The sequence below is a fragment of the Amycolatopsis sp. NPDC051371 genome (assembly GCF_040682155.1).
Classification (GTDB): domain Bacteria; phylum Actinomycetota; class Actinomycetes; order Mycobacteriales; family Pseudonocardiaceae; genus Amycolatopsis.
The window spans coordinates 1-54856 of record NZ_JBFBAG010000021.1 but is presented as its reverse complement, the minus strand read 5'-3'; the positions used below and the strand labels follow the sequence as shown (position 1 = coordinate 54856).

The window sequence follows — 54856 nt, the reverse complement described above, 5'->3', positions numbered from 1 at the left end:
GTACGCGAGCGCCAGGAAGTTCCAGATGATCAGCTGCGTGATCAGCGGGGTCCCGCGGAACAGCCAGATGTAGAGGGCCGCCGCGCCGGAAGTGAGCGGGTTGGGGGACAGCCGCATGACGGCCAACAGGATCCCGCCGACGATCCCGATCAGCATCGAGATCACCGTCAGGATCAACGTGTTCTGCAGGCCGCGCAGGATCCGGTCGTCGAAGAGGTAGTCCCCGACGACCGGCCACTGCAGCGCGTCGTTCGTGATCACGCTGCGGATCACGATGAACGCCACGAACAGGATGATCACGCCGGCCACCCAGCGCCCGTAGTGGCGCACCGGGACGGCCGTGATGGGATCGGCGTCGATCGGCGCCTCGGTGGGAGGCGCTTCGGAGGAACTCACGAACTCAGTCCTTAACTCAAGAGGCCGGGTTGATCTCCGACTTGGTGACCGCACCGGTGGCGTTCAGACCCCACTTGTCCAGGATCTTCTTGTACGCGCCGCTGTCGATCAGCTTCTGGATCGCGCCCTGGACGGCCTTGCCGTAGTCGCCGCTGTTCTTCGGCAGCACGATGCCGTACGGCGCCGTGTCGTACGGCGCACCGACCGACTCGAGCTGGCCGTTGGTCTGCTTGACCGCGTAGTCGATGACCGGGGAGTCGGCCAGCTCCCCCTGGACACGCTTGGCGGTGAGGGCGAGGTTGACGTCGGTCTGGGCCTGCAGCTGCGTGACCTCGATGGCGGGCTTGCCCGCGCCGGTGCAGGCCGCGGTCTTCTTGTCGAGGTCCTCGACCTGCGTGGTGCCCTTCTGCACGGCGATCTTCTTGCCGCAGAGGTCGTCGGCCTTCAGGCCGTCGGGGTTGCCCTTCAGCACGGCCAGCGACGTGCCCGCGCTGTAGTAGGAGATCATGTCGACCGACTGCAGCCGCTCGGCGTTGATGCTGAACGACGACATGCCCAGCTCGTACTTCTTGGCGCCGATGCCGGGGATGATGCCGTCGAACGAGGAGTTCTGGAACTCCATCTGCACGCCGAGCACCTGGCCGATCGCGGTACCGAGATCGACGTCGAAGCCGGTCGCCTTGCCGCCGTCGACGAACTCGTTCGGCGGGTAGCTCTGGTCCTGGCCGACCACGATCTTGCCGTCGGTCTTGACGTCGGCGGGCACCAGCGCGGCGAGCGCATCGTCCTTCGCGACCGTGCCCGCGTCACCCGATCCAGTACCCGCCGGGGCGGCACTGCTCGAGCCGACGTCGCCGGCACCGCTACCCCCCGCGCCACAGGCCATGGTCAGTCCGACCAGGGCGAATGCCGGCAACAGGGCGAGCGCCTTGAGTTGGGGTCCTCGGGCCACGTCGTCACTCCTCGTAGTTCTCAGTTCGTGAGAGCACGCATATTGCCACTCATCCATACCAAAGCACAGCACTGGCGAGTTACAGCGACGTTTCGCCCCGCGCCCACCAGTGCGGGAGTGTCGCGCACGAAGGGGCACGTGGGTGAGGATGTCGTTCATGAACGCGACCCCGCCCCGGCTGCCCCCGTCCGGTCGACGCGCGAGGAAGGCGACGACCCGCCGGATCACCCGGCCGGGGGCCCGGTTCGACGGGTACCTCTCGCCGGAGCGTCCGCACGCGGGCGCGTACGACGAGATGTTCGCGGCCGACGGTACGGTCCGCGCGCCGTACCGGGCGTTGTACGAGTCGATCGCCGCGCTCGACGCCCACGACCTCAACTCCCGGTCGATGGCGCTGGACCGGGCGATGGTCGACCAGGGGATCACGTTCTCGCTGTCCGGCCAGGAGCGGCCGTTCCCGCTGGACCTGGTGCCGCGGGTGATCCAGGCGGCCGAGTGGTCGAAGCTCGAGCGCGGCGTGGCCCAGCGCGTCCGGGCGCTCGAAGCGTTCCTCGCCGACATCTACGGCGACCGCCTGATCCTGCGTGAGGGCGTGCTGCCGCGGCGGCTGATCACCTCGTGCGAGCACTTCCAGCGGGAGGCGTTCGGCATCAACCCGCCGAACGGCGTGCGCATCCACGTGTCCGGAGTGGACCTGGTGCGCGACGAAGAGGGCACGTTCCGGGTGCTGGAGGACAACCTCCGCAACCCGTCCGGGGTGTCGTACGTGATGGAGAACCGGCGGACGATGGCGCGGGTCTTCCCGGACCTGTTCGCCCAGCACCGCGTCCGGCCGGTCGGGGACTACGCGTCGCACCTGCTCCGGGCGTTGCGTGCGGCGTCCGCGGCGAACGTCGCCGACCCGACGGTCGTCGTGCTCACCCCCGGCGTCCACAACTCGGCGTACTTCGAGCACTCGCTGCTGGCGCGGCTGATGGGCGTCGAACTGGTCGAAGGCCGCGACATGTTCTGCCGCGACAACGTCGTCTACCTGCGGACGACCGAGGGCGAGCGCCCGGTCGACGTCATCTACCGGCGCATCGACGACGAGTTCCTCGATCCGGTGCACTACCGGCCGGACTCGGTGCTCGGCATCGCCGGCGTCCTGAACGCGGCGCGCGCGGGCAACGTCGTCGTCGCGAACGCCGTCGGCAACGGCGTCGGCGACGACAAGCTCGTCTACACCTACGTGCCCGAGATGGTGAAGTACTACCTCAACGAGAAGCCGTTGCTGCCCAACGTGGACACGTTCCGGTGCTGGCTGCCGGACGAGTTCGACCACGTCATGGCGCACCTCGACGAGCTGGTCGTCAAGCCGGTCGAAGGCTCCGGCGGCTACGGGATCGTCTTCGGTCCCGAAGCGACCCAGGAGGAACTGGCGACGCTACGGCGGAAGGTGCGCGCGAACCGGCGCGGCTGGATCGCGCAGCCGGTCGTCCAGCTCTCGACCGTGCCGGCCAAGGTGGAGGACCGGCTGGCGCCGCGGCACGTCGACCTGCGGCCGTTCGCCGTCAACGACGGCAAGGAGATCTTCGTCCTGCCCGGCGGGTTGACGCGGGTGGCGCTGCCGGAGGGCAGCCTGGTCGTCAACTCGTCGCAGGGCGGCGGCTCGAAGGACACGTGGGTGCTGGCGTCCCGGGCGTCGACCGTCGAGCGCGAGCTCGAACAACCGGCGCTCGGCGCGATGTCCACTGTGGACGGGCTGGTCGCCGAACAGGGGCCCGAGCTGACGTCGTCCCAGCAACAGCAGCAACAACAGAGTTAGGGGGTCCGGATGCTGGCACGCAACGCGGAGTCGCTGTACTGGATCGGCCGGTACGTCGAACGCGCCGACGACACCTCCCGGATCCTCAACGTCTCGGTCCACCAGCTGCTGGAGGACGCGACGGTCGACCCCGACCACGCGAGCCGTCAGCTGCTCGCCGTCCTGGGCATCGACACGCCCGACGGGGACGCCCTCGACGTCTGGAAGCTCACCGAGCTGGTGGCGTACGCGAAGGACAACCCGGCGTCGATCGTCGGCTCGATCAACTCGGCACGAGAGAACACGCGGGGCGCCCGCGAAGTCGTCTCGACCGAGCTGTGGGAATGCCTGAACGCGACATGGAACGCCGTCCCGGATCGGCAGCGCTACGCGCGTCGAGCCGGGCCGCACGCGTTCCTGTCGTTCGTCGAGGAACGCGCGGCGATGTTCGCCGGGCTCGCCGATTCGACGATGAGCCGCGACGACGGCTGGCTCTTCATGGTCCTCGGCCGCTCGATCGAACGCGCCGACATGCTGGTCCGGCTGCTGCTGTCGCGGGTCGCGGACCGCGCGTCTTCGCCGGGGTGGATCACGGTGCTGCGTTCGGCCGGCGCGCAGGACACGTACCTGAGGACGTATCGGGGTGCGCTGGACGCCGCCCGCGTCGTGCAGTTCCTGTTGCGAGACACGCTGTTTCCGAGGTCGGTGTTCCACGCGCTGCGGCAGGCCGAGGAGTGCCTGCAGCGGCTCGACCCGGGCGGCGGCGCGCGCAACAGCGAGAAGTCCGAGGCGCTGCGCCAGCTCGGCCGGGCCCGCAGCGAGCTGGAGTTCCTCCGCCCGGCGGACCTGCTGACCGACCTGCCGCGGCGGCTCGGGGCGTTGCAGACGTCGATCAAGGAGATCGGCGAAGCGGTGTCGTTGCAGTACTTCAGCACGTCGCCGTGGGTGGCGTGGAGCGGTGCGGAGGTTTCGCTGTGACGTGGCAGCTGCGGGTGGCGCACCGGACGGGGTACCGGTATGCGACGCCGGCGACGCAGTCGTACAACGAGGCGCGGCTGACCCCGCGCTCGGACCGTCGCCAGACGACGGTGGCGACGCGCATCGAGACGACCCCGGCGACCCGCGCCTACCGGTACACGGACTACTGGGGCACGGTCGTCACGTCGTTCGACCTGCACGCGCCGCACACGGAGTTCACGGTGCTGGCGACGTCGGTGGTCGAGACGGCGGACGAAGCCGAGCCGATCCGCACGGCGTCGTGGAAGGACCTGCGGAGCGAGACGGTCGTCGACCACCGCACGGAGTACCTGACGCCGACCGACTACACCCCGCGCGACGTCGCCCTGGCGCGCGAGGCTCGCGCGCTGCGGACCGGCCTAGACCCGGCCGAGTCGGTGCTGGCGGTGTGCGAGTGGGTGAACAAGCAGCTGAAGTACCAACCGGGCACGACGGGCGTCCACTCGACGGCGACCGACGCCTGGCAGGCGCGCGAAGGCGTCTGCCAGGACTTCGCGCACGTCACGCTGGTGATGCTGCGCGCGATCGGCGTCCCGGCCCGGTACGTCTCGGGCTACCTGCACACGAAACGGGACGCGAAGCTCGGCGAGGTGGTCGAGGGCGAGTCACACGCCTGGGTCGACGTCTGGACCGGCGGGTGGTGGGCGTACGACCCGACGAACGCCATCCCGGTCGGTCCGCGGCACGTCTGGGTGGCGATGGGGCGGGACTACGCCGATGTGGCGCCGTTGAAGGGGATCTTCACGGGCGGTGGGCAGTCCACTTTGGACGTCTCGGTCCACCTGACCCGGCTGGCCTAGAGCAAGAAGGTCGCGCCCGCCGCTTCGGCGACGTCCGCGCCGAGGGCCGACGCCGGGGTGTGCGCGCCGGGTTTGCCTTCGCCGCGGGCCAGGCGGTCCGCGACCTCGGCCACGACCGCCGTCGTGAAGTCCATGCCATCGCCGGCGCGGAGCCAGCCTTCGCGCGTCGTGCCGTCGGGCCAGGTGACGACGGCGTGGCCCCACGAATGCGTACGAGGGCGCGGCGCCGCCTTCGCCTGGACCCCGGTGAGCCGCCGGACCGCGAACCGGCGCAACGCCGGGACGGCCAGCACCCGGCCGAGCAGGGGCAGCACCGCCCGGACCGCGGGTGACGCAGGCGCGAGGCCGGACGTGATGCCGACCGACGGCGCGCCGCTCGCCCGCTGAGCCGCCACGAGCTCACCCGACGGCACGCTCGCCAACTTCGCCGTCTCGCCGTCCGGGAACGTGAGCGTCTGCGCGTTCGCGCCGAGCCGCGTGGGAACCAAGCGACCGTCCCGGTACTCGCGGCCGCCGGTGGTCAGTGCGTCGACGATGCTGGCGGCCAGCGCGACTCCCAAGGCGCCCGCTTCGATGGCGACCGACGCCACCGCGTCGACGTGTACCGAACTCGGCGTCGCGCGCCCATCGCAGAGCTTCGCGACGACGGCCTCCGTGGCCAGGACACCGAACCCGGCGCCGGTCACGAAGGTGCTGCCGCCGGCCAGGGCTTCTTCGTGCAGGTCGAGCAGCCGCGGGACGGCGACCAGGTCCGCGGCCAGGTCGACGTAGTGTCCGCCGGGCAGGCACGCGCGGGCGATCGTCCCGGCCGTGGCGGCGTACTCGCCGATGGTGTTGACGACGACGGTGGGCCGCTGCCGCCGGATCTCGGCCGCGATGGCTTCGGCTCCGTCGGCGACGACGAACTTCGAGCCGCTCGCCGCCAGCCGTTCGCGGTCGCGTCCGACCAGGACGGCCGGCAGTCCACGCGCGGCCAGCTCGGCGGTGATGCCCCGGCCGGTCCGGCCCAGCGCCCCGAGTACCCAGATCTCCATGTCGTCCTCCAGTGATGTCTCAGTGTGTCATCACCGAGGCTAGCACGTGACGACACACTGAGACATCGCTTGTAGGCTGGGCTCGTGGCCAGATGGGATCCCGGAACCGCGGACCGGCTGCGGAAAGCCGCGCTGGAGCTGTACGCCGAGCACGGGTACGACGCCGTCACCGTGACGCAGATCGCCGAGCGCGCCGGGATCACCCGCCGCTCGTACTTCCGTTATTTCCCCGACAAGCGCGAAGTCCTCTTCGCCGGCGCCGAGCAGCTACCTCCCGCGGTCACCGAAGCCGTCCTCGCCGCCGAAGAGGCGGAGTCGCCGCTTCGGACGGCCCTCGGCGCGCTCGTCGAGGTCGGCACCCAGGTCACTCGGCTCGTCGACCCGTCTCCGGAACGCCGGGCGGTGATCGCTTCGAGCGCCGAGCTCCGCGAACGCGAGCGGAGCAAGGCGGCCGCGATCACCACGGCGATCCGGGACGCGCTCGAGCGGCGGGGGACACCGCCCGAGCTCGCGAAACCGGCGGCGCAGATCGCGGCGATCATCCTCGGCGACGCCTTCGACCGCTGGATCGACTCCGGCGGCGACCAGGACTTCCCGACGTGCCTGGAGACGGCCGCCGCGACCTTGCGCGAAGCCTGCCGCTAGCCGCGGGCGTGAGCGTCCAGGATGTGCGCCACGGCCTCGGTGACCTGCTGCGCGTACTCCAGGTGCAGCCACTCGTCCGGCACGTGGATGTTCGAGTCGGCCCCGCACGCGCCGGTGACCAGGAACTGCGCCTCCGGGTACTTGCGCGAGAGCAGGCCCATGAACGGGATCGAGCCGCCCATGCCGGTCGCGCGGTGCGGCCGGCCGAAGACCTCGTCGCTGACCGTGCGCAGGGCGTTCGTCAGCCACGGCGACTCGGTCGGCGCGTTCCAGCCGTCCTCCGCCTGCGGGTTGCCACCGAAGGTGACCTTCGCGCCGTACGGGACGTCCGTGGTCAGGGCCCGCTTCACGGCTTCGAGCCCCTTCTCGGCGTCGGCCGTCGGCGGGAGGCGGAAGCTCAGCGTCAACGTCGTGCTCTCGCGCAGGACGTTCCCGGCGTCGGCGGGCTTCGGGAAGCCGTCGGCGCCGATCACCGACAGCGTTGGGCGCCACGCGTTGTTGAGCATCAGCTCCAGCGCGTCTTCGGTGATCACGCGACCACCCTCGACCAGCGGGAACGCCTTCGACAGCGCCTCGGGGAAGTCCTGCGCGACGGCCTTGAGCTCGGCCAGCCGGTCCGCCGGGACGTCGACCTTGAGCTCGTCGAGCAGCAGCTCGCCGGTCTCGGTGTCCTCGAGCCGCTCGAGGAGCTTCCGCAGCACGCGGAACGAGCTGGCGACGACACCCGAAGCGATGCCCGAGTGCTGGGCCGAACCCAGCAGCTGGACGGTGACGTCGAGGTGCAGCATCCCGCGCAGGCTCGTGACCAGCCACAACCGCTCGTAGTCGCTGCCGCCGGCGTCGAGGCAGATCACCAGCGAGACCTCGCCGATGCGGTCGGCCAGGTGCTCGACGTACGCGGGCAGGTCGGGGCTGCCGGACTCTTCGCCGGTCTCCAGGAGCACCACGATGCGGGCGTGCTCGCCGCCGGCCGCGTGGACGGCTTCGATCGCCGTCGTCGCCGCGTAGCCGGAGTAGCCGTCGTCGACGGAGCCGCGGCCGTACAGCCGGCCGTCGCGGATCACCGGGGTCCACGGGTCGAGGCCCTCCGACCAGCCACCCACCGGAGGCTGCTTGTCGAGGTGGCCGTACATCAGGACAGTGCCCTGGTCCGCCGCGCCCGGGGTCGCCGGGACGTCGACGAGCAGCAGGGGAGTGCGGCCTTCGAGCTGCACGACGTCGAGGGTCGCGCCGGGCAGGTCGCGCGCGGCGATCCACTCGCGGACGTGGTCGACGGCGGCGGCCAGGTGACCGGTCGTCGCCCACTCGGCGTCGAAGGCCGGGGACAAGGCGGGGATGGCCACCAGCCCGGACAGACTCGGGATGACGTCGCCGGTCCACGACGCCACGACGGATTCACGAACGGATTTTTGCTCCACGTCGCCATCGTGCCACGCACGTCCCGGCGTGCGGCACATCACAGAGGCGTCCCCGGATCGGGTGATCACCCAGGTGCCCGAGCGCGTACCGGGACGGCCACTCCTGGTGAGCGTGGGGACCGGCTCCCTACTCTCGTAGGTCCGATGCTCGGGCTTCCTAACGTTTTCCCTGTTCAGACCCCCTTTCTCAGCAACAAATCAGCATCCGTGACTGACCAAAGCCACGACCTTCGTGCCAGGATGACGGCGAGAACCGTCAACGCCGACGGTGACCGAGCGCTTCGGACCCGATGCGCTGGTCCCCGCCGGTGCAGTCGCTGTGGTCGCCACAAGCGGCCGCCAGAGGCACCGACACCGAGGAGCAACGCCCATGCCGTCCGAACAGTGGACGCACCCGGAGCCTGGAGACGGGCCGGCCGCCGTCGCGGCCCAGCCTTCCCCCGAGCAGGTGATCGCCGGATTGCGAGCGACCAGCGAAGGTGGCGCTGAGCTGACTCAGCTGCTCACCCCCGAAGGCGAGCGGGTCCCGTCGCCCCAGTTCGACAAGTACGTCGACGACATCGACGACGAAGCCCTGCGCGGCCTGTACCGCGACATGGTGCTCGTCCGCCGCGCGGACCGCGAAGCCAACGCGATGCAGCGCCAGGGCCAGCTCGGCATCTGGGTCCCGCTGCTCGGCCAGGAGGCCGCGCAGATCGGCTCCGGCCGCGCGCTGAAGCAGAACGACATGGCCTTCCCCAGCTACCGCGAGCACGGCGTCGCCTACGCGCGCGGGGTCGACATGAAGGACCTGCTGGGCATCTTCCGCTGCACCGACCACAGTGGATGGGACTACAAAGAGCACGGCTTCCACCCGTACTGCATCGTCATCGGCAACCAGGTGCTCAACGCCGCCGGTTATGCGATGGGGCAGAAGTTCGAGGGCAAGGTCGGCGACGACGACGGCGAAGCCACAATCTGCTACTTCGGTGACGGCGCGACTTCGCAGGGCGACGTCCACGAAGGATTCGTCTGGGCCGCCGTCTACGACGCGCCGCTCGTCTTCTTCTGCCAGAACAACCAGTGGGCCATCTCCGAGCCGACCGAGCGCCAGTCGCGCCTGCCGCTCTACCAGCGCGCCCGCGGGTACGGCTTCCCCGGCATCCGCGTCGACGGCAACGACGTCCTGGCCTGCCTCGCGGTGTCCCGCTGGGCCCTCGACGAGTGCCGCCACGGCAACGGCCCGGTGCTGATCGAGGCGTTCACCTACCGGATGGACGCGCACACGACGACCGACGACCCGTCGCGCTACCGGCTCTCCGACGAGCTCGAAGAGTGGAAGCTCAAGGACCCGATCGAGCGTGTGCGGGCGTTCCTGGCCCGCAAGGGCGGCGCCGACCACGACTTCTTCGACCAGGTCCAGGCCGAGGCCGACGCCTTCGCCGCCGACCTGCGCGAGTACACGTTCAACATGCCGGAGCCGCCGCCGGAGAGGATCTTCAGCAACGTCTACGCCGAGGGCAACCCGGTGCTGGACGCGCAGCGCGAAGAGTTCCTGTCCTACCTCGACGGCTTCGTATCGGCGGGTGAGCACTGATGACCGACCTCCAGAAACTCACCATCGGCAAGGCGCTCAACCTCGGCCTTCGCCGCGCGATGGAAGAGGACCCCAAGGTCCTGATCATGGGCGAGGACGTCGGCAAGCTCGGCGGCGTCTTCCGGATCACCGACGGCCTGCAGAAGGACTTCGGCGAGCAGCGCGTGCTGGACACGCCGCTGGCGGAGTCCGGCATCATCGGCACCGCGGTCGGCCTGGCCGTGCGCGGGTTCCGGCCGGTGTGCGAGATCCAGTTCGAGGGCTTCATCTTCCCGGGGTTCGACCAGATCTCCTCGCAGCTGGCCAAGCTGCACTACCGGACGCAGGGCAAGATCAAGATGCCGGTCGTGATCCGGGTGCCGTTCGGTGGCGGGATCGGCGCGGTCGAGCACCACTCGGAGTCGCCGGAGTCGCTGTTCGCGCACATCCCGGGCCTCAAGGTCATCTCGATTTCGAACGCCGTCGACGCCTATTGGGGCATCCAGGAAGCGATCAAGTCGGACGACCCGATCCTGTTCTTCGAGCCGAAGCGGCTGTACCACTCGGGTGCGCTGCGCGCGGAGATCGACGTCGCGGGCACGCCGTCGCCGGTCTTCTCCTCGCAGGTCGTCCGCGAAGGCACGACCGCGACGGTCGTCGCGTACGGACCTTCGGTGAAGGTCGCGCTCGACGCGGCCGCCGCGGCCGAGGACGGTGGCCAGTCGCTCGAGGTCATCGACCTGCGCACGCTTTCGCCGCTGGACCTCGGCCCGGTGTTCGAGTCGGTGCGCAAGACCGGCCGGCTGATCGCACTGTCGGAGGCGCCGTCCGAGTCGTCGCTGACCTCGGAGATCGCCGCGCGCGTCCAGCAGGAGTGCTTCTACTCGCTGGAAGCGCCCGTCCTCCGGGTGACCGGGTTCGACACGCCGTACCCGCCGGCCAAGCTCGAGGAGCACTACCTCCCCGACCTCGACCGGGTGCTGCACGCCGTCGACCGCTCGCTCGCCTGGTAAGGGGGATCTCCGCGTTATGCCTACGTACAAACAGTTCCCCCTGGCCGACACGGCCGAGGGGCTGACCGAAGCCGACATTCTTTCTTGGCACGTGAAGCCGGGCGACACGGTGACGGTCAACCAGATCGTCGTCGAGATCGAGACCGCGAAGGCCGCCGTCGAGCTGCCGATCCCGTGGGCCGGGGTGGTCACGGAGCTGCACGTCGAGCCGGGGCAGACGGTGGAGGTCGGCACGCCGATCCTCACCATCGACGTCGACCCCGGCGGGGCTTCGGCTCCGGCGCCTGCTGCCGCGCCCGCCGCCGCGCCGGTCGAAGAAGAAGAGATGAAGCCGCTGGTCGGCTACGGCTCCAAGGCTGTCGTCACGCAGCGGCGAGCCCGGAAGGGCGCCGCTCCGACTCCGGCTCCTGCCGCCGCCGTGGTCGCTCCTCCCGCGCCTGCTCCGGTTGCTCCTCGCGGCGGGTACGTCCCGCTGGCGAAGCCGCCGGTGCGGAAGCTGGCGAAGGACCTCGGCGTCGACCTGCACGCGCTGACCGGCACGGCTTCGGGTGGCGTGATCACCCGCGACGACGTCGAGCGGGCGGCCAACGGCTCCGCGGCTCCGGCCGTGTCCACTGTGGACGCGGGCTACGACCCGGGCACCCGCGAACGGCGGGTGCCGATCAAGGGCGTCCGCAAGATGACCGCGGCGGCGATGGTGCAGAGCGCGTACACCGCTCCGCACGTCACGGAGTTCCTGACCATCGACGTCACGCCGATGATGGAGTTCCGCGAGAAGCTGAAGAAGTCGCGGGAGTTCGCCGGGGTCAAGGTCACGCCGCTGACGTTCGCGGCGAAGGCCGTGTGCCTGGCGGCGAAGCGCACTCCGGACATCAACGCGGTGTGGGACGAAGCCGCGCAGGAGATCGTCTTCAAGGACTACGTGCACCTCGGGATCGCGGCGGCGACGCCGCGCGGCCTGATCGTGCCCAAGGTCCGCGACGCCGACTCGATGTCGCTGAAGGAGCTGGCGCAGGCGCTGACGGCACTGACCGACGTCGCCCGCGAGGGCAAGACGTCGCCGGCGGACATGGCGAACGGCACGATCACGATCACGAACGTGGGCGTGTTCGGCGTCGACACCGGAACGCCGATCATCAACCCGGGCGAGTCCGCGATCCTGTGCCTCGGCGCGATCAAGGACCAGCCGTGGGTGGTGGACGGCGAGATCAAGGTCCGCAAGGTCCTCCAGCTGTCGCTGAGCTTCGACCACCGCGTGGTCGACGGCCAGCAGGGTTCGGAGTTCCTGGCCGACGTCGGCGCCCTGCTGGCCGACCCGGCCATGGCGATGACGTACTGACGCACTGAAGGTCCGTGAAGGCCTCCTTACCGGCTCTTATGGCCGGTAAGGAGGCCTTCACGGCTTTCGGAAGACGATCTTCCCGGCGTCGAGGTCGACGTGGGTGCGCGGGGGGGGCGCCGTCGGCTTGGTCGTCGACCAGCATCAGCTGGACCTGGCGTTGCTCGAGGTCGTGGTGCTTCGTGCCGCCGAGGATCGCTTCGACCTCTTCGGTCGCGACCGCGCTCGCCATCCGCGGGCCGTCGCCGCGGCGGTGCCAGGGCAGGAACCGGCGGCCCCAGACCTCGAGCACCGCGAGCAGGAACAGCAGCACGACCAGCATCGGGAACGCCATCGCCCAAACCACGCCCATGAGAGCCAACTTATACTCACTTGACGGAGTGAGCACTCACTCCGCACACTGGTCGCATGACACCAGCACCCGAGATCCGGCGGAGAGCGCCGGGCATGAGCGTCGAAGCCCGGCGCGCCATGATCGTGCACGCGGTGCTGCCGCTCCTGATCGAGCACGGCGCCGGCGTGACCACCAGCCAGATCGCCCGCGCCGCCGGCATCGGCGAGGGCACCATCTTCCGCGCGTTCAAGGACAAGGACGAGCTGTTCGACGCCTGCACCGCCGAGGCGCTGCGCCCCGACCACGTGCTCGACGCGATCGCCGAAATCCCCATCGAGCAGCCGCTCGAAGACCGGCTCGTCGAGGCCGCCGACGCGCTCGGCGCGCACCTCGAGCGGATGGGTGCGCTGATGGGCGCCCTGCACGCCTCCGGCCGGCACAAGCAGCGCGACCCCGAGCAGCGCCTCAAAGACCGGCGCGGCACGTGGAAGGGCGGGCGCAGCGAGTCGATGGCCGCCATGCGCGGCGCGATCACCGAGCTGTTCGAGCCGGAGAAGGACCAGCTGCGGCTCACGCCCGAGCAGCTGGCTTCACTGTTCCTGACCCTGTTGTTCGGCGGCCGGCGGATGGCACCGGTCGACAACGCCGCCACCACGCGCCAGGTGGTCGACGTCTTCCTGCACGGCGCCGTGGAGGTCAAGTGATCCCGGGCGGTGGGGGCGGCATGGAGTTCATGCTGGCTCGGCGAGGAAGACGGCGGCACGCCTCGACGGTTCCGGAGAGCGGGCTCACCGGGCCGGTCGAAATCCCCGAGCCCAAGCCGGAAGACCAGCCGAAGGACCTCCGCTCGCGGCTCAAGCGCGCGAAGACGTCCGTGGCGGGCACGGTGCGCGGCCTGCCAAAGGTCGTGAGGCTGACGTGGCAGGCCAGCCCGATCCTGACGATCCTCCTGGCGCTGATCACGCTGCTGTCGGGCCTCCTGCCGACCCTGACCGCGTACATCGCGAAGCTGCTGCTCGACTCCGTCGTCGCGGCGATCCAGCACCGCGGCACTACGGCCGACATCGTCAACGTGGCGCTGTTCCAGTTCGGCGTGCTCGCCGCGACCGCGATCAGCAGCGCGCTGACGTCGATCGCGCAGTCGCTGCTGCAGGAACGCATGACGCTGACCATCCGCCACCAGGTGATGGCGCACGCGAGCGAGCTGCACCTCGCGTACTTCGAGGGTTCGACGTCCTACGACATGCTGCGCCAGGCCGCGCAGGAAGCGCCGACGCGGCCGCTGTCGATGATGAACTCCGCGCTCGGGCTCGTCCGGACGCTCATCACGTTCGGCAGCATGGTCGCGCTGCTGGTCGCCGTCAGCCCGCTGCTGGCCCTGGTCGCGCTGCTGGCGCCGATCCCGGCGTTCATCTCGCAGTCGAAGTACGGCTCGCGCGCGTTCTGGCTGACGTTCCTGATGTCGCCGATCAAGCGGCGGATGGACTACCTGTCGTCGCTGGTCACGACGGACACGTACGCCAAGGAGACGAAGCTGTTCGGGCTCGGCCCGTACTTCGTCGACCGGTTCCGCCGGCTCGGCCTCGTGTCGTACGAGCGGCAGCGGAAGCTGACGATCAACCGCAACATCAGCTCGACGTCCTGGGGGCTGCTGAGCACGTTCGCGGGGTCGGCCATCGCGCTGTACATCGCGCTGCAGGCGGTCGGCGGACACCTCACCCTGGGTGACCTGGCGCTGTACACGGCCGCGGCGACGTCCGTGCAGGCGTCGGTGTCCGGGCTGTTCACGGCGTTCTCGGGGATGTACGAGAACAACCTGTACCTCGACACGCTGTACCGCTTCCTGGACACGAAGCCGGAGATCACGGCGCCCGCTTCGCCGCGCGCTCTTCCGTCCACAGTGGAAGGTCACATCGAGTTCGACTCGGTCACTTTCGCCTACCCGGGCGCCGACGAGCCGGCGCTCGACAACGTCAGCTTCGAGATCCGCCCGGGCGAGACGGTGGCGGTCGTCGGCCGCAACGGCGCGGGCAAGTCGACGCTGTTCAAGCTGCTCTGCCGGCTCTACGACCCGACCGCCGGCCGCATTCTGCTCGACGACGTCGACATCCGCGAATACGACCCGGTCGAGCTCCGCACCCGGATCAGCGCGATGTTCCAGGACTACGTGACGTACCAGGGAACGGCGGCGGAGAACATCGGCCTGGGTGACCTGACCCGGCTGGAGGACCGTCCGCACATCGAGAACTCGGCCCGCCGAGCGGGGGCGGACGAGCGCATCGAGCGGCTGCCCAGCGGCTACGACAGCCCACTGGGGCGTTGGTTCGACCAGGGCGTGAGCCTGTCCGGCGGCGAGTGGCAGAAGATCGCGCTGGCCAGGGCGTTCCAGCGTGAGGCACCGCTGTTGATCCTGGACGAGCCGACATCGGCACTGGACGCCCAGGCGGAGCACGATCTGTTCTCGCGGCTGCGTGAGCTGTCCGAGGGCCGGACGACGCTGTACATCTCGCACCGGTTCTCGACGGTGCGGCAGGCGGAGCGGATCCTGCTGCTGGACCACGGAAAGGTGGCGGAGTACGGGACGCACGAGGACCTGATGGCGGCGAAGGCCGGATACGCGGAGCTGTTCACCCTTCAAGCGCAGGCGTACCTGGACGAGGTGCCGAGCTAGGCGTCACGTAGTGGCCGGGCAGCGAGGTACCACCGCGCAGCTCGTTGTCCGGCCAAGGGTGTGCCTGCGGGTACTCCCCGGTGTCGCCGACGGTCACGGTGTCGAGCACGCAGCTCGCGAGCTTGACCCCTTGGCCGCCCGAGCCCAGCTCGATCCGGCACCGCTCGAATCGGCAGTTTTCGGCGAGCAGCGGCGCCAGGGAGAACGGTTGGTCGTCGCGGCCGATCGAGAGGTCGAGTTCCAGGTCCGCGAAGTCGCACCGGTCGAACACCATCCGGCCGAAGGTGAAGTCCAGCTGCGAGAAGTCCACCCGGGACGCCGCGAACCGGCAGCGGAAGAAGGCCACCGACGACGACTGCAGGTAACCATCGGCGAAGTCGACCGTCTCCCCGGCGAACTCGGCGCCGACGAACTCGGCTTTGCCGGCGGTGAGGGTCAGCCCAGCGAAGTTCGTGTCGGTGGCGGAGAACCGGGCACCGTGGAAGCTGAGCAGTTTCCCGAACTCGGCACCGGCGAACGAAGCCACCCCGCCGACGAACTCGGCGCCGTCGAACAGGACCTCGCCGCTGAACTTGCGACGGGCGAAATCGGCGTTCTCGAACGTGACACCGGTGAAGTCGAAATCGAGCGCGGACCACGACGGTTTCCCGCTCTGGCGAGTGCGGTCGCGGATCACGCGCAGGATCGCCTCCCGCACTTCGGCCTCGCCGTCAGCTTCGCGAGTGATCCGGAGGTAGCCGCACAGGACGTCGACGCAGACCTGGCGTTTGTCGGCCCAGTCATCGGCGAGCCCGGCCATGGCGTAGACGCCGGCGAGCCGAACGGCCGGGCTGTCGTTCGCAAGCTGCTCGGCGGCGCTGCCGAAGCGTTCGTTGAACTTCTGGACAACCTCGCGGTCAGCTTTTTCCACCGCGAGGGCGTGTTCCTCTTCCGTGACCCGCTGCTTCCGGTAGTTGACGGCGAGCAGCACGACCCCACCGAACCCGGCGACGACCGAGAGAGCGATCTTGAGCAGGTCGAGCACCTGGGCGACGTCGAAGACGCCGGCGGTCGGCAGCCGCGGCCAGCCGAGGAACCAGAGCAGCCCACTGCCGGTCGCCCCGGCCACGAGCAGGGCCACGACCAGCCAGCCGAGGACGGACACCGCCATCCCTCGCCGCCGGACCTCCCGCTTGCGCTGGGTCCAGGTAACCCCGGCGAACGCCGAGCCCCCGCGGCGGCCGTACCACACCACGATCAGAGCCAGGACCAGGCACAACGCGATGAGGAGCCAGCGGAGCCAGTCGGACACGATCGGTGAGACTAGCGGGTGACTCGTGGGCCGGGAGCAAAACGGACAGGTCGTTCGTTGTACGGGTATGGCTGTCGCGTTCCTGCTTTACGTCTTCGCCGAGATCGCCGCGATCTGGGCGGTGGGTTCGGCCGTCGGCGTGCTCGGCACGCTGGGCCTCCTGCTGGCCGGCGCCTTCATCGGCTCTTGGCTGGCCCGCCGCGAGGGTGCGAAGGCGATGCGGGCGTTCATGGACACGGCCCGCGCTGGGCGTCCGGCGGAGAAGGAACTCACCGACGGGATGCTGGTGGCGCTGGGTGGGGTGCTGATCCTGGTGCCGGGGTTCGTCAGTGACGTCCTCGGGCTGCTGCTGATGCTGCCGCCGTCGCGCGCGGTGGCTCGGAAGCTGTGGTTGAAGCGGATGGAGAAGCGGGCGGTCCGGTTCGCCAACCAGCGCCGGGGGCCGGTGATGGTGGTGGACAGTGAGGTGGTTCCGGAGCAGCCTCAGCCTCGCCGTGACCAGCCGACGGTGATCGAGGGTCGGATAGTGGAGAACTGATCACTCGTGGGCCTTGCGATGCAGCGCGAGGTACTTCGCGTCGATGTGGTGATCTCCCACCACTCGAAGAACCCCCGATGCCTTGCCGTTGCAGGTCACCGACAGATCGTCGCTTACCAAGATGGCGCCTAAGTCGAAGAGGGCATGGCAGTTCGGACACAAACAGAGCATGTTCTCCGGGATGTCCGGTCCCTTGTGCGCTCCGCCCACCGCTTGGATGTGCGCACCCTGCGCGTAGCCCCGTCCGGCAATAGACAGCCTTATTCCGCACATCTGGCACGTGTAGTCGTGAGCTTCTTTGACGAAACGGGCCACTTCGATCGAACGGACGATCGCCTCGCCAGATGTGGGGCGCCGAGTGGGCGTAAGGGTACCCGAGGGGGCCTTTGCGTGAGCTGGCTCAGTGGGTAGCTCAAATTCGCCACCGGGCACCATTGCGTCCACGACTCCTGCTCTCACCATCAGGAACCGGCACACCTTGTACCCGTGCGATTCCCTTTCGTACCAGGAGTCCTTGACCAAGAAGAGGCCGTCGTATCGGTAACCGCTGGCCGGTCCGTGCTCGGCTCTCTTTCCGCGGATTACCCGCACTGGCGTGCCGTTGATCTTGCTTGTCACGAGGGCCGCGTTTCCGCGGTCTTCGAAGGTCTGATTGCGGACGTGCCGGCGTCCTTCGAGACCACCGTGGCCCGTGTAATACAGGACGTCTCCCTCATCGCGATCCGCGTAGCCGCCAGATACGACGATCGATTCCGCGCCACGCTTCCGCGTGCCCGCGATGCCGGCCTGAGTCTCCCGATGTACCCCGCGGTCAAACGCCTCACGACGACTGGCGAAGCCAGTACCCACAGGAACTCCTGCGATCTCACCCCAGGGGTGATCAGGGTCGTGCGGGGTTGCAGTGATGGCGAAGCTGTCCGCTGTGCTCATGGATTCACTCTAAAGGTGGACACCGACAGTTTGGTGTCACCAACGTGCGACAGCTAGGCCCCGGATGGCTTGGGGATGTCGAAGTAGCTGGAGAACCGGACCGCTGGGGCGTACTCGCCCTTCACCTTCACCCGGCCCGTCACGAACATCGCCGCCACCGCTGCGTTGCCCGTTGCCATCCGGATGAAGTCGTCCACCGACAGCGTGATCGTGGTGTCCGGGGTGCGCGACAGGTCCGTCGAAGAAACGCACAGCCCGTCTTCGATCACCGTCTGGAAACGGTCGTACCCATCTTCACCGGAACCGTCGGAAAAGCGCCAAGAAACCACGAAGTCCACGTGACGGGCGCGGTCCGGCAAGAAATGCTCTGACATTCGACGGAATATCTCGTCCAGGAACACCGAACGCAGCTCCGGGTGGTCCGCGATGGCCTTCAGCTGATCGCGGGAGGCTCGGCGGACCACGTCCACCAGGACGTCCGTCGACAGGGAGCTCAGCTCGATGCCCGCGCCGGACTCGCCCAGCATGTGCAGCGTTTCCAAGACCTGGATGAACTGCGGGGGCGTCAGGTTGGCGAGGACCAGCTTCTCCGCGAACGCGTTCACCGCGTGGCCGCCACGAACACTGCGGGGCCGGGAAAGGCGCCACTTCGCTTTTCGGGGCACGACCACGAACTATACGGGGTGAGGGAGGTCGAAGAATCCGATCAGGCCCGCCGCGAAGGCCAGGTCGCCCTTGACCTTGATTCTTCCCGTGACGAACAACACCGCCGGCGTCGCCTGGTGGGTGATGAGCCGGAAGAAGTCGGGCGGGGCGATCGTGATCGTGACCCGAGGCGAGGAGCGCATGTCGCGGGTGACCGTGCACGAACCGTGCGAAATCAGCGTCTCGTAGCGGTCGTAGCCGCCTTCACCTACTCCACCCGACATGCGCCAGTGGACCACCGCGTGCTGGTCACGGGCCTTGTCGGACCGGATGTGCGCGCCCATGCGCGCGAAGATCTCGTCCAGTACGCGCTCGCGCAGGGGCCGCTCCGCGACGACGCTCTCGAGCTGCGCGCGGGACGCCGAGGACACCAGGGACGCGAAGCGCGCCGGCTCGACCTTGCTCAGGTCGAACGCCGGGGCGCGCTCCGCCAGCCGCAGGAGCGCGCTCAGGAGTCTTCGGAAGTCGTCCTTGCCGAGATCGCGGGGGTTGACCGCGTCGGCGAGCGCGTTGACGTCGAGGGCGTGCGCCTCCGCACTCAGCGGGTCGAGGCGCTCCAGTGCGTTCAGCAGCGCCGCCCCACGGAGCTCCGCGACCTGATCTGCGCTGGTCATCCCGGCGTTGTCGGCCATGGTCACTCCCTCTCAAGTTACTCACCCGTAGGCTACCCGCCAGTAGGTAGGCGGGCAAGCGTGCCGAAATCACCCTCCCGGGGCAGCGCCCGGTACCGTCTCCGGGCAGCAACAGGGAGGTCCAGCGTGTCAGAGGATGATCAGCGTCCGCCCGAACGGGCTCGGCGGCTGCCGCGCGCCGTGCGCGAGCGGCAGATCCTGGACGCCGCCGTCCAGGTGTTCTCGCGCCACGGCTACCACGCGGCCTCGATGGACGAGATCTCCGACGTCGCCGGCGTCTCGAAGCCGATGATCTACACCTACCTCGGGTCCAAGGAGGACCTGTTCGGTGCGTGCATCCGCCGCGAGGCGACGCGGCTGCTCGAGGCCATCCAGGCCGGCGTGCAGCCCGACCTGCCGCCGGACATGCAGCTCTGGCACGGCCTGCGGTCGTTCTACCGCTTCGTCGCGGAGTACCGCGAGTCGTGGACGGTGCTGCACCGCCAGGCGCTGACCGTCGGCGGCGCGTTCGCCGCGGAGATCACCGACATGCGGGCGCGCGCGATCCAGCTGGTCGCGGCGCTCGTCGTGTCCGCGGGCACCCGCAAGGGCGTCGGCGAGCAGGCCGAGTTCTCCGGTGAAGGTCTGTCCGCGGCACTGGTCGGAGCGGCCGAGTCGCTGGCCGACTGGGCCCTCGACCACCCCGACATCTCCGACGGCGTCCTCGCGTCGTGGCTGATGAACCTCGTCTGGCTGGGCTTCAACGACCTCATCGAGGGCGAGGTCTGGAAGCCGTCAGAGTGAGCTGATCGTCCCCTCCAGGTGCGGCTTCGACCCGCTCCACAGCTCGAAGGCCCAGCCTTCCGAAGTGGACCATGACGTGAAGCCCACCTTGGCCGGCAGCAGCACCGGCTGCTTGAACCGGACGTCCACCGTGAACGCCGACGGCAGCCGGCCTTCGAACGCCGCCAAGGCGTGAGCCTTCGTCCACATCCCGTGGGCGATCGCGCGAGGGAAGCCGAACAGGCGAGCCGTCAAGGGGTGCAGGTGGATCGGGTTGCGGTCGCCCGAGACCTCCGCGTAGCGCCGGCCGATGTCGCCCGGGACTCGCCAGATCGCGTCCGGGGTCGGCGGCGCCAGCTGCTCACGGCGACCGGAAGAACCCGAGGAAGAGCCGCGACGCAGGTACGTGCTCACGTCGATCCACACGAGATCGTCCCCGGCCCAAGCTTCGCTGACGACGTCGAACTGACGGCCCTTCTCGTGCGGGCGCAGGTTTTCCGCGCGAACGCGGATCGTCAGCGGCTCGCCCAGGCGCAGCGCGCGGTGCTGGGTGATCCGGTTCGCCACGTGCACCATGCCGAGCAGCGGGAACGGGAACCCCGGCTCGGTCATCAGCGCCATCTGCAGCGGGAACGCCAGCATGTGCGGGTACGTCGCGGGCAGCTCGTCGCTCAGCCGGAAGCCGCAGACCGTGTTGTACGCCGCCAGGTGCGCCGGGTCGACGACGACGCCCGTGCGGACCAGCTCGGTGTCCGGCAACGTCGAACCGGACGCCTTCCGGAGCACCCCGCCGAGCAGCGCCTTCGGGTACAGCGTCGCCAGGCTCGGCGTGCTGTCGAGTTCGCGGATCACCACGTCAGGCCCCCAGCAGGGCCTGGCCGCAGACGCGGACCACGTTGCCGTTCACCGCGGCCGACGCCGGGTTCGCGTACCAGGCGATCGTCTCGGCGACGTCGACCGGCAGGCCACCCTGGCCGAGACTCGACAGCCGCCGCCCGGCTTCGCGGATGAACAGCGGGACCGCCGCCGTCATCTTCGTCTCGATGAACCCGGGCGCGACGGCGTTGATCGTGCCGCCGTACGCCGCGAGCTGCGGCGCGCCGACGTTCACCATGCCGATCACGCCCGCCTTGGACGTCGCATAGTTCGCTTGGCCGACGTTGCCGGCGATGCCCGCGATCGACGAGACGCCGATGATGCGGCCGTTCTCGTTGAGGATCTTGTCGCCGAGCAGCTTGTCGTTCACCGCGAGCTGCGACGCCAGGTTCACCGCGATCACCGAGTCCCACGCGCTCTCGCTCATGTTGCCCAGCGTCTTGTCACGCGTGATGCCCGCGTTGTGCACGACGACGTCGACGCCGCCGTGACGCTGCTTGAGGTACTCCGCGAGCTTCGCGGGCGCGCTCGGCGAAGTGATGTCGAGCTGCAGGGACGACCCGCCGATCTTGTTCGCCACCTTCGACAGGTCGGCGCCCTGGGCGGGGATGTCGAGCGCGACGACGTGTGCGCCGTCGCGGGCCAGCACCTCGGCGATCGCCGCGCCGATGCCGCGGGACGCGCCGGTGACCAGGGCGACCTTGCCGTCGAGGGGCTTCTCCCAGTTCGGCGGCGCGGTCGCCGTCTTGCCTTCGGCGCCGATCCGGATGACCTGCGCGTCGACGAACGCGGACTTCGCGGAGAGCAGGAAGCGCAGCGTCGACTCCATCGCTTCTTCGGCGCCGTCGGCGACGTACACGAGCTGAGCCGTCGCGCCGCGCTTCAGCTCCTTGCCCACGGAGCGCACGAAGCCCTCGAGAGCGCGCTGAGCGATTCGCTCGCGGCCCTCGACCTGCTCTGGCGGCGTGCCCAAGATGACGACGCGGCCGGACGGCCCGACGCTGCGGATCACCGGGTGGAAGAAGTCGTAGACCTCGCGCAGGCGTGAAGGGTCCGTGACGCCGGTGGCGTCGAAGACGAGCGCCGCGTGCCGGTCGGCCGCGGACGTGACGACGTCGATGCCGGCGTCGGCCAGTTGATCCTTCAGGGTCTTCTCGAGCCGGCCGCCGGGCGCGACCCCCAGAAGTGCGGGACCCTCGAGGGCGGGTTGCCCGGGCTGGTACCGGCGCAAAGTGGCGGGGCTGGGCAGGCCGAGCTTCGGCACCACGAACTTCCCCAACGGGGTTTTCGTGAACTGCTGGTACCTGTCAGCCATCGATTGCCTCCCGTGCAGTCTGCGTCACGTCGCAGTCTAACCTACTCCCGAGTAGGTTACAGTGTGAGAGACACGACCGAGAGGTGGAGAAATGCCCCCCAGGCAGAGGCAACCGAAGCAGGCGCCCTCCGTGCGCAAGGTCGCGATCATCGGGGGCAACCGGATCCCCTTCGCGCGGTCGAACGGCCCGTACGCGAAGGCGTCGAACCAGGACATGTTCACCGCCGCGCTCGACGGTCTGGTCAGCCGCTTTTCCCTGCAGGGCGAGGTGATCGGCGAGGTCGCCGCCGGCGCCGTGCTCAAGCACTCCAAAGACTTCAACCTGGCCCGCGAGAGCGTGCTCGGCAGCAAGCTCTCGCCCGCGACGCCCGCGTCCGACGTCCAGATGGCGTGCGGCACCGGCCTGCAGGCGATCATCAACGTCGCGAACAAGATCGCGCTCGGCCAGCTCGACTCGGCCATCGCAGGCGGCGTCGACACCACGAGCGACGCGCCGCTGGCCGTCAACGAGGACCTGCGGCAGATCCTCATCCAGCTCAACTCCGCGAAGACGCTCGGCGACCGGCTGAAGCTCGTCGCGAAGATCCGCCCGGGGCACATCGTCCCGGCGATCCCGCGCAACGAGGAGCCGCGCACCGGCCTGTCGATGGGCGAACACGCGGCGCTCACCGCGAAGCTCTGGGAGATCACGCGCGAGGCGCAGGACGAGCTGGCCGCGGCCAGCCACCAGCACCTCGCCGCCGCGTACGACCGCGGGTTCTTCGACGACCTCGTGACGCCGTTCCTCAAGCTCGCGCGCGACCAGAACCTGCGCGCCGACTCGACCGCGGAGAAGCTCGCCAAGCTCAAGCCGGCCTTCGGCGGTCCGGACGGCACGATGACCGCGGGCAACTCGACGCCGCTGACCGACGGCGCGTCGACCGTCCTGCTCGCCACCGACGAGTGGGCGAAGGCGCACAAGCTGCCGGTGCTGGCGTACCTGACGTTCTCGCAGACCGCGGCCGTCGACTACGTCCACGGCGAGGAGGGCCTGCTGATGGCGCCCGCGTACGCCGTGCCGCGGATGCTCGCGCGAGCCGGGCTTTCGCTGCAGGACTTCGACTTCTACGAGATCCACGAGGCGTTCGCGTCGCAGGTGCTGGCCACGCTCAAGGCGTGGGAGGACCCGGCGTTCGCCAAGGAGAAGCTGGAACTGGACGAGCCGCTCGGCGCGATCGACCGGGCGAAGCTCAACGTCAACGGCTCGTCGCTGGCGGCCGGGCACCCGTTCGCCGCGACCGGCGGCCGGATCGTCGCGACGCTGGCGAAGCTGCTGAACGAGAAGGGGTCCGGCCGCGGCCTGATCTCGATCTGCGCGGCCGGCGGCCAGGGCGTCACCGCGATCCTGGAGAAGTAGCTCCCAAGCCGTAAGGCCACTTTCAGGAACTTCAAGTTCCTGAAAGTGGCCTTGACGGCACTTCAGGATCAGCTGGGGAGAGCCTTCTGGGCCCGCTTCGCGAGCTTGTTCGCGCGCTTCTCGGCCTTGCGGCTCAGCTTCCCGGCAGCGGCTCCGACGTCCTTCGCGGCGTGACGCGCGCGCCAGGCCGCCGACGGCTTCCCGTGCGTGTCGCTGACCGCGAGCAGCAGGCCACCGGCCATGCTCGCGTTCTTGAAGAACTGGATCTGCTGCTGCTGGCGCTCGCCCGGGTCCTTGATGGTCCAGAAGCTGTGCGTCGACAGCGTCGTCGGCACCAGGCTGCCGAGCAGGAGACCGGCCGCGAGCCGGGGCGCCTTGCCGGTGGCGAGCGCGAGGCCGGCACCGATCTTCACGACGGCGTCGATGCGGACGAGCGTCACCGGGTCGCGCGGAACCTGCTCCGGGACGACGTCGCCGACCTTGGCGAAAGCGCCGTTGATAAAGGGTTCCGCCGCCTTCGCGTGCCCCTCGGCGTGCCTCAGCGCATTGATCCCGCCGGTCACGAACATCGCTGCCAGCAGGGGACGTGCCAGTCGACGGAGTATCACGGTCATTGCCTTCCTCGTACGGGCCGCTGCCTGGTCGAACCTACTCGCTGAGTGCCCGCTCGGCCTGCCCTCGAACCCTCATCGTGGTTTCTGCGCAAATATCGCCACGGCACTAGAGAGATCTAGAAAGCCTTAGTGGTTGACCTTGACGCAGCGTCAACTTCTATCGTCGACGTCATGGAGTGGTCGATCCAGGACATCGCCCGCTCGGCCGGGACCACGAGCCGGACGCTGCGCCACTACGGCGCGGTCGGCCTGCTCGAGCCCAGCCGTCTCGGCAGCAACGGCTACCGCTACTACGACGAGCAGGCGCTCGTCCGGCTGCAGCGGATCCTGTTGCTGCGCGAACTCGGCCTCGGGCTGCCGGCCATCGCGGAGGTCCTGGACGGGCAACGCGACCGCGTCGCCGCGCTCGAGACCCACCTGGAGCTGCTCGAACAGGAGCGGCGGCGGATCGGGCGGCAGATCGACTCGGTCCGGACCACGCTGCGGAAACTGAAGGGAGGTGAACGACTGATGGCAGAAGAAGTCTTCGACGGCTTCGACCACACGAAGTACGAGAAGGAAGTGACCGAACGCTGGGGCGCCGAGGCCTACCGGCGCGGTGACCAGTGGTGGAGCTCGTTGTCCACCGAGGAGAAGAAGGCCCACCAGCAGGAGCAGCTGGACATCGGCGCGGCGTTCGGCGCGGCCCACGCGGCCGGGCTCGCGGTGGACTCCGACGACGTCCAGGCGATCGCGCGCCGGCTGCACGCGTGGCTCAGGCCGGCGGTGTCGTCGGTGTCCGCGGGCTACTTCGCGGGCCTGGGTCGGCTGTACGTCGACGACCCGCGCTACGGGTTCGAAGGCGCGGCGGCGGAATTCGTCCGCGACGCGATGAAGATCTACGCGGAACGGAACCTGAGCGACTAGCGCGACGTCGTAGTGCGCGCTGGGGGTAGAGACGAGCAGGGCTGCAGACCTGTTCGTCTCTATGTACGGCCATCCGGTCGAACCTCGGCGACACGCCTAGCCGTCTATGGCGGAATATCGGGCTCGCGCTAGATACGCCGATAACTTGGCAGAGTGGACCCCATCCGCAACCCCTTCGCACCGGGCGCCGGGCAGCGGCCGCCCGAGCTGGCCGGACGCGAGCGTGAGCTCAAGGCGTTCGAAGTGGTGCTGGAGCGGGTCTCGCGGGGGAGACCCGAACGCAGTCTCGTGCTCACCGGGCTGCGCGGGGTCGGCAAGACCGTGCTCCTCGGCGAGCTGCGCGCGATGGCCGTGCGGCACAAGTGGGGCGCCGGGAAGATCGAGGCGCGGCCGGACGCCGAGCTGCGGCGGCCGCTGTCCGCCGCGCTGCACCGGGCCATCCGGGACCTCGCCGTGCGGCACCGCGCGCCGGACCGGGTCGAAGAGGTGCTCGGCGTGCTGAAAGCGTTTGCGCTGCGGGCCAACAAAGCCGACGCGAAGCTGCGCGACCGCTGGCAGCCCGGCATCGACGTGCCCGCCGCGCAGGGCCGCGCGGACTCCGGGGACATCGAGATCGACCTCGTCGAGCTGTTCACCGACGTCGCCGAGCTGGCCGCGGACGTCGGGACCGGCGTCGCGGTGTTCATCGACGAGATCCAGGACCTCCAGCCCGACGACGTCTCCGCGCTCTGCGCCGCCTGCCACGAGCTGTCGCAGTCCGGCGCACCGCTGGTCGTCGTCGGCGCCGGGCTGCCGCACGTGCCCGCCGTGCTCTCCGCGTCCAAGTCGTACTCCGAGCGGCTCTTCCGCTACGCGCGCATCGACCGGCTCGAACGCGAGGACGCCGACTTCGCCGTGATGGCGCCGATCGAACGCGAGGACGCCGGCATCGAGCCGGAAGCGCTCGACGCGCTCTTCGACGCCTCCGGCGGCTACCCGTACTTCATCCAGGCCTACGGCAAGGCCGCCTGGGACGCGGCGCCGTCCGACCCGATCACGGTCAAGGACGTCCAGGTCGCGGCGCCCGAAGCGGAGTCGGAGCTGGCGGTCGGCTTCTTCGGTTCGCGCTACGAGCGCGCGACGCCCGCCGAACGGGAGTACCTGCAGGCGATGGCCGAGCTGACCCAGGGACGCGACGAGCCCGCGGGCACCGCCGACGTCGCCGTGTTCCTCGGACGGAAGCCCTCTTCGCTGTCGCCGGCCCGCGACAGCCTGATGAAGAAGGGCCTCGTCTACTCCGCCGAGCGGGGCCAGATCGCCTTCACCGTGCCGCACTTCGGCCACTACCTGCTCGGACGCGACTGACCTGGACTTTTCCGGCTGTCTCGTGATCTATGAGCATCACTAGATTTCTATCGCAAAATCACTATAGCTCCTTATAGAGCGGTAACGGGGTTGCTTCGTCGTGACCGCGGCCACCCTCGATCCCTCCGGTCCTTACCCAAGTTTGCCGATGATTCATCGGCGAGTGCGCCAAGTCACCGGACATTCATTGGAATCCTTGTGAAAAAAGGTGCATACTAGAAGCACAAGCCACCAAGACCCTCGAAGGGGATGCAGAAACCGATGAACAACATCGCCGCCAAGCTCCGTGCCCGTCGCGCTGAGGTTCGCACTCGCCGGGCGCTGAACCGGGCGATCGACACCGCCGCGACCGCGACGGTCCGTCAGGAACTCATCGCGATCGCGCAGGCTCGCTCGGGCTACATGCGCTGACCCAGGCCCCACCTGTGGCGGTCGCCCATTCGAGTGACCTATGCCACAAAGTGCTGAGGCTGTAACGCCACCCAAAGTGGCGTCGATACCCCCTACGACCCCGTGATGCTGGCGGACCCCCGACCTGGCAGCATCGCGGGGTTTCCCATGTCCGGGGTACGAAAATCTTCTTGCCCTCGCCGGCTTCCGCAGTATTCTTTGACTTCGTCAACGAGTTTGTTGAGGTGGTCAATGAACAACGCTCAGGTGGCCGACCGGGTGGCCGCGGTCCGCGCCTTCAACCGGCTCTACACCGGGGTCATCGGCGTGCTCGACGAAGGACCGGCGGACGCCGAGTACTCGCTACCGGAAGCCCGTGTGCTCTTCGAGCTCGCCCACCAGGACCCGCTGCCGGTGACCGACCTGCGCAAACGTCTCGACCTCGACGCCGGCTACGCCAGCAGGCTGCTCGCTCGCCTCGAGTCGCGCGGGCTGATCGAGCGCGAACGGTCCGGTGAGGACGCCCGCCGCCAGCTCGTGCGCCCGACGGTGGCCGGGCGGGACGCCTACGCCCTCCTCAACCGCCGCTCCACCGAGCAGATCAGCGGGCTGTTGCGTCGTTTCGCCGACGAAGACCAGCAGCGCCTGCTGGCCGCCATGCGCACGATCGGCGACCTCGTCGGCGAGCGCCGGCGCGACCCGGTGCTCGTGCTGCGTCCGCCACGACCGGGGGACCTCGGATGGGTGGTGGAACGGCACGGCGCGCTCTACGGCCGGGAGTACGGCTTCGACGACCGGTTCGAGGGGCTCGTCGCGCGCATCGTCGCGGACTTCGTCGCGCACCGCGACGACCCGCGGCAGGCGTTCTGGATCGCCGAGCTCGACGGCGAGCGCGTCGGCGGCATCGCGTGCACCCGCGGGCCGGACGAGGCCACGGCGAAGCTGCGGCTGCTGCTGCTCGAGCCGTCGGCCCGCGGCCACGGCGTCGGCAAGCGGCTGGTCACGGAGTGCGTCGAGTTCGCGCGGGCGCACGGCTACCGCGGGATGGAGCTGTCGACGGTTTCCATCCTCACCGCGGCGCGCTCGATCTACCGCGCGGCCGGGTTCGAGCTCGTCCGCGAAGAGGATTTCGCCGACTGGGGCCCGAAGCTGACCGACGAGACCTGGCGCCTGGAGTTCTAGCGCGGCTTTCGGCCGAGCAGGTAGAACTCGGGGTTCGGGCGCAGCGCGGTCAGGTGCGCGAGCCGGTTCGACATCGCGAACAACGCCGTGATCGCGCCGACGTCCCAGATCTCGTCGTCGGTGAGACCGGCGTTGCGCGCGGCTTCGAGGTCGCCTTCGCCGAACAACGCGGAGTCCTGGGTGAGGGCGAGCGCGAGGTCGACGATCGCGCGGCCGCGCTCGTCCAGCTCGACCTGCCACGGGTTGCTCGACACGCGATCGGCCAGCTCGGGGTCTTTGGCGCGGATGCGCAGGATTGCCCCGTGCGCGACGACGCAGTAGGTGCAGTGGTTGGCCCCGGACGTCGCGACGACGACGAGCTCGCGTTCGGCCTTGCTCAAGCCGTCGGAGCGCTCCATGAGGGCGTCGTGGTAGTCGAGGAAGGCGCGCAGCTCGGCGGGACGGTGGCCGAGGGCGCGGAAGATGTTCGGCGTGAACCCGGACTTCTCCGCGATCACGCCGACGCGCTCGCGGAGGTCGTCGGGCAGGTCTTCGAGTTCCACCACCGGGAATCGGCTCACGTCGCTCATGGGCTTCACGCTAGCCGTGTCGATTCCGTGGCGCCTCGTTCGTCTAGGGGCCATTCTCAGCGGAGACGAAGGAGCCGACATGCCGACATTCGCCGCGTTCATGGTGTTCCCGCCGGAGCCGGTCGAGCCGGACCCGGACCTGGTCGCGAGCGGGATCGACCGGTACCTGGCCTGGCAGGAGGAACTTCGGGCCGCCGGGCGGCTGGTGACCGCGGCCGGGCTGGCGCCGGACTCGAAGGTGGTGCACGCGAGCACCGTCCTGAACGGGCCGTACACGGAGTCGAGTGAGGTGATCGCCGGCTACATCGTCGTTCGAGCCGACAGCCTCGATGAAGCGGCGAAGCTGTTTCTCAAGCACCCGATCGCCGAGGACGGGATCGGCCGGTTCGTGCTGCACGAGATCGCGCTGACCGACCAGGACGCCCGCGAAGCCCACCTGCGATGACGACGGCCGGGGTGGTCGAGCGGCTGTTCCGGCACAGCACGGGACCGATCCTCGCCACCCTGACCCGGGCGCTCGGACCGGACCGGCTGGACCTGGCGGAAGACTGCCTGGCCGACGCGCTGGAACTCGCTTTGCGCAGCTGGCCGGTTTCCGGTGTACCGGCCAACCCACGCGGCTGGCTCTTCCGGGTCGCCCGCAACCGGGCACTCGACGCCGTGCGCCGCGAGAAGACGTTGCGCGCGAAGCTTCCCCTGCTGACCGAGGGCGTACCGGAGGCGGACGACGGCGAACTGGCGTTGATGTTCCGGTGCTGCCACCCCGCGCTGCCGCGCGTCTCCCAAGTCGCGTTGACGCTGAAGATCGTGGGCGGATTGGGCGTCCGGGAGATCGCTCCGGCGTTGCTGGCGAAGGAATCCGCGGTCGCGCAACGACTCGTGCGCGCGAAGAAGTGGTTCCGTGAGTCCGGCGAAGCGGTCGAAGTGCCGGAGCCGCTGGAGGCACGCTTGGACGGCGTGCTCGACGTGCTCTACCTGCTGTTCAACGAGGGCTACCAGGCCACGACCGGCGAGCTGGTGGTGCGCCGCGAGCTGTGTGCCGAGGCGATCCGGCTGACCCGGCTGCTGATCGCCGACGCGCGGACCGACCTGCCGCGCGTCGGCGCGTTGCTCGCGCTGCAGCTGCTGCAGGCCAGCCGGCTGCCGGCGCGCGACGAGCTGCTGCCGATCGACGAACAGGACCGGAGCCGGTGGGACGCCGCACTCGTGCGGGAAGGGGCGCAGGTCTTCGAGCGGTCCTGCGCCGGGCCCGAACTGTCGGCGTTCCACGTCGAAGCCGCCATCGCGTTGTGCCACACCGCGCCGGAGCCGGATCGGCGGCGGATCCTGGCGCTCTACGACGATCTGCTGCTCGTGCGGCCGTCCGTTGTCGTGCGGCTCAACCGGGCGATCGCGCTCGCCGAGGTCGGCGGGCCCTGGGCCGGCATCGCCGAGGTGGAAGCGCTGCGGACAGAACTCGCCGGGCACGTGCCGTGGTCCGCCGCGCTGGGGGCGTTGTACCTGCGGGCCGGGGACTCCGACAAGGCGGCGCGGCACTACCGGCGAGCGCTCGACCTGCCGTGTTCCGGGCCGCAGCGGGCTTTCCTCGAGCGGCGCCTGGCCCAGTGCGGCTGATACCTGGTTGGCTGTGCTCGTGACGGACTACGTCGACGGGTACTGCGAACGAGTTGCGCCCGGGCTCTGGGGTGAGCCGCTCAACAGTCTCAGCAACCTTGCTTTCCTCGTCGCCGCGGTGCTGGTCTGGCGGCTGGCCACCGGCAACCGGACGGGGCGGCTGCTCGCCGTGCTGATCGGGCTGGTTTTCGCGGCCAGCACGGTGTTCCACCTGCTCGCGACGCGCTGGGCCGCCACCGCGGACTCGGTGAGCATCCTCGTTTTTGTACTGGTCTACGTCGTGTTGTTCGCGCGCGTCTTCTACAACTGGCGATTGGCCTGGCTCGCCGCGCCCGCGTTCCTCGCGCTCACCGTCGTCACCGCGTTGCTGGGCGGTGGCCTCTACCTCTCCGCGCTGATCGGGCTCGGGATCTTCGCCGCGCTTCTGGCCTTCCGCCGTGACGTCTACTGGACGCACTTCGCCGTCGCGGGTGCGGTTTTCGCGCTCTCGCTGAGCTTGCGCGCGCTCGACCGGGACGTGTGCGACTACGTCCCGGCCGGCACGCACTTCCTTTGGCACCTGCTCAACGGCGTGGTGCTCTACCTCGTTTCGCGGACGATGGTCAAGCGACTCCGTCCTTAGTGGACCCCGATGGGGCGCAGGTCCTTGTCGTTCTCGTCGGCGTGGTAGTCCTCGGCGTTGGTGTCGTCGGTGCCGTTGAAGATCTTCATCCGGCGCGCGATGACCGTGACGATCGCCGCGACCACCAGGTTGGCGATCAGGGCGACGAAGCCGACGTAGATCTGGACCTGGGAGCCCGAGAACGGGTGCCAGCCGAAGATCGACATGTTGCCCAGAGCCAGCGCCGAACCGCCGAAGTGCTGCTTGCCGTTGGCCGGGTTGGGGATGCCGTACAGCATGATCAGGCCCCAGCCGATGCCGACGACCCAGCCCGCGATCAGGCCCCAGCGGTGGAACCAGCGCGTGTACAGCGCGAGCGCCACGGCCGGCAGCGTCTGGAGGATCAGCACGCCGCCGATGAGCTGGAGGTCGATCGAGAACTGCGGGTCGATCAGGATGATCACGGCCACCGCACCGAGCTTCACGACCAGCGAAGCCAGCTTCGCCTGCTTCGCTTCTTCGGCCGGCGTCGCGTTCTTGCGGATGTACTCCTTGTAGATGTTGCGGGTCCACAGGTTGGCCGCGGCGATCGACATGATCGCGGCCGGCACCAGCGCGCCGATCCCGATCGCGGCGAACGCGATGCCGGCGAACCACGACGAGAACTGGGTGTCGAACAGCACCGGGACGATCGTGTTGCCGTCCGCCTTGCCGGTGGCCGCGTTCGTCAGCGGCTTGACGCCCGCCGTGATCGCCACATACCCGAGCAGCGCCAGCAGGCCCAGCACCAGCGAGTACGCCGGCAGCGCGACCATGTTCCGCTTGATCACGTTGCGCCCGCGCGAGGCCAGCACGCTGGTCAGCGAGTGCGGGTAGAGGAACAGCGCCAGCGCCGAACCCAGTGCCAGCGTCGCGTATTGCAGCTGGTTGTTGGCGGTCAGCAGGATCGACCCGGCCGGCTTGCCGGTGGCCGGACTCGGCGTGCCGAGCTTCTTCGCCGCCGTGTCGAAGATGTGCGACCAGCCGCCCAGCTTCGAGGGCAGGTAGATGATCGCCACGAGGATGACGATGTAGATCAGGATGTCCTTGACGAACGCGATCAGCGCCGGCGCCCGCAGGCCGGACTGGTACGTGTAGAACGCCAGGATCACGAAGGCGACCAGCAGCGGCAGGTGCCCGACGAGGCCCGAGCCGTTGATGCCCATCGTCCGCAGCACGGCTTCGAGGCCGACCAGCTGCAGCGCGATGTACGGCATGGTCGCGACGATGCCGGTGATCGCCACCAGCAGCGCGAGGATCGGGGAGCCGAAGCGCCCGCGCACGAAGTCGGCCGGGGTCACGTAACCGCGAACCCGCGAGACGGACCACATCCGCAGCGCCGGCAGCAGCACGATCGGGTAGACGACGATCGTGTACGGCAGCGCGTACAGGCCGAGCGCGCCGGCGCTGAACACCAGCGCGGGCACCGCGACGAAGGTGTACGCCGTGTAGAGGTCGCCGCCGAGCAGGAACCACGTGACCCACGAGCCGAACTTGCGGCCGCCGAGGCCCCATTCGTCCAGGTGGTCCAGCGTGCTGCCCCGCTGCCAGCGCGAGGCCATGAAACCGAGGACGGTGACCAGCGCGAACAGGATCGTGAAGATGATCAGTTCGGGCCACTGCAGGTTGCTCATCGAGCGTCCCCCTCGTCCAGGTCCTCGATGCTCAGCTTGTCCGGCGCGCCGGTGGTCCGCTTGTCCCGCGTCATCATGTAGACGATCCAGGTGCTGAGCACCCCCACGGCGACCATCAGGAACTGGAACCAGTAGAAGAACGGCATCCCGAACAGCCGTGGACCGTCCATGTTGAACAGTGGCGTGACCAGGACCAGCAGCGGGACGATCAAGAGCAGGTTCCACGGGCTGAACCGCAACCCGCGCACCTTCCCGTCGTGCTTCTCAGTCGACATCGGACCTCACCTAACACTCCCGTAACCGACCGCCTGACCTTAGAACCTCGGTGACGGCGCGTCACGTCTGTCCGATATCGATTTGATCGCTGACGCTCACCGGTGAGAGTGACCCCGGGATCTCCGCCTACGGCAACGCGGGTGTGGACAAGGTCGTGGAGGCTTACGTGGTCGACGGCGTGGTGCCGAACGACCAGAGCCTGCCGGGTGTGGCACTTCCGGTGCCTCCGGGCGCCTGAAGCCACTAGGTGTTGTGGAGCCCCGTCGGGCGTCGGCTCGGCGGGGCCCTTTCCACACCTGTGCACAGAGTTGTCCACAGGCGGTGGACAACTCGAGTGGTATTAGAATCACGCTCATGGTGCGCGTACCGCTGACAGACGACGAGCGCGAACGAGGCGAGCGCCTCGGCCAGGCTTTGCGCGCGGCGCGGGCCGGCCGGAGCATGGTCGACGTCGCCGGCGAAGCCGGGATCTCGGTCGAGACGCTGCGGAAGATCGAGACCGGGCGGATTCCCACGCCGGCTTTCTTCACGGTGGCGGCTATCGCGGACGCCGTGGGGTTGCCGTTGGAGGAGCTACGGGCGGCTGTCGCCCCGGTGGGGTCGCCATCGCTCTCCCAGGCGAGCTAGACCGGGCGCAGCTGGTTCAGGATGTGCTCGCGGTCGTTGAGGAACGCGCACGCCGGGACCGGTAAGTCGTAGCTGTTCAACAGCCTCTCGAAATCCGAGAACTCGTCCGCCGACAACCCGAACCCGACCTTGACGGCGTGGGCCGCCAGGACGTCGGCCAGCTCCTCCCACTCGCCGGACCACAGCAACGTCCGGTAGTGCGTGTACTCCTCCGGGGAGAGCCGGTCCGCGAGGCTGGTCAGGACGCTGTCGGCGAAGAAGCTGATCCGGTTTTCCTTGAGGTCCGCCACCGTCGGGTTCGCCGGGTCGCGGGCCGCGTCGGGGTTGCGGGTCACTCCGGGGCCCGCCACCGGGTAGGCCGTGTGGACCTGGCCGTTCTCCTCGACCAGCACGATCAAGTGCACGGTGAACCGCTCGCCCGCGCAGCGCCAGCGGCCGTTCCGCTGCTGCCACCGGGCTTCGCTCGGGTCGTTCGCGACGTCCTTGACCACCGAGATGATGTGCTCGTTGCTCCAGCCGGGCGGGAACTCGCTGGTCGCCCTCCGCCCGACGCCCGGTGCGTGTCCGCCGCCCACGAGTGCTCCCTTCGTCGGAACGAGCGTAGGTCAAATGGCCGCCGACAGCACCACGATGCCGATGACCAGCAGGTCGAGCCCTCGGAAGAGTTGCCGGGTCAGGTTGGCGGGCATTGGTCCCATCGGCGTGTCGACGAAGCCCGGGTTGGCGTAGTCGACGGCCGTGCGCGTGACCGTGCGCAGGATCGACAGCACCGCCAACGGCACGGCCAGCCACGCGCTCGCGGTGAACGACGTCCCGGCCGCGAGGGCCACTACCGCGAGCACGGCCGCCCAGACCAGGCCGGCGACGGCGAGCACCACGCCGTGCGCCAGCACCAGCTCGCGGTTCGACGACCCCAGCCAGCGGCGACGGCCCGGGTTGCGCCACAGCTCGCCGAGCCCGGCGCCGAACGGCGTCAGCGCCACGTACGCGCCGAGGCCGGCCAGGACCGCTTCCGGCAAGGTCGGCAGCGCGATGTGCGCGACGACCACCGCGAAGCCGACCAGCACCACCGCCCCCGCGTAGCGCGACCGGCCGAGCGTGCCCGCCACCGCGAGCCGCAACGGTGTCGGCGGCCGGAGGGAAAGACCGATCGGCGCGGACGGCGGGAGCAGCATCATCGGGTCGAGGAAGGTGACGGCGACCGAGCGCAGCACCCGGCCGTCCCACCCGGCGAGCAGCGCGGACCGGCCCGCGCGCGGCACCGGCTCGCCGCCGAACGCCAGCGGGAGCGCCGCGACCAGCACGACCGCGGCGCCGAACTCGACCGCCTCCGGGCCGACGCCGAACGCGGCGACCGCCAGTCCCAGGACCGCCAGTACCAGCGGCCCGAACGCGTCGAACCGCAGCGACGTCCGCCGGGCCGAAACGAACGCGACCACCGCGGTCGCGGCGACCACGGCGATGCCCGCGCGCCACTGGTCGAGCCCGGCCCCGCCGACGGCGAGCATCAACGCGGCCGAGTAACCGGTCACCGTCACTACGCCGGTCCAGGCGCCGAGCAGCCGCAGCGTGACGACGCGGCCGCGGTCCACCGGCGCGAAGTCGAGCCAGGTCAGCTCGGCCGGCTCGACCCACACGAACCCGCGGCGCAGCAGGCCGCGCCAGGCCACCGCGCAGCAGAGCGTGAGCAGCCCGAGCACGGCCGGGAAGTCCACGTGGGACGACCCGTAGACGGCCTGGCGCCACGCGTCGACGTGGAAGAACGCGGTGAAGAGGAATCCGAAGCCGAACAGGAAGACGAAGGAAGCCGTGTCGCCGCTGAAGATCCCGCCGAACCGCTTGCGACCCGGGATCCGCATCCGGCGGGGCGCGAGTGTCACCACAGTTCGAGCACGCTGTCCGCGGCTTCGAGCAGCGGCGGGTGGTGCGTGGCGACCACGACCGCCGCGCCGGCCGCCGTCGACCGGGCGATCACCTCGACCAGCCACTCCTTGCCTGCGGTGTCCAGCGCGCGCTCCGGCTCGTCGAGCAGCAGCACCCGGTGCGGGCGAGCGGTGACGCCGAGCAGGAGCAGCCGGCGGCGCTGGCCCGCGGAGAAGTGGCCGGAGGTGACGCGCATGCGTTCGCCGAGACCCGCGTCGCGCAGCAGTTCCTCGTGGTCGCCGAGGTCGGCGCCGAACGTGCCGGACAGGAGCTCGAGGTGCTGCATGGGCGTCAGCTCGGCGAAGAAGTCGGAGTCGTCGAACAACACGGACACCTTGCGGCGGAACTCGACGTCCCGTTCGTCCGGCGCCTTGCCGTCCACGAGCACGCGGCCTCGCTGCGGCTTCTGCATGCCGTAGAAGCAGCGCATCAGAGTCGACTTACCGACACCGTTCGGCCCGACGATCGCAGCACACTCGCCGGGATCGACGGAGAAGTCCAGGTCGTCGAACAGCCAGAGATCGCCGGCCCGGACGCCGATGCCCTTCGCGTCGATCATCGGAGTGCTTCGAGCACCGGGGCGAACTGCTCCATGTTCTGCTCCAGGACGGTGTAGTAGGTCAGGCCGAACCGCTCGCGGTGCGCGTGGAGCTGCTCGGCGACCGCGGCGGGCGAGCCGATCAGCGCGGTCGGCAGCTCGGCGAGCTGATCGACGCTCAGCATGCCCCGCGTCAGCTTTCCCAGCTCTTCCAGCGCCGACGCGCGGTCGTCGGTGATGTGGACGAAGTGGCAGAGCAGGTTGAACTCGACCTGGCGGCCACCGAGCTTCGACCGGACGAACTTGACGCGCTCCTCGATGTCCTCGGCGCTGGCCGGGGCGGGCGCGCCGCCGTCCGGCGACTTCGCGGTGCCGGTGAAGCCGATGATGTCGGCGTGCTCGGCGGCCAGCGTCAGGCTCCGGTCGCCGCGGCCGGCGAGCAGCAGCGGCGGTCCTTCGGGACGCACCGGCCCCGGCTTGTGCTCCGGGTCGGCGTAGAGCCGCTTGAGTTCGGTGATCGTCCGCTCGAGGTGGTCGACGCGCTCGCGCGCGGACGGGAACGGCATCCCCGCGGCCTCGAACTCCTCCTTGACGTACCCCGCGCCGAGCCCCAGCTCCAGCCGGCCGTCGGTGAACTGGTCGGTGCCCGTGACGTCGCGCGCGAGCAGCACCGGGTTGTAGAAGGGCGCGTTGAGCACGAAGGTGTTCAGCTTGACGCGCGAGGTGACCTCGCCGGCGAGCACGAGCGCCGGGAACGGCGGCGCCATGCCGAGGTGGTCGGCCGCGGACAGCACGTCGTAGCCGAAGTCCTCGACCTTGCGGCACTTCTCGACCCACGCGGCACGGCTGTCCGGCACGACCATGTTGACGCCGAAGCGGAAATCCCCAGTCATACGGACAACGTACTCACCGGAGCTTCTCGATCACCGGGGCAAGCCTGGTCAGGTCCTCTTCGATCACCGTGAAGTAGCTGACGCCGAGGGTTTCCCGCGTGCGCACCAGCTGCTCGGCCGCCGCTTCCGCCGAGCCGGCGACGACGGTCTGCAGCGCACCCAGCTCGTCGACGCCGAGGTGCGGCACGAGCCGGTGGGCCGCTTCCAGCGCACCCCGCCGGTCATCGGTGATCCGGATGAAGTGGATCAGCAGGTTGAGCTCGGCGTCACGACCGCCGAGCGCGCGCTTCACGAAGTCGACGCGCTCGGCGAGCGCCGCGGGGCCGGCCAGAGCCAGCCGCCCTTCGGCCGCGCCGGGCGCGGTGCCGGTGAAGGCGATGGTGTCGGCGTGCTCGGCGGCGAAGGTCAGCATGCGGTCGCCGCGGCCGCCGAGCAGCAGCGGCGGCCGGGGCCGGGACGCGTACGCGCGCTCGATTTCGGTGACCGCGCGGACGACCCGGTCGAACCGCTGCCCAGGAGTGCCCCACTCGATCCCGGCGGCCTCGAACTCCGCGCGGACGTACCCCGCGCCGATCCCGACCTCGAGACGGCCGCCGGTGAACTCGTCGAGCCCGGTGAGGTCGCGGGCCAGCAGCACCGGGTTGTGGAAGCTCGCGTTGAGCACGAACGTGTTCAGCCGGACCCGCTCGGTGGCCTCGGCGGCGAGCAGCAGCGCGGGAACCGGCGCGACCCGCCCGAGGTGGTCGACCACGCCGACGACGTCGTAGCCGAGGTCCTCGGCTCGACGACACTTCGCCACCCAGTCGGCCCGTGAGCCGGGCGCCACCAGTGCCACCCCGAAGCGGAACGGTCTCATGGACCCGAAAGTACAGGCAGAAGGGGACGTCCCTCGGGACGTCCCCTTCTGCTCAGGAGAGACTCAGGCGAGGCGCTGGGCCAGCGCGTCGAGCTCGTCACGCAGCGAGGTCGGGACCTCGCCGATCTTCTGGAACCACTCCTCGATGAGCGGCAGCTCCTCGCGCCACTCCTCGGGCTTGACGTCCAGGGCGGCCTGGATGTCCTCGATCGGCTCGGTCAGGCCCTCGGTGTCGAGGTCCTCGGCCCGCGGCACGAAGCCGACCGGCGTCTCGACGGCGTTGCCCTTGCCCTCGACGCGCTCGACGACCCACTTGAGGATCCGCGAGTTCTCGCCGAAGCCCGGCCACAGGAACCGGCCGTCGTCGCCGCGGCGGAACCAGTTGACGTAGAAGATCTTCGGCAGCTTGTTCGCGTCGGCGTTCTTGCCCAGGTTCAGCCAGTGCTTGAAGTAGTCACCGGCGTGGTAGCCGAGGAACGGCAGCATCGCCATCGGGTCGCGGCGCACGTTGCCCACCGCGCCGGCGGCCGCGGCCGTCGTCTCCGAGGACATCGTGGCGCCCATGAACACGCCGTGCTGCCAGTCGCGGGCCTCGTTCACCAGCGGCACCGTGGTCTTGCGACGGCCACCGAAGAGGATCGCCGAGATCGGCACGCCCTTCGGGTCGTCCCACTCCGGCGCGAGGATCGGGCACTGCGACATCGGCGTGCAGTAGCGCGAGTTCGGGTGGGCGGCCTTCTCGTCGGAGTCCGGCGTCCAGTCCTGGTTCTTCCACGACGTGGCGTGGGCCGGCTTGTTCTCCATGCCCTCCCACCAGATGTCGCCGTCGTCGGTCAGGGCGACGTTCGTGAAGACCGTGTTGCCCTTCTCGATCGTGCGCATCGCGTTCGGGTTGGTGTGCCAGTCGGTGCCCGGCGCGACGCCGAAGAAGCCGAACTCCGGGTTGACCGCGTACAGGCGGCCGTCTTCGCCGAAGCGCATCCAGGCGATGTCGTCGCCGAGGGTCTCGGCGCGCCAGCCCGGGATGGTCGGCTGCAGCATGGCGAGGTTGGTCTTGCCACAGGCACTCGGGAACGCGGCCGCGACGTAGTGGACCTTGTCCTCGGGCGAGATCAGCTTGAGGATCAGCATGTGCTCGGCGAGCCAGCCCTCGTCGCGGGCCATCACCGACGCGATGCGCAGCGAGTAGCACTTCTTGCCCAGCAAGGAGTTGCCGCCGTAACCCGAGCCGTAGCTCCAGATCGCGCGCTCTTCGGGGAAGTGGGAAATGTACTTGGTCGTGTTGCAGGGCCAGGAAACGTCCTTCTGGCCCGGTTCGAGCGGCGCGCCCACGGAGTGGAGAGCCGGCACGAATTCCCGCTCGCTGCCATCCGGCGCGACGAACTTGTCGAGGGCCGCCTTGCCCGCGCGGGTCATCACGCGCATCGAAGCGACAACGTAGGCGAAATCGGTGATTTCGATACCCAGCTTGGGATTCTCGTCGGCGAGGGGACCCATGCAGAAGGGGATGACGTACATCGTGCGGCCGCGCATCGAGCCCCGGAAGAGCTCGGTCATGGTGGCCTTCATTTCGGCCGGGTCCATCCAGTTGTTGGTGGGACCGGCGTCCTCGGGACGCTCCGAGCAGATGAAGGTGCGGTCTTCGACGCGGGCGACGTCGTTGGGGTCGGAAGTGGCCCAGAAGGAGTTGGGCTTGGACTTGAGCTGCACGAACGTCCCGGCCTCGACCAGCTCCTGGTTGATCCGGGCGGCTTCTTCGTCGGACCCGTCGACCCACACCACGCGGTCCGGGTTGGTCAGCTCGGCGACCTCCCGGACGAAGGACAGCACGCCACTGTGCGTCGTCGGCGCGGTGTCCAGTCCGGGGATGGCGACTGCGGTCATCTCTACTCCTGACTTCCGACGACAAATGAGCCCGCACCGGGAACGACGCTGTTCCGGTGCGGGCTTCATTGCCTGCGGCCGAATGGCTTCGCACACCGGCTGACGACCGGTGTGCGGGTTTTGGGATTCTTCGAGAGTAACCGCATGACCAGCAGGTAACCGAGAGCTGACGTGTACGTTCTCTCACAAGACCGATAAGGGAATCGATTCAGAAGGCGGATTCTCTTTTATTGAAGACATGAAGAAAGCCCGAGGCCGGAGCTTCGGGCTTTCAAACTGTGACCTGCGCAACTATCAGTTGGGGGAGATCCACTGCCCGGTGCCGGAGTCGATGCGCGCGACGCCTTCCAGCGTCTGCGTTCCGGCCGCGCCCCACGCCGCGTCGTCGGCCGGGTCGCCGAGCTGCTGCTCGCCGGAGTCCAGCAGTCCACTCGAGACCTCGGTCCACTGGCCGGGTCCACTGTGCTCGAACGTCGTGGTCGTCCCGTCCGCGTCGGTCTGCACGGCGATGTCCGCTTCGCCGTCGCCGTCCTTGTCGGTGAAGGCGATCGTGCCGCCGCTCTTCGTCTCGACGATGGCGGTGTCGTTGTGCCCGTCGTGGTCGGTGTCGATCGTCGCGGCGCCCGCGTCGACCTCGCCGTCCGGCATGTCCGCGTGGATGTGGCCGCCGGAGCCGTCGTCGCGGCCGCCGGTGTCCGAGTCGTCGTGGCCGCCCCCGGAGGCCTCGACCCACTCACCGCTGGCCTCGTCGTAGACGGCCTGCTCGACGACGTGCCCGGTCTCGTCCAGGACGGCGTACTGGTCGGCTTCCCCATCGTGGTTCGTGTCGATGAAGGCCTGGGAGGTGCCGTCGTCGTGCTCGACGATCGCGGTGTCGTTGACGCCGTCCTCGTTCACGTCGTAGTTGACCTCGGCCTGGTACTCCTGGCCGTCGACGTGGACGGTCATCGCCTCGGTGCCGCCGGCATCGGTGTCGCTGCCGCCGCTCTCGTCGACCCACATGGGAACTGCCCCCTTTGAACCGGGTAACGCCGTCTCTGACCTGCTGTCGGAGGGTATGACTCACCGTAGGCCCGTTCGGTTCCGCTCCACAACCGGACGGACGGTCAGGCCGTCTTGTCCCGCAGTGCCCGGATCCGCGTCAGGAAGGCTTCGGCCCGCTCGCGGCCGTCGCTGACCTCTTTGAGCCGCTTCGACACGATGGTGATCTTCTTGGCGCGTTCCTGGGCGCCCATCTTGATCGTCTTGTCGACTTCCTTCAGCTCGGCTTCGATCGCGTCGATGCGCCGGCCGAGCGCTTCGTCCAGCGCCATCGACAGCTGCTGCTCGGCCTCGATGAGCTGCTCGGCGACGAGCTGGTCGAGCGTCGAGCGGGCGTCCGCGATGGCTTCGACCAGCCACTGCTTCATGTGCTGCTTGTCGGCCGCGTGCTTGCGCGTGCGGGCCATCCACCAGCCGGCGCCGAGGCCGATGATGATCGTCGCGGGCAGTACGACGGGGTTGAGGATCGCGACGCCGGCCAGCGGCAGCGCGGCCACCTTGCCGGCGCCGACGCCGCCCGAGATGCCCATGAACACGAGCAGCTTGTCCTCGGCCGTCGGCGGCTTCTTGTCCGGCGGCCGCAGCACCACCGGCGGGCCGCCGGCGCGGGCGAACTGCGCGCGGATGACGTCGAGCTCCTCGGCGGAGAACAGCTCCGACAGCGAGACGTTGGTGACCTGGTTCAGGCGCTGGGAGAGCAGCATCGAGATCCGCTGCGACGTCGTCTGCAGCGCGATGTCGACCTGCTGCGGCAACGCGGCCAGCTGGTCACGCTTCGCCGCGTCGATCAGCTGACGGAAGTGGGTCTGCGCGTCCCGCATCTGCCGGCTGCTTTCGTGCAGGACCTCGACGCGCGTGCGCTGCACCTCGCCGCGCAGCTTCAGCTGCCAGCCGCGGGTCGACGTCCGGCGCTCGGCCTGCAGCTGGTCACGGCGTTCGCGCAGCTGCTCGGCCTCGGCCTCGCCCGCGGACAGCGCCCGGCTCTCGGCCTGCAGCTTCGCCTTAAGCTCGCCCAACGCACTGGAGAGCGCGCGCAGCGTGTTCGCTTCGCCGAGCATGGCCGAGCGGCCGACGAGCAGCTCCTGCAGCGCCGTCTGCACCGCGGCGACGCCGGACTTCTCCCGCAGCATCGCGGCCATCTGCTCGTTGGGCGCCTTCGAGGCCGTCTCGAACATCCGCGCCGACACCGGGTGGAACACCGAGTCGGCGAAGCGTGGCGCGTAGTCGCGAAGCAGCTGCTGGTCGGCCGCCATGACTTCGCGCCAGCCGCGGAACATGTCGACCTTGGTCAGCGCGAACACCACGGTCTCGACGCGCTCGCCGACGTCACGCAGGAACTGCAGCTCGGTCGAGGTGAACGGCGCCGACGCGTCGACGACGAACAGCAGCGCGGTCGCGCCCGCGGCGGCTTCCTTGGCGAGCTCGCCGTGCATCGAGTCGAGCCCGCCGACGCCGGGGGTGTCGACCAGCGAGAGCCGCTCGAGCAGCGGCACCGGCCCGGTGACCTCGACGTACCGCGGCGGGATCTGACCGGGCGGCAGCTCGTGCGCGGCGGAGACCCAGTTGATCAGCTGGCCGAGGTCGATCGGCACCGGCGCGAGCTGGCCGGGGTAGCAGGCCTGCGCGCCCCACGCGTCGGCGTGGTCGAACACCAGGTAGGTCGCGGTGGCGACGTCGGCGTCCACAGGGGACAGTCCCGGCGTGGCAAGCAGCGCGTTGACCAGGGAGCTCTTGCCGCGGTTCGTTTCGCCGACGACCACGACGGCCGGCTTCTTCGGGCGGGCCCGCCGGACGGTGTCGACCCACTTGGCGGCGGCCGGGTCGGCGTCGCGGACGACGGTCAGCAGCTGGTCTCGCGCCGCCGCGACCTGCGAGGGCAGGCTCGGCGCGGTGGGTGCGCTCACGGGGTCTTCTTCGCGTAGACGGTGACGATCGGGGCGCGCAGCAGGCGGTCGTGGTCGGCGAACCCGGTGACCTCGGTTTCGGCGACGACGCCGTCGAGCGCCGGGTCTTCGGTGGGGATCGCGCCGCCGGCTTCGTGGCGGGCCGGGTCGAAGCGCTGGCCGTCCGGCCGCAGGGCCTGGACGCCGATCGCGGCGAGCCCCTCTTCGAGGCGTTCGACGACGCCGCCGCTGCGCGCGCGGTCCAGCGCGTAGAGGCACATCTGGATCAGCGCCTGACGATCCGCGAGGGCGCGCTCGAGATCGGTGACCTGCTGCAAGGGGTGCACATCGGTGTCCGACGCACCTTCACCGGCGCCGGTTCCCTTTTCGGCGTCGGCCTGCTTGATGATCTCGGCGATGTCCACCGCCGCGATCTGACCGGTGGGGGTGTCGTCGGGCTCGACGGATCCGTCCCTGCGAAACCACGCCATGAGCACCACCCCGTCCCGGTTGCGCCAGATTCCACCAGTTTGGCGGACTCAGCCGCCATCCGGGGGCGAAACGGGACGGAGGAACCGGACCAGGATCGTCCGGAGGATCGCTTGCTCCGCCGGGAGATCGAGGTCCGGGTCGAGACCGGCCCGCGAGATCATCGCGTCGATCAGCCCGGCGACCCAGCCGGCGGCCGCGCGCGGGGCGACGCCGGGATCGATCAGCCCGGCCTCGGTGGCTCGCTCGACCAGCACGGTCAAGCCGTCGCGGAGGGCGCCGTCGTTGCGCTGGATCAGTTCGGCGAACTCGTCGTCGCGGGCGGCCTGCGCCGCGGCCTCCAGGACCAGCCGCACGACGGCGGGGTGCGCGAGCTGGCCGGCCAGCTCGGTGACGACGTCGAGCAGCGCGGTCCACGGGTCATCCGCCTGCGCCGCGGTTTCGAGGCGGCCGGCCGTCTCGACGGCGTCGTCGGTGAAGATCGCCGTGAACATCGCGCGCTTGTTCGGGAAGTAGTGGAAGAGGCTGCCGGAGCTGATGCCCGCGGCCCGGCAGATGTCCGCCGTCGTCGTCCGCTCGAAGCCCTTTTCGGCGAAGCAGCCGGCCGCCGCCTCGACGATCGAGGCACGCTTGGCCGCGTGCTTGGCCGGGTCGACCGTCCTCATCGCTCGACCGGCGGCTCGTCGCGCCACGGGTAGCCGTGCTCGGCGAAGGCAGGCGCCAGCTCGTGGTTGCGCAGGTCGGTCTTCTCGCGGGCGATCTCCCGGCCGTCGGTCGTGCGCAGGACGAGCTCCTTGCCGTCGAGGTAGACGGCTTCGAGGTCGGCCTCGATGCGGCGGGTCTTGTCACCGCGGACGAGCGTGACCCGGGTCGGCGACACCGTGACGACCAAGCGCTCGACCGCCCAGACCACGGCGAACACCAGGCCGAGCACGAGGCCGCCGGCGACCGCGGCGAGCGTCGCCCACGGCTGCGGCAGCTTCGTGAGCACCTTGAACACGCCCTGGAACGGGAAGGCGTCCAGGCCGCTGACCCACGCGGCGATGGCCCAGACGCCCACGCCGAGCGCGCCGCCGGCCAGCGGGCAGCCGATCCAGGACGCGGTGCGCAGCCACGACGGCTCGTCGACGGTCGTCTCCATGCCGCCTATTATTAGATCGCGTGCTCGGTTTATGAAAGCCGCGCGTCAGACCAGCTGGTCGATCACCTCGCGGAGCACGGCTTCGAGGCCGGGACCGTCCTCGGCGAGCCGGGACGAGACGAGCAGCTGGTCCTCGGCCGTGCGCAGCCAGATCGACCCGGCGACGGAGATCTCGATAACGTTCAGCCGGAACGGGTACGCCCGCCGGCCCAGCCGCACCTCGGCCTCGCGCACCAGCTGGCCGAGCCGCTCGCCGGCCACGATCTGGCGCCGGTAGAAGCCGGGCGCCCACGGCGTGCCGCCCGACGGCTCGCCCGCCCCGCGCAGGGCGGGCCCGCGCGCGTTGGCGAAGTGACGGGCCGCGACCGGCCCGAAGACCTCGAGCGCCTGCCGCATCGCCGAACCCTGCGCGAGCGCGGGCCTGCCGTAGCGGGAACGCGGGCTCCGCGGGTCCGGGTCTTCGCGGTTGCGGAGGAAGGCCAGGAGGTCGGTCCACCAGTCGGCCCACTGCGCCTGGACGGCCGCGCGATCGATCCCGGCCGGGACGTGCACCGGGACCTGCGGCTCCACGGGCGGCAGCACCTGTCCTTCGGAAACGGACAGGGCCAGGGCGTCACGGATGTAGAGCGCGACGTCGATCTCGTTCTCGCTGCTCCAGCCGGCTCGCCAGGATGTCGTGTTTTCTAGGCGCACGACTCAACAGTACGCGGAAAGGGCGTCTACCAGCGGAAGTCGGCAAGCAGAAACAAACTCACGCTTCCCGGAGCTGCTGCCAAATCAAGAAGTACGCGCGGTGCACGACGTGCGCGACGCGGCTCTGCGCGGGCGTCGCGCCGAAGGACGCGAAGGACCGCCACCAGCCCGCGCGTTCGAGGGCGTGCGCGGTCAGTTCCGGCCGCGGCGCACCGGGCTTGCCGAGCTGCGCGCCGATGTCGGCGTTGCTGCCGACCCGCAGCACCTCCTCCGACAGGTCCTCCGGCATGTCGACCGCGCCGGACGCGACCAGCGTCAGCGCCTCCAGCAGCCGCAGCTGGTGGGCCTCGGGCTTGGCGAGCAGCACCTCGATGGCGTCGTGGACGCGCTGGCGCTCGCCCGGGTCGCCTGAAGCATGCGCGAGCGCGGTGACCGACGCCAGTGCCGCCGCCGCCTTGATGCCGTCGGCGCGGGCGGCGAACACGATCGACAGCCGCTGCCGCACCGCTTCCAGCCCGGACGCGTCGAGCAGCGACCGCCGCAGCGCGCCCGCCGTGAGCTCCGGTTCCTTGCGGATGGCCTCGACGGCGTGCGAGATGCCGAACAGGTCGAGCTTCTCCAGCAGCCGCAGCCGGGTGCCCGACGGGACGTCGCACTCCCAGCTGGTGAAGATGTCGGCCGAGATCAGCATGGTCTGCAGGACGTCGTCGTCGAGGTCGGCGAGCTGCCGCAGCGCCTCGGCGTCGGCGGAGGTGAACCCGCCGGACTCGGCGGACTCGGCGATCAGCCCGATCACCGGCAGCACGTCGGCGACGCGCGGCTTCAACGTCGATGCCTGCTTCTCCGACAGGATCGTCGCGGCCTTCCAGATGTCGCCGTCCGCGCCCTCGACCGACTCCGGCGCGATGGTGTCGGCCTTGTTCAGCACGGCGATGGCGTTGACCGGGCCGGCCTCGCGGCTCGCGGTGGCCGCGGTGAAGGCGGCGAGGGCCTGCTGGTCGTCGGCGCGGACGCCCTGGGTGACGACGTAAAGGACAGCCTCGGCACCGGCGACGGCGTTGCGCGAGGTGTCGTCGAGTTCGTCGGAGCCTTCGTCGTCTTCGTCTTTGCGGTGCTTCGCGGCGCCCAGGAGCTGCTCGGTGCGCGACACCGAAGCGGCGTCGAGGGAGCCTAGGCCGGGGGTGTCGATCACCGTCATGCCCTGCAGGACGGCGTTGGTCAGGTACGCCTCGATGTGCGACACCGTGGTGATGTCGACGCCGAGCTCCGCCGGGATCATCCCGTCGGAGGCGAAGGGGAGCACCTGCTTGCGGCCGTCGGTGAAGACGATCTCGACGCGGTCGACCGTGCCGTACTGGAACCGGGTCACCAGCCGCGTGCACTCACCGATGTCGGTGGGCGCGACCCGGCGCCCGATCAGCGCGTTGACCAGCGTGGACTTGCCCGACTTGATCCGCCCGGCGACGGCCACCTGCAGTGGCGCGCCGAGCCGGCGCAGCACCTCCGCGAAGCCGGCCGCGGTGCGCGCGGAGACCTGCGACTGCAGGCGGTGACACAGGTTGGCCACCGACATCGACAGCGGACCCGCGAGCCGGCCCTGCTCCGGTGACGTCACGGCCCCCAGTCCTCCCGTCGTAGGCGACAACCCCGTGAATCGTGCCATGCACCTCATCCGGAGGTCGCACCGAAGGTGGTACCGGCGACCGACGCGCGTTCTCCGCCCCGCGACCTAGTGTTGCCTGGTGCGACGGCTGAGCCTCTGGATGCGTGCCCACCCCATGGCGGGCGACACGGTGCTGGCCGTCCTGCTCGGTCTGGTCGACATGCTGCTGTTCGTCGCCGACGGCTTCGCCGAACTGCCGGAGCTGCCGCCCTGGTACATCGCCTTGCCGGTCAACATCGCGATGGTCGCGCCGCTGGTGTTCCGGCGGAAGTCACCGCTGTGGTCGGCCTACGTCGTGCTGGTCGTCAGCATCGTGCACGCGACGCTGATGCTCGGCATCAGCAGCGTCGCCGGGCTGGCGATGAGCATCTACTCGGTCGTCGTCTACGCCGGACGCCGGCAGGGGCTCGTGTTCGTCGGCGCGGTCGTCGTCTCGTCGGCGGTGCAACTGGCGCTGGGCCCGACCGACGAGCTCGTCATCTCGGTGCTGTTCCTCGCGTTCGGCATCGCCCTGTGCTGGACGCTCGGCGAGTTCGTCGGCGCCCGGCGCGCCTACGACGTGGAAGTGGAGGCCCGGTTGCACCTGCTCGAAACCGAACGGGACCAGGCCACCCGGATCGCGGTGGCCGAGGAGCGCGGGCGGATCGCGCGCGAGCTGCACGACGTCGTCGCGCACGCGGTGAGCGTCATGGTGGTGCAGGCCGACGGCGCGTCCTATGCGATCGAGAGCAACCCCGAGCTCGCTCAGCGAGCCCTGCAAACGATTTCCGAGACCGGCCGCGGCGCGCTCGGCGAGCTGCGGCGCCTGCTCGACGTGCTCCGCAGCGACGACGCCGACGGCGAACCCCGCGTCCCGCAGCCGGACGCGCACGCCCTCGGCGAGCTGGCCGACCGGATGCGCACCGCCGGCGTACCGGTGGAGCTGGAAACCGACGACCTCGGCGACCTGCCCGCCGGTGTTTCGCTGGGGATCTACCGGATCGTGCAGGAGTCGCTGACGAACACGCTCAAGCACGCCGGCCGCGGCGCGACGGCGGCGGTGCGGGTGCACCGCACCGGCGACCTGGTGGAGGTCGAGGTGTCCGACGACGGCGCGGGCCGGATCCCGCAGCTGGCCGCGACCGGTTCTTCCCACCGGCTGCCGGGAGGCAATGGCTTGATCGGCATGCGCGAACGCGCGCACGTGTACGGCGGGACGTTGGACGTCGGTCCGGCTCCGGGTGGTGGGTGGCAGGTCCGCGCGGCCCTGCCGGTTAGGTTGGACAAGTGATTCGTGTCGTGGTCGTCGACGACCAGGAACTGATGCGCGTCGGGTTCCGGATGGTGCTGGGCGCGCAGGCCGACATCGACGTCGTCGGCGAGGCCGGCGACGGCGCGCAGGCCATCCGGATGGCCGAGGAGCTGCGCCCCGACGTCGTGCTGATGGACGTCCGGATGCCGGTGCTCGACGGCGTCGAGGCGACCAAGCAGATCGTCGCCGCCGGCACCGCGCGCGTGCTGGTGATGACGACGTTCGACCTCGACGAGTACGTCTATTCGGCGCTGCAGGGCGGGGCGAGCGGGTTCCTGCTCAAGGACACCCAGCCCGGTCACCTGGTGTCGGCGCTGCGCGCGGTCGCCTCGGGCGACGCGGTGGTCTCGCCGTCGGTGACGCGCCGGCTGCTCGACCGCTTCGTCGGCACCGGCGGCGCGCCGATGCGCGACACCGCGGAGCTGGACGTGCTCACCGACCGCGAGCGCGAGGTGCTCGTGCTGATCGCCAAGGGCATGTCGAACCTGGAGATCGCCGAGTCGCTGTTCCTGTCGGAGGCGACGGTGAAGACGCACGTCGGGCGGATCCTGGCGAAGCTGGAGCTGCGGGACCGGGTGCAGGCCGTGGTGCTGGCCTACGAAACCGGCCTCGCGCGCCCCGGCCTCGCCTGAATCAGCGGTAGTCGTCCGGTGGGGTCGTCGCCGGGTCCTTGCCCGCGTGGCGGACTTCGCTCAGCCAACGGCCGAAGTCCGGGCGGTCGCCGTCGACGTCGGTGTAGTCGTACTCCTTCATCAGCGTCCACGACGCCAGCGTCTGGCCGGCGAAGCGCGCGACCTCCGGGTCCTGCGCCAGCGCCGCGACGCCGCGCGCGAGCAGGTACGGCGTCTCGGAGATCTTGAAGTCGACCGGGGCGATCTTGCCGACCGCGTCGCGCCAGTTGTCCTCGGTCACCTCGAAGTGGTCGAGCATCGACTCCGAACGCAGGAACCCCGGCGTGACGGCGAGACCGACCGAGTCGTTCTTCTTCAGCTCCACGCCCAGCGCCCGGCCGAGCGCGCGGATACCGCACTTGGCCAGGTAGTAAGGGAGGCCCGCGCCGACGTAGTCGTCGTTGTCGCCGTCAGTCACCTCGAGCACCAGCCCGCGGCGAGCGACCACCAGCGGCAGGAGCTTGTGCAGCGCGATGAGGTGGGTGTCCAACGCGTTGTGCGTCAGGTTCAGCGCGTCGTCCAGGGGCGTCTCCCAGAACGGCGCGTCGAAGTGGAAGAACATGTCGCCGCCCCAGACGTCGTCGACCAGGATGTCGACTCCGTCCACTTCGGACTCGATGCGTGCCTTCAACGCGTCCACGTCGGACACCGACGTGAAGTCGCAGCGGACGACCACCGCGCGACCGCCGGCCGCCTCCACCAGTTCGCCGGTCTCTTCGATCGTTTCCGGGCGCTTCAGCGGCGACGCCGTTTCGCGCGTCGTGCGGCCGGTGACGTACACCGTCGCTCCCGCGCGGCCCAGCTCCACCGCGATCGCCCGTCCGCAGCCCCGGGTCGCCCCCGTGACCACGGCCACCTTGCCCTGCAAGCTCATGAATCCTCCCGTCCCCGCCACGCGGACAGCACCGCGTCGACGTCCTCCGCCAGCCGGTCGGCCAGCCGCCCGTGCGGCCGGATCGACCAGTCGATCGACACCCCGTTGATGATTCCGAGCACCGCCCGTGCGGCCCGCGGCACGCTCGGCGCGTGCGGCAACGAGGAAGCCGCCGCCCGCACGAGCCGCCGCAGTTCTTCCTCGACCGCCGTGAAGTGCTCGCCCAGCAGCGACCGCAGCACCGGGTCGCCGATGTCCACGCCGAGCTGGCCCAGGTGGTTCGCCGCCTCTTCGGCGTCGCCCAGCACCGCGTAGACGGACACCGCCGCGGCGCGCAGGCCGGCGACCGGGTCGTCCGCCCGCTCGGCGCACGCCCGCATGTGCTCGACCGCCCGCCGCGTGGCCCGCCGGCTCATGGCCTGCAGCAGGCCGCTCTTCGAGCCGAACCGCTGCGCGACCGTGCCGACCGAGACCCCCGCCTCCGATGCCACCTGCGCGAGCGTGAAACCGGGGCCGCAGCGGCCGATCACGGTCTCCGCCGCACCCAGCAACCGCTCGTCGGTGATGCTCCTCGGCCGGGCCACCCCATTATTGAACCACAGTTCATTAATTCCCGCGAATCAGGGTCGGGTCAGGGTCATCACCCATCGCGCATCGGCCGAAGAGCCAGCAAGGTACTACTCAGGTAGGGGGCACGGTTCGGTCTCCAGGGTGACGCGCGAACCGGCTCCGACCCGCGACGATGAACGCGTCGTAAGCGAGGGGCGGAAGAGGAGCAGTCATGATCGAGGCAACCGGCCTCACCAAGCGGTACGGAAAGACACTGGCGGTGAACAACCTGTCGTTCTCCGTGGCCGCGGGTCAGGTCACCGGCTTCCTCGGCCCGAACGGGGCGGGCAAGTCCACCACCATGCGCATGATCCTGGGCCTGGACAACCCGACGGGCGGCCAGGTCACCATCGGGGGCAAGAAGTACCACCAGCTCAAGGAACCGCTGCGCACCGTCGGCGCGCTGCTCGACGCGAAGTGGGTGCACCCGAACCGCTCGGCGCGCGCCCACCTGCTGTGGATGGCGAAGTCCAACCGCATCCCGGCGACCCGCGTCGACGAGGTGCTCGACACCGTCGGCCTCACCAACGTCGCGGGCAAGCGCGCCGGCGGGTTCTCACTCGGCATGTCGCAGCGGCTCGGCATCGCGGCCGCCCTGCTCGGCGACCCCGAGGTGCTGCTGTTCGACGAGCCGGTGAACGGCCTGGACCCCGAGGGCATCCTCTGGATCCGGAAGTTCATGCACCGGCTGGCCGAGGAAGGCCGCACCGTGTTCGTGTCGAGCCACCTGCTTTCGGAGATGGCCCTGACCGCGAGCAACCTCGTGGTGATCGGCCGCGGGCAGCTGATCTCGCAGTCCTCCACCGAGGACTTCGTCTCCCGCGCCGCGGAGAACACGGTCAAGGTGCGCTCGCCGCAGCTGGCCGAGCTGCGTGAGGTCCTGCAGCGCGCCAGCGCCGGGGTCGCCGAGGAGGGGAACGCGCTCGTGGTGTCCGGGATGGACAGCGACAAGATCGGCGAGATCGCCGCGTCGAACCGGATCGTGCTGCACGAGCTGAGCCCGCAGACCGGCTCGCTCGAGCAGGCCTTCATGCAGATCACCGGCGACTCCGTCGAGTACCACACCGGTCTCGACGCCGAGGCGCAGCACGTGCTCGAGTCCGCCAAGTAACGGGGAAACCAAGATCATGAACCTGCTCGCGGTAGAACGCATCAAGCTGTTCTCCACTCGCTCGCCGTGGTGGTGCGCGCTCATCACCCTGGCCCTGACCATCGGCTTCGCCGCCATCATCGCCGGCGCGACGCCGTCCGACTCGCAGCTCACGCTGTCCGCCACCCAGTTCGGCGGCTCGCAGTTCGGCATCGCGGTCGTCATGGTGCTCGCCGCGCTCGCGGTGACCACCGAATACCGCTTCAACACCATCCGCACCACGTTCCAGGCCGTGCCGCACCGCTCGCCGGCGCTGGTCGCCAAGGCGATCGTCGTCGCGCTCGTGGCGCTGGTCATCGGCGAGATCGCCGCGTTCGGCGCGCTGGGTCTCGGGATGCTCATGCGGCCGGACGACAACCTCGGCCTGCACACGTCGCAGGACTGGATGAACGTCGCGGGTCTCGGCCCGGTGTTCGCCATCAGCGCCGTGCTGGCCGTCGCACTCGGGATCCTCATCCGGCACAGCGCCGGAGCCATCGCACTGCTGCTCATCTACTACTTGGCCGTGGAAGAGCTGGTGCAGCTGATCCCGAAGATCGGGCACACCATCCACGAGTGGCTGCCGTTCAACGTGGCGAACAAGTTCCTGCGCGGCTCGGCGGTCGTCGACGGCCCCGCGCCGTCGGACTCGCCGCTGAGCCCGGCCTGGGCGCTGGCGTACTTCGCCGGCATCGCGATCGTGTTCCTGCTCGTCGCACTCGGGGTTGCGAAGAAGCGGGACGCCTAAGAGGGGATAAGGGGAAAAACGGGAATCCGGGTCGCGCTGTCGGGGGGCGACCCGGATTCCCGTTTCTCGGTAGGCTCCTCCGGTGATCGAAGCGAACGCACTGACCAAGCGGTACGGCGCCACCACCGCGGTCAACGAGCTGACGTTCACCGCGCGGTCGGGGCGCGTCACCGGCTTCCTCGGCCCGAACGGCGCCGGCAAGTCCACGACCATGCGGCTGATCCTCGGCCTCGACTCGCCGGACGCGGGCACGGCGCTCGTCGACGGCGTCCCGTACCGGCAGCTGGAAGATCCACTCAGGACGGTCGGCGCGATGCTGGACGCCACCTGGCGCCACCCCGGCCGCAGCGGGCGCGACCACCTCCGCTGGCTGGCCGCGACCAACGGCCTCCCCGAGAAGCGTGTCGACGAGGTGCTCGCGCTGGTCGGGCTGACGAGCGCCGCCGGGCGCCGCGCCGGGCAGTACTCGCTCGGCATGCTGCAGCGGCTCGGTATCGCCTGCACGCTGCTCGGCGACCCGCGGGTGCTGCTGTTCGACGAGCCGGTCAACGGGCTCGACCCCGAGGGCATGGCCTGGATCCGGCAGCTGCTGCACGCGCTGGCCGCCGAGGGCCGGACCGTCTTCGTCTCCAGCCACCTGCTGCCCGAGATGGCGCAGACCGCGCAGGACCTGGTCGTGATCGGCCGGGGCCGGCTGATCTACCAGGGCACGATGGACGACTTCGTGTCGCAGACGAGTGAACACGGAGTGCGCGTGCGCACCCCGCACGCCGACGAGCTGCGGGCCGCGCTGACCGGGCAGGCGGAGTTCACCGAGGCCGACGGCGCCTTCGTGGTGTCCGGTTTGGACAGTGACCGGATCGGCCAGCTCGCCTTCGACGCCGGCGCGACGCTGCACGAGCTGAGCCCGATCACCGGCTCGCTCGAGCAGGCCTACCTCGACCTCACCCGCGATGCCGTCGAATTCTCTGCCGTGTCGTCTCCGGAGGCCGCCCGATGACCACGACCACGAACCTGCTGCGCGCCGAGCGCATCAAGCTCTTCAGCACCCGGGCACCGTGGTGGTGCCTGGCCCTCGCGTTCGTGGCGCCGCTCGGCTTCACCGCGCTGTTCTTCGCGCTGGCCGGGCCGGAGATCCCGCCGACCGTCGGCAACACCCAGCTCGCCAGCGGCAACGGCCGGACCGTGCTGGTCGTCCTCGCGATCCTCGCGACGGCGGCGGAGTTCAACTGGGGCACGATGCGGCTGACGTTCCAGGCCGTGCCGAGCCGGGTGCCCGCGCTGCTGGCGAAGGTCGTGGTCGTCGGCGCGGTCGGCGCCGGGCTCGGGCTGCTCGTCGGCTTCGGCTCATGGGGCCTGGCGACGCTGGTGAACCCGGACGCCGACCTCGCGCTGCACTCGGGCGCGGAGTGGCGCTCGGTGCTCGGGCAGAGCCTCGTCTTCCTGCTCTCCGCGGTGGCCGGTGTCGGCGTCGCCCTGCTGCTGCGCAGCGTCGCCTTCGCTCTGACGGCGGTGCTCGTGTGGACGCAGGTGCTCGAAGGCGTGGTGGTCTTCATCCCGGGCGCCGGCAAGCACATCTACCAGTGGATGCCGTTCCACGCGGCCGACCAGTTCGTCGGCGCCGGCGGGTTCGGCGGGGGCGCGCTGCAGCTGCCGCCGGCTCCACTCGGCCCGTGGGGCTACCTCGGTTACTTCGCGGCGATCTGCGTTGCACTGTTCGTGGCCGGGGTGTTCGTCACGGCACGGCGCGACGCCTGAGCGTGACCGCCATCTCATTACTGCAAAAAACTGCGTTAAGAGAAGATGAAGAGCCTGTGGCTTCTCTCACAGGCACCGGACATAATGCTATGACCAGGCAATATTCGTAAGAGAGCGCACCGGAACCGTCTGAGCTCCCCCTGGAGGTGAATCTTGACGGTCGACACCGGGCAAGAATTGGGTGGCACGATTCCCCGAGCTCGCGTCGAAGACGACGCGCCCAGGCTCGAACCCATGCTGGACCTCGAATGGTCGCGGGCGATCGATCTCCCGCAGGCCGCGATGGCGGCGGCGACGCCGGCCGAACTCCGCCGGGCGTGGGTGCACCGCGCGCCCGAAGACCGTGTCCTGGCCCTGTTCCGCGCCTCGGCCGGGATGGCGGGGCAGATTCCCGCGCCGTGGTGGCTGCGGGCGGTGGCCGACGGCACCCTTGATTCGCGGGAACAGGGTTTCCGCGTCGAGGACCGCATCGCGCAACTGCTCGGCAGGCGACCGGGCTGGGAATTCGTCCCGTGGGCCGCGGACGGCGAATCCGGTTACTGGGAGTTCATGCCGTCCGAACGCGGGAAATCGGGACACGCGATTCCCACGACGGTGATGAACACCGACCGGCACCCCGGCTGGATCGACGTCCTGCCCGCCCACAGCGGGCGGACGCCGGACCCGATCGCGATCGCCGGGCTGGCCGGGCTGCGGTCTCGTCTCGGGGAGATCGAAGCCGTTCGTTAACCTCGGCTCGTGGAAAACGAGGACCAACCCCGGCTGCGCAGCGTCGTCAGCTACGTCAAGCGCGGCGGCCGGATGACCGTCGGGCAGCAACGCGCGTGGGACGAGCTGTGGCCGGACCTCGGCCGCACCGTCGGCGAGCTGCCCGTCGGGAAGCTGGACTTCGCCGCGTGGTTCGGCCGTGAGGCGCCGGTGCTGATCGAGATCGGCTCCGGCATGGGCGAGACGACGTCGCAGCTGGCCGCCGCGGCACCGGAGCTGAACTACGTCGCGGTCGAGGTCTACGACCCCGGCCTCGGCCAGCTGATGCTGCGCGCCGAAAAGCTGGGCGTCGAGAACCTGCGGCTGCTGCACGGCGACGCCGTCATCCTGCTGACCGAGCACGTCGAGCCGGGGTCGCTGCACGGCGTCCGCCTCTTCTTCCCGGACCCGTGGCCGAAGAAGAAGCACCACAAGCGGCGGATCGTGTCGCCGTCGTTCGCCGCGCTCGTGGCGTCGCGGCTCGCGCCCGGCGGCACGTTCCACCTGGCGACCGACTGGGACAACTACGCCGAGCAGATGCTGGAGGTCTGTTCCGCGGAACCGGCGTTGAAAAACCAGTACGACGGCTGGGCGCCCCGCCCGGAGTGGCGGCCGGTGACGAAGTTCGAGCAGCGCGCGGACGTCGAAGGCCGCGTCTCGCACGACCTCATCTTCGAAAAACGGTCGTGAGTGAGAAACAGTGTTCTAACACTGTTTCTCACGGCGGACGTCCGGGCCGATCACGCCCTTCGGCGCGGCGGTGCTGCCGGAGGTGTAGACGAGGACGGCGATGTCGTCTTCGCTCACCTCGACGGCTGCTGTCTTTT

The 54856-nt window shown here is 69.7% G+C and carries 58 protein-coding genes and 1 pseudogene (1 of these 59 cut by a window edge); 28 read left to right on the top strand and 31 right to left on the bottom strand.

The window, feature by feature from the left end:
* Nucleotides 1-396 carry the 5' portion of an amino acid ABC transporter permease gene (locus AB0M59_RS25115; RefSeq protein ID WP_364619066.1) on the bottom strand. It extends 552 nt beyond the left edge of the window, so only the first 396 of its 948 coding nucleotides appear in the window; the start codon lies at nt 394-396; its stop codon lies beyond the left edge, outside the window.
* 16 nt (nt 397-412) lie between these two features.
* The gene (locus AB0M59_RS25110; RefSeq protein WP_364619063.1) at nt 413-1348 is read right to left on the bottom strand and encodes an ABC transporter substrate-binding protein; all 936 of its coding nucleotides are present in this window, start codon (nt 1346-1348) and stop codon (nt 413-415) included.
* Between the two features lie 148 nt (nt 1349-1496).
* Here AB0M59_RS25110 and AB0M59_RS25105 point away from each other — a divergent pair, with 148 nt between their 5' ends.
* Genes AB0M59_RS25105 through AB0M59_RS25095 form a run of 3 tightly spaced genes read left to right on the top strand, consistent with a single transcriptional unit; the run spans nt 1497 to nt 4948 of the window.
* Nucleotides 1497-3152, top strand: a complete 1656-nt coding sequence (locus tag AB0M59_RS25105) for a circularly permuted type 2 ATP-grasp protein (RefSeq protein WP_364619352.1) — start codon at nt 1497-1499, stop codon at nt 3150-3152.
* Between the two features lie 9 nt (nt 3153-3161).
* Entirely contained in the window at nt 3162-4109 is a 948-nt protein-coding gene (locus tag AB0M59_RS25100; RefSeq protein ID WP_364619060.1) for an alpha-E domain-containing protein, read from the top strand.
* Nucleotides 4106-4948: a transglutaminase family protein gene (locus AB0M59_RS25095; RefSeq protein ID WP_364619057.1), complete on the top strand. Its 843-nt coding sequence runs from the start codon at nt 4106-4108 to the stop codon at nt 4946-4948. The genes AB0M59_RS25100 and AB0M59_RS25095 overlap by 4 nt, the downstream gene beginning before the upstream one ends.
* Here the strand turns inward: AB0M59_RS25095 and AB0M59_RS25090 are convergent.
* Nucleotides 4945-5982, bottom strand: coding sequence for a hypothetical protein (locus AB0M59_RS25090; RefSeq protein WP_364619054.1), 1038 nt, complete (start codon nt 5980-5982; stop codon nt 4945-4947). The genes AB0M59_RS25095 and AB0M59_RS25090 overlap by 4 nt on opposite strands.
* A gap of 84 nt (nt 5983-6066) precedes the next feature.
* Between AB0M59_RS25090 and AB0M59_RS25085 the strand changes: the two genes are divergently transcribed.
* Nucleotides 6067-6627: a TetR family transcriptional regulator gene (locus AB0M59_RS25085; protein ID WP_364619051.1), complete on the top strand. Its 561-nt coding sequence runs from the start codon at nt 6067-6069 to the stop codon at nt 6625-6627.
* Here the strand turns inward: AB0M59_RS25085 and AB0M59_RS25080 are convergent.
* Nucleotides 6624-8045, bottom strand: coding sequence for a M20/M25/M40 family metallo-hydrolase (locus AB0M59_RS25080; protein ID WP_364619048.1), 1422 nt, complete (start codon nt 8043-8045; stop codon nt 6624-6626). The two genes, AB0M59_RS25085 and AB0M59_RS25080, sit on opposite strands and share 4 nt — an antisense overlap.
* Before the next feature lie 370 nt (nt 8046-8415).
* On the opposite strand from AB0M59_RS25080, the gene pdhA reads away from it, so the two are divergent.
* From pdhA to AB0M59_RS25065, 3 genes are read left to right on the top strand one after another with little or no spacing between them, the layout of a single operon-like run.
* Nucleotides 8416-9621 (top strand): pyruvate dehydrogenase (acetyl-transferring) E1 component subunit alpha, encoded by a 1206-nt coding sequence (gene pdhA, locus AB0M59_RS25075; protein WP_364619045.1) that lies wholly within the window; start codon nt 8416-8418, stop codon nt 9619-9621.
* On the top strand, nt 9621-10613 hold the full coding sequence (locus tag AB0M59_RS25070; RefSeq protein ID WP_364619042.1) for an alpha-ketoacid dehydrogenase subunit beta: 993 nt from the start codon (nt 9621-9623) through the stop codon (nt 10611-10613). Before pdhA ends, AB0M59_RS25070 begins: the two co-directional genes overlap by 1 nt.
* Before the next feature lie 16 nt (nt 10614-10629).
* A complete protein-coding gene (locus AB0M59_RS25065; protein WP_364619039.1) occupies nt 10630-11952 on the top strand; it encodes a dihydrolipoamide acetyltransferase family protein in 1323 nt (440 codons plus the stop codon).
* Between the two features lie 142 nt (nt 11953-12094).
* Here the strand turns inward: AB0M59_RS25065 and AB0M59_RS25060 are convergent.
* A pseudogene (locus AB0M59_RS25060) lies at nt 12095-12184 on the bottom strand (hypothetical protein); the annotation flags it as partial.
* A 215-nt stretch (nt 12185-12399) separates the two neighbouring features.
* Here AB0M59_RS25060 and AB0M59_RS25055 point away from each other — a divergent pair.
* Both AB0M59_RS25055 and AB0M59_RS25050 read left to right on the top strand, forming a co-directional pair.
* A complete protein-coding gene (locus AB0M59_RS25055) occupies nt 12400-12990 on the top strand; it encodes a TetR family transcriptional regulator (protein ID WP_364619350.1) in 591 nt (196 codons plus the stop codon).
* A 20-nt stretch (nt 12991-13010) separates the two neighbouring features.
* A complete protein-coding gene (locus AB0M59_RS25050; RefSeq protein ID WP_364619037.1) occupies nt 13011-14957 on the top strand; it encodes an ABC transporter ATP-binding protein in 1947 nt (648 codons plus the stop codon).
* On the opposite strand, the gene AB0M59_RS25045 is transcribed toward AB0M59_RS25050, so the two are convergent.
* Nucleotides 14914-16248 (bottom strand): hypothetical protein, encoded by a 1335-nt coding sequence (locus AB0M59_RS25045; protein ID WP_364619035.1) that lies wholly within the window; start codon nt 16246-16248, stop codon nt 14914-14916. The two genes, AB0M59_RS25050 and AB0M59_RS25045, sit on opposite strands and share 44 nt — an antisense overlap.
* 67 nt (nt 16249-16315) lie before the next feature.
* On the opposite strand from AB0M59_RS25045, the gene AB0M59_RS25040 reads away from it, so the two are divergent.
* Nucleotides 16316-16786, top strand: a complete 471-nt coding sequence (locus AB0M59_RS25040; RefSeq protein WP_364619033.1) for an FxsA family protein — start codon at nt 16316-16318, stop codon at nt 16784-16786.
* Here the strand turns inward: AB0M59_RS25040 and AB0M59_RS25035 are convergent, their stop codons facing one another.
* The 3 genes from AB0M59_RS25035 to AB0M59_RS25025 all read right to left on the bottom strand — a co-directional run bounded on the left by AB0M59_RS25035 (nt 16787) and on the right by AB0M59_RS25025 (nt 19053).
* On the bottom strand, nt 16787-17716 hold the full coding sequence (locus tag AB0M59_RS25035) for a YDG/SRA domain-containing protein (RefSeq protein ID WP_364619031.1): 930 nt from the start codon (nt 17714-17716) through the stop codon (nt 16787-16789).
* 53 nt (nt 17717-17769) lie between these two features.
* Entirely contained in the window at nt 17770-18321 is a 552-nt protein-coding gene (locus tag AB0M59_RS25030; protein ID WP_364619348.1) for an SCP2 sterol-binding domain-containing protein, read from the bottom strand.
* Between the two features lie 69 nt (nt 18322-18390).
* Nucleotides 18391-19053 (bottom strand): SCP2 sterol-binding domain-containing protein, encoded by a 663-nt coding sequence (locus AB0M59_RS25025; protein ID WP_364619029.1) that lies wholly within the window; start codon nt 19051-19053, stop codon nt 18391-18393.
* A gap of 126 nt (nt 19054-19179) precedes the next feature.
* Here AB0M59_RS25025 and AB0M59_RS25020 point away from each other — a divergent pair, with 126 nt between their 5' ends.
* A complete protein-coding gene (locus tag AB0M59_RS25020; protein WP_086670992.1) occupies nt 19180-19836 on the top strand; it encodes a TetR/AcrR family transcriptional regulator in 657 nt (218 codons plus the stop codon).
* Here the strand turns inward: AB0M59_RS25020 and AB0M59_RS25015 are convergent.
* Nucleotides 19828-20670, bottom strand: coding sequence for a MaoC/PaaZ C-terminal domain-containing protein (locus AB0M59_RS25015; protein ID WP_364619026.1), 843 nt, complete (start codon nt 20668-20670; stop codon nt 19828-19830). The genes AB0M59_RS25020 and AB0M59_RS25015 overlap by 9 nt on opposite strands.
* A gap of 1 nt (nt 20671) precedes the next feature.
* Nucleotides 20672-22006 carry a 3-oxoacyl-ACP reductase gene (locus tag AB0M59_RS25010; protein WP_364619023.1) on the bottom strand — a complete coding sequence of 445 codons (1335 nt, stop codon included), beginning with the start codon at nt 22004-22006 and terminating at the stop codon, nt 20672-20674.
* A 91-nt stretch (nt 22007-22097) separates the two neighbouring features.
* Between AB0M59_RS25010 and AB0M59_RS25005 the strand changes: the two genes are divergently transcribed.
* A complete protein-coding gene (locus AB0M59_RS25005; protein WP_364619020.1) occupies nt 22098-23402 on the top strand; it encodes an acetyl-CoA C-acetyltransferase in 1305 nt (434 codons plus the stop codon).
* A gap of 68 nt (nt 23403-23470) precedes the next feature.
* Here the strand turns inward: AB0M59_RS25005 and AB0M59_RS25000 are convergent, their stop codons facing one another.
* Nucleotides 23471-24016 (bottom strand): DoxX family protein, encoded by a 546-nt coding sequence (locus AB0M59_RS25000; protein ID WP_364619018.1) that lies wholly within the window; start codon nt 24014-24016, stop codon nt 23471-23473.
* A 171-nt stretch (nt 24017-24187) separates the two neighbouring features.
* On the opposite strand from AB0M59_RS25000, the gene AB0M59_RS24995 reads away from it, so the two are divergent.
* From AB0M59_RS24995 to AB0M59_RS24980, 4 genes are all read left to right on the top strand, one after another.
* Nucleotides 24188-24922, top strand: a complete 735-nt coding sequence (locus AB0M59_RS24995) for a MerR family transcriptional regulator (protein WP_364619015.1) — start codon at nt 24188-24190, stop codon at nt 24920-24922.
* Between the two features lie 153 nt (nt 24923-25075).
* Nucleotides 25076-26266, top strand: a complete 1191-nt coding sequence (locus tag AB0M59_RS24990; RefSeq protein ID WP_364377976.1) for an ATP-binding protein — start codon at nt 25076-25078, stop codon at nt 26264-26266.
* A 261-nt stretch (nt 26267-26527) separates the two neighbouring features.
* Complete coding sequence (locus AB0M59_RS24985) at nt 26528-26677, top strand: hypothetical protein (protein WP_167379635.1); 150 nt, start codon at nt 26528-26530, stop codon at nt 26675-26677.
* A gap of 231 nt (nt 26678-26908) precedes the next feature.
* Entirely contained in the window at nt 26909-27838 is a 930-nt protein-coding gene (locus AB0M59_RS24980) for a bifunctional helix-turn-helix transcriptional regulator/GNAT family N-acetyltransferase (protein ID WP_364619012.1), read from the top strand.
* Here the strand turns inward: AB0M59_RS24980 and AB0M59_RS24975 are convergent.
* A complete protein-coding gene (locus AB0M59_RS24975; RefSeq protein ID WP_364619009.1) occupies nt 27835-28407 on the bottom strand; it encodes a peroxidase-related enzyme in 573 nt (190 codons plus the stop codon). The two genes, AB0M59_RS24980 and AB0M59_RS24975, sit on opposite strands and share 4 nt — an antisense overlap.
* Nucleotides 28408-28486: 79 nt before the next feature.
* On the opposite strand from AB0M59_RS24975, the gene AB0M59_RS24970 reads away from it, so the two are divergent.
* The 3 genes from AB0M59_RS24970 to AB0M59_RS24960 are packed head-to-tail and all read left to right on the top strand — an operon-like array spanning nt 28487 to nt 30643.
* Nucleotides 28487-28852, top strand: a complete 366-nt coding sequence (locus AB0M59_RS24970; protein WP_364619006.1) for a YciI family protein — start codon at nt 28487-28489, stop codon at nt 28850-28852.
* Nucleotides 28849-30021, top strand: a complete 1173-nt coding sequence (locus AB0M59_RS24965; RefSeq protein ID WP_364619003.1) for a DUF6596 domain-containing protein — start codon at nt 28849-28851, stop codon at nt 30019-30021. The genes AB0M59_RS24970 and AB0M59_RS24965 overlap by 4 nt, the downstream gene beginning before the upstream one ends.
* Before the next feature lie 19 nt (nt 30022-30040).
* Entirely contained in the window at nt 30041-30643 is a 603-nt protein-coding gene (locus AB0M59_RS24960; protein ID WP_364619000.1) for a hypothetical protein, read from the top strand.
* On the opposite strand, the gene mctP is transcribed toward AB0M59_RS24960, so the two are convergent.
* Both mctP and AB0M59_RS24950 read right to left on the bottom strand, forming a co-directional pair.
* The gene (mctP, locus tag AB0M59_RS24955; RefSeq protein WP_364618997.1) at nt 30640-32295 is read right to left on the bottom strand and encodes a monocarboxylate uptake permease MctP; all 1656 of its coding nucleotides are present in this window, start codon (nt 32293-32295) and stop codon (nt 30640-30642) included. The genes AB0M59_RS24960 and mctP overlap by 4 nt on opposite strands.
* Nucleotides 32292-32570, bottom strand: a complete 279-nt coding sequence (locus AB0M59_RS24950) for a DUF3311 domain-containing protein (RefSeq protein WP_364618994.1) — start codon at nt 32568-32570, stop codon at nt 32292-32294. Before AB0M59_RS24950 ends, mctP begins: the two co-directional genes overlap by 4 nt.
* A gap of 355 nt (nt 32571-32925) precedes the next feature.
* Between AB0M59_RS24950 and AB0M59_RS24945 the strand changes: the two genes are divergently transcribed.
* Nucleotides 32926-33198: a helix-turn-helix transcriptional regulator gene (locus AB0M59_RS24945; RefSeq protein ID WP_364618991.1), complete on the top strand. Its 273-nt coding sequence runs from the start codon at nt 32926-32928 to the stop codon at nt 33196-33198.
* Here the strand turns inward: AB0M59_RS24945 and AB0M59_RS24940 are convergent.
* The 13 genes from AB0M59_RS24940 to AB0M59_RS24880 form a co-directional block, all read right to left on the bottom strand.
* Nucleotides 33195-33773 (bottom strand): hypothetical protein, encoded by a 579-nt coding sequence (locus tag AB0M59_RS24940; protein ID WP_364618989.1) that lies wholly within the window; start codon nt 33771-33773, stop codon nt 33195-33197. The two genes, AB0M59_RS24945 and AB0M59_RS24940, sit on opposite strands and share 4 nt — an antisense overlap.
* 30 nt (nt 33774-33803) lie before the next feature.
* Nucleotides 33804-35081 (bottom strand): DUF6297 family protein, encoded by a 1278-nt coding sequence (locus tag AB0M59_RS24935; RefSeq protein ID WP_364618986.1) that lies wholly within the window; start codon nt 35079-35081, stop codon nt 33804-33806.
* Nucleotides 35075-35680, bottom strand: coding sequence for an ABC transporter ATP-binding protein (locus tag AB0M59_RS24930; protein WP_364618983.1), 606 nt, complete (start codon nt 35678-35680; stop codon nt 35075-35077). The genes AB0M59_RS24935 and AB0M59_RS24930 overlap by 7 nt, the downstream gene beginning before the upstream one ends.
* Nucleotides 35677-36552 carry an LLM class F420-dependent oxidoreductase gene (locus AB0M59_RS24925; protein ID WP_364618981.1) on the bottom strand — a complete coding sequence of 292 codons (876 nt, stop codon included), beginning with the start codon at nt 36550-36552 and terminating at the stop codon, nt 35677-35679. The genes AB0M59_RS24930 and AB0M59_RS24925 overlap by 4 nt, the downstream gene beginning before the upstream one ends.
* A 13-nt stretch (nt 36553-36565) precedes the next feature.
* Nucleotides 36566-37408, bottom strand: a complete 843-nt coding sequence (locus AB0M59_RS24920) for a TIGR03621 family F420-dependent LLM class oxidoreductase (protein WP_364618978.1) — start codon at nt 37406-37408, stop codon at nt 36566-36568.
* A gap of 63 nt (nt 37409-37471) precedes the next feature.
* Nucleotides 37472-39292: a phosphoenolpyruvate carboxykinase (GTP) gene (locus tag AB0M59_RS24915; RefSeq protein WP_364618976.1), complete on the bottom strand. Its 1821-nt coding sequence runs from the start codon at nt 39290-39292 to the stop codon at nt 37472-37474.
* Nucleotides 39293-39586: 294 nt separating this feature from the next.
* On the bottom strand, nt 39587-40294 hold the full coding sequence (locus AB0M59_RS24910; protein ID WP_364618973.1) for a hypothetical protein: 708 nt from the start codon (nt 40292-40294) through the stop codon (nt 39587-39589).
* A 104-nt stretch (nt 40295-40398) separates the two neighbouring features.
* A complete protein-coding gene (locus AB0M59_RS24905; RefSeq protein ID WP_364618970.1) occupies nt 40399-42237 on the bottom strand; it encodes a dynamin family protein in 1839 nt (612 codons plus the stop codon).
* On the bottom strand, nt 42234-42707 hold the full coding sequence (gene grpE, locus AB0M59_RS24900; protein WP_364618967.1) for a nucleotide exchange factor GrpE: 474 nt from the start codon (nt 42705-42707) through the stop codon (nt 42234-42236). Before grpE ends, AB0M59_RS24905 begins: the two co-directional genes overlap by 4 nt.
* Nucleotides 42708-42755: 48 nt before the next feature.
* On the bottom strand, nt 42756-43370 hold the full coding sequence (locus AB0M59_RS24895) for a TetR/AcrR family transcriptional regulator (RefSeq protein WP_364618964.1): 615 nt from the start codon (nt 43368-43370) through the stop codon (nt 42756-42758).
* The gene (locus AB0M59_RS24890; RefSeq protein WP_364618961.1) at nt 43367-43846 is read right to left on the bottom strand and encodes a hypothetical protein; all 480 of its coding nucleotides are present in this window, start codon (nt 43844-43846) and stop codon (nt 43367-43369) included. The genes AB0M59_RS24895 and AB0M59_RS24890 overlap by 4 nt, the downstream gene beginning before the upstream one ends.
* Before the next feature lie 45 nt (nt 43847-43891).
* Nucleotides 43892-44539 carry a hypothetical protein gene (locus AB0M59_RS24885; protein ID WP_364618958.1) on the bottom strand — a complete coding sequence of 216 codons (648 nt, stop codon included), beginning with the start codon at nt 44537-44539 and terminating at the stop codon, nt 43892-43894.
* A gap of 58 nt (nt 44540-44597) precedes the next feature.
* Complete coding sequence (locus tag AB0M59_RS24880) at nt 44598-46202, bottom strand: dynamin family protein (protein ID WP_364618955.1); 1605 nt, start codon at nt 46200-46202, stop codon at nt 44598-44600.
* A gap of 115 nt (nt 46203-46317) precedes the next feature.
* On the opposite strand from AB0M59_RS24880, the gene AB0M59_RS24875 reads away from it, so the two are divergent.
* Together AB0M59_RS24875 and AB0M59_RS24870 are read left to right on the top strand one after the other, a co-directional pair.
* On the top strand, nt 46318-47472 hold the full coding sequence (locus AB0M59_RS24875) for a sensor histidine kinase (protein WP_364619345.1): 1155 nt from the start codon (nt 46318-46320) through the stop codon (nt 47470-47472).
* Nucleotides 47469-48125, top strand: a complete 657-nt coding sequence (locus tag AB0M59_RS24870) for a response regulator transcription factor (RefSeq protein WP_364377937.1) — start codon at nt 47469-47471, stop codon at nt 48123-48125. Before AB0M59_RS24875 ends, AB0M59_RS24870 begins: the two co-directional genes overlap by 4 nt.
* A 1-nt stretch (nt 48126) precedes the next feature.
* On the opposite strand, the gene AB0M59_RS24865 is transcribed toward AB0M59_RS24870, so the two are convergent.
* Together AB0M59_RS24865 and AB0M59_RS24860 are read right to left on the bottom strand one after the other, a co-directional pair.
* Nucleotides 48127-49038, bottom strand: a complete 912-nt coding sequence (locus AB0M59_RS24865; protein ID WP_364618953.1) for an SDR family NAD(P)-dependent oxidoreductase — start codon at nt 49036-49038, stop codon at nt 48127-48129.
* Nucleotides 49035-49622, bottom strand: a complete 588-nt coding sequence (locus AB0M59_RS24860) for a TetR/AcrR family transcriptional regulator (RefSeq protein WP_364618950.1) — start codon at nt 49620-49622, stop codon at nt 49035-49037. The genes AB0M59_RS24865 and AB0M59_RS24860 overlap by 4 nt, the downstream gene beginning before the upstream one ends.
* Before the next feature lie 197 nt (nt 49623-49819).
* On the opposite strand from AB0M59_RS24860, the gene AB0M59_RS24855 reads away from it, so the two are divergent.
* From AB0M59_RS24855 to trmB, 6 genes are all read left to right on the top strand, one after another.
* Nucleotides 49820-50758 carry an ABC transporter ATP-binding protein gene (locus tag AB0M59_RS24855; RefSeq protein WP_364618947.1) on the top strand — a complete coding sequence of 313 codons (939 nt, stop codon included), beginning with the start codon at nt 49820-49822 and terminating at the stop codon, nt 50756-50758.
* A gap of 16 nt (nt 50759-50774) precedes the next feature.
* Nucleotides 50775-51524: an ABC transporter permease gene (locus AB0M59_RS24850; protein WP_364618944.1), complete on the top strand. Its 750-nt coding sequence runs from the start codon at nt 50775-50777 to the stop codon at nt 51522-51524.
* Nucleotides 51525-51606: 82 nt separating this feature from the next.
* On the top strand, nt 51607-52524 hold the full coding sequence (locus tag AB0M59_RS24845) for an ATP-binding cassette domain-containing protein (protein ID WP_364618942.1): 918 nt from the start codon (nt 51607-51609) through the stop codon (nt 52522-52524).
* On the top strand, nt 52521-53282 hold the full coding sequence (locus AB0M59_RS24840) for a hypothetical protein (protein ID WP_364618939.1): 762 nt from the start codon (nt 52521-52523) through the stop codon (nt 53280-53282). Before AB0M59_RS24845 ends, AB0M59_RS24840 begins: the two co-directional genes overlap by 4 nt.
* Before the next feature lie 177 nt (nt 53283-53459).
* Nucleotides 53460-54011, top strand: coding sequence for a hypothetical protein (locus AB0M59_RS24835; RefSeq protein ID WP_364619342.1), 552 nt, complete (start codon nt 53460-53462; stop codon nt 54009-54011).
* Between the two features lie 9 nt (nt 54012-54020).
* Complete coding sequence (trmB, locus tag AB0M59_RS24830) at nt 54021-54719, top strand: tRNA (guanosine(46)-N7)-methyltransferase TrmB (RefSeq protein WP_364618936.1); 699 nt, start codon at nt 54021-54023, stop codon at nt 54717-54719.
* A 15-nt stretch (nt 54720-54734) separates the two neighbouring features.
* On the opposite strand, the gene AB0M59_RS24825 is transcribed toward trmB, so the two are convergent.
* Nucleotides 54735-54836, bottom strand: a complete 102-nt coding sequence (locus AB0M59_RS24825) for an AMP-binding protein (protein ID WP_364619339.1) — start codon at nt 54834-54836, stop codon at nt 54735-54737.
* Between the last annotated feature and the right edge of the window lie 20 nt (nt 54837-54856).

Excerpts from the sequence above, each read along its gene's own strand:
- AB0M59_RS25105 (WP_364619352.1), top strand. The coding sequence starts at position 1,497 with ATGTCGTTCATGAACGCGACCCCGCCCCGGCTGCCCCCGTCCGGTCGA.
- AB0M59_RS25100 (WP_364619060.1), top strand. The coding sequence starts at position 3,162 with ATGCTGGCACGCAACGCGGAGTCGCTGTACTGGATCGGCCGGTACGTC.
- AB0M59_RS25090 (WP_364619054.1), bottom strand. The coding sequence starts at position 5,982 with ATGGAGATCTGGGTACTCGGGGCGCTGGGCCGGACCGGCCGGGGCATC.
- pdhA (WP_364619045.1), top strand. The coding sequence starts at position 8,416 with ATGCCGTCCGAACAGTGGACGCACCCGGAGCCTGGAGACGGGCCGGCC.
- AB0M59_RS25070 (WP_364619042.1), top strand. The coding sequence starts at position 9,621 with ATGACCGACCTCCAGAAACTCACCATCGGCAAGGCGCTCAACCTCGGC.
- AB0M59_RS25065 (WP_364619039.1), top strand. The coding sequence starts at position 10,630 with ATGCCTACGTACAAACAGTTCCCCCTGGCCGACACGGCCGAGGGGCTG.
- AB0M59_RS25055 (WP_364619350.1), top strand. The coding sequence starts at position 12,400 with ATGAGCGTCGAAGCCCGGCGCGCCATGATCGTGCACGCGGTGCTGCCG.
- AB0M59_RS25050 (WP_364619037.1), top strand. The coding sequence starts at position 13,011 with ATGGAGTTCATGCTGGCTCGGCGAGGAAGACGGCGGCACGCCTCGACG.
- AB0M59_RS25040 (WP_364619033.1), top strand. The coding sequence starts at position 16,316 with ATGGCTGTCGCGTTCCTGCTTTACGTCTTCGCCGAGATCGCCGCGATC.
- AB0M59_RS25035 (WP_364619031.1), bottom strand. The coding sequence starts at position 17,716 with ATGAGCACAGCGGACAGCTTCGCCATCACTGCAACCCCGCACGACCCT.
- AB0M59_RS25025 (WP_364619029.1), bottom strand. The coding sequence starts at position 19,053 with ATGGCCGACAACGCCGGGATGACCAGCGCAGATCAGGTCGCGGAGCTC.
- AB0M59_RS25010 (WP_364619023.1), bottom strand. The coding sequence starts at position 22,006 with ATGGCTGACAGGTACCAGCAGTTCACGAAAACCCCGTTGGGGAAGTTC.
- AB0M59_RS25005 (WP_364619020.1), top strand. The coding sequence starts at position 22,098 with ATGCCCCCCAGGCAGAGGCAACCGAAGCAGGCGCCCTCCGTGCGCAAG.
- AB0M59_RS25000 (WP_364619018.1), bottom strand. The coding sequence starts at position 24,016 with ATGACCGTGATACTCCGTCGACTGGCACGTCCCCTGCTGGCAGCGATG.
- AB0M59_RS24995 (WP_364619015.1), top strand. The coding sequence starts at position 24,188 with ATGGAGTGGTCGATCCAGGACATCGCCCGCTCGGCCGGGACCACGAGC.
- AB0M59_RS24985 (WP_167379635.1), top strand. The coding sequence starts at position 26,528 with ATGAACAACATCGCCGCCAAGCTCCGTGCCCGTCGCGCTGAGGTTCGC.
- AB0M59_RS24980 (WP_364619012.1), top strand. The coding sequence starts at position 26,909 with ATGAACAACGCTCAGGTGGCCGACCGGGTGGCCGCGGTCCGCGCCTTC.
- AB0M59_RS24975 (WP_364619009.1), bottom strand. The coding sequence starts at position 28,407 with ATGAGCGACGTGAGCCGATTCCCGGTGGTGGAACTCGAAGACCTGCCC.
- AB0M59_RS24970 (WP_364619006.1), top strand. The coding sequence starts at position 28,487 with ATGCCGACATTCGCCGCGTTCATGGTGTTCCCGCCGGAGCCGGTCGAG.
- AB0M59_RS24965 (WP_364619003.1), top strand. The coding sequence starts at position 28,849 with ATGACGACGGCCGGGGTGGTCGAGCGGCTGTTCCGGCACAGCACGGGA.
- mctP (WP_364618997.1), bottom strand. The coding sequence starts at position 32,295 with ATGAGCAACCTGCAGTGGCCCGAACTGATCATCTTCACGATCCTGTTC.
- AB0M59_RS24950 (WP_364618994.1), bottom strand. The coding sequence starts at position 32,570 with ATGTCGACTGAGAAGCACGACGGGAAGGTGCGCGGGTTGCGGTTCAGC.
- AB0M59_RS24945 (WP_364618991.1), top strand. The coding sequence starts at position 32,926 with ATGGTGCGCGTACCGCTGACAGACGACGAGCGCGAACGAGGCGAGCGC.
- AB0M59_RS24930 (WP_364618983.1), bottom strand. The coding sequence starts at position 35,680 with ATGATCGACGCGAAGGGCATCGGCGTCCGGGCCGGCGATCTCTGGCTG.
- AB0M59_RS24925 (WP_364618981.1), bottom strand. The coding sequence starts at position 36,552 with ATGACTGGGGATTTCCGCTTCGGCGTCAACATGGTCGTGCCGGACAGC.
- AB0M59_RS24920 (WP_364618978.1), bottom strand. The coding sequence starts at position 37,408 with ATGAGACCGTTCCGCTTCGGGGTGGCACTGGTGGCGCCCGGCTCACGG.
- AB0M59_RS24915 (WP_364618976.1), bottom strand. The coding sequence starts at position 39,292 with ATGACCGCAGTCGCCATCCCCGGACTGGACACCGCGCCGACGACGCAC.
- AB0M59_RS24910 (WP_364618973.1), bottom strand. The coding sequence starts at position 40,294 with ATGTGGGTCGACGAGAGCGGCGGCAGCGACACCGATGCCGGCGGCACC.
- grpE (WP_364618967.1), bottom strand. The coding sequence starts at position 42,707 with ATGGCGTGGTTTCGCAGGGACGGATCCGTCGAGCCCGACGACACCCCC.
- AB0M59_RS24895 (WP_364618964.1), bottom strand. The coding sequence starts at position 43,370 with ATGAGGACGGTCGACCCGGCCAAGCACGCGGCCAAGCGTGCCTCGATC.
- AB0M59_RS24890 (WP_364618961.1), bottom strand. The coding sequence starts at position 43,846 with ATGGAGACGACCGTCGACGAGCCGTCGTGGCTGCGCACCGCGTCCTGG.
- AB0M59_RS24880 (WP_364618955.1), bottom strand. The coding sequence starts at position 46,202 with ATGGCACGATTCACGGGGTTGTCGCCTACGACGGGAGGACTGGGGGCC.
- AB0M59_RS24875 (WP_364619345.1), top strand. The coding sequence starts at position 46,318 with ATGGCGGGCGACACGGTGCTGGCCGTCCTGCTCGGTCTGGTCGACATG.
- AB0M59_RS24865 (WP_364618953.1), bottom strand. The coding sequence starts at position 49,038 with ATGAGCTTGCAGGGCAAGGTGGCCGTGGTCACGGGGGCGACCCGGGGC.
- AB0M59_RS24855 (WP_364618947.1), top strand. The coding sequence starts at position 49,820 with ATGATCGAGGCAACCGGCCTCACCAAGCGGTACGGAAAGACACTGGCG.
- AB0M59_RS24850 (WP_364618944.1), top strand. The coding sequence starts at position 50,775 with ATGAACCTGCTCGCGGTAGAACGCATCAAGCTGTTCTCCACTCGCTCG.
- AB0M59_RS24840 (WP_364618939.1), top strand. The coding sequence starts at position 52,521 with ATGACCACGACCACGAACCTGCTGCGCGCCGAGCGCATCAAGCTCTTC.